The 57,245-nt window shown below is 61.1% G+C and carries 50 protein-coding genes and 3 pseudogenes; 35 read left to right on the top strand and 18 right to left on the bottom strand.

The window, feature by feature from the left end; all coding sequences use genetic code 11:
- Nucleotides 1-91: pseudogene (locus P3T23_RS40840) on the bottom strand (DUF2950 family protein); the annotation flags it as partial.
- Between the two features lie 279 nt (nt 92-370).
- On the opposite strand from P3T23_RS40840, the gene P3T23_RS40835 reads away from it, so the two are divergent.
- Entirely contained in the window at nt 371-1,186 is an 816-nt protein-coding gene (locus P3T23_RS40835; protein WP_429321733.1) for a hypothetical protein, read from the top strand.
- Nucleotides 1,187-1,572: 386 nt separating this feature from the next.
- On the top strand, nt 1,573-2,631 hold the full coding sequence (locus P3T23_RS40830) for a 3-keto-5-aminohexanoate cleavage protein (protein WP_429321732.1): 1,059 nt from the start codon (nt 1,573-1,575) through the stop codon (nt 2,629-2,631).
- Nucleotides 2,632-2,975: 344 nt separating this feature from the next.
- On the opposite strand, the gene P3T23_RS40825 is transcribed toward P3T23_RS40830, so the two are convergent.
- Nucleotides 2,976-3,977 carry an AraC family transcriptional regulator gene (locus P3T23_RS40825; protein ID WP_429321731.1) on the bottom strand — a complete coding sequence of 334 codons (1,002 nt, stop codon included), beginning with the start codon at nt 3,975-3,977 and terminating at the stop codon, nt 2,976-2,978.
- Nucleotides 3,978-4,249: 272 nt separating this feature from the next.
- On the opposite strand from P3T23_RS40825, the gene P3T23_RS40820 reads away from it, so the two are divergent.
- The 5 genes from P3T23_RS40820 (at nt 4,250) to P3T23_RS40800 (ending at nt 9,605) form a co-directional block, all read left to right on the top strand.
- Nucleotides 4,250-5,566, top strand: a complete 1,317-nt coding sequence (locus P3T23_RS40820) for an MFS transporter (RefSeq protein WP_429321730.1) — start codon at nt 4,250-4,252, stop codon at nt 5,564-5,566.
- A 257-nt stretch (nt 5,567-5,823) separates the two neighbouring features.
- The gene (locus P3T23_RS40815) at nt 5,824-6,804 is read left to right on the top strand and encodes a quinone oxidoreductase family protein (RefSeq protein WP_429321729.1); all 981 of its coding nucleotides are present in this window, start codon (nt 5,824-5,826) and stop codon (nt 6,802-6,804) included.
- Between the two features lie 10 nt (nt 6,805-6,814).
- On the top strand, nt 6,815-7,663 hold the full coding sequence (locus P3T23_RS40810; protein ID WP_429321728.1) for a TauD/TfdA dioxygenase family protein: 849 nt from the start codon (nt 6,815-6,817) through the stop codon (nt 7,661-7,663).
- 377 nt (nt 7,664-8,040) lie between these two features.
- Nucleotides 8,041-9,186: a porin gene (locus P3T23_RS40805; protein WP_429321727.1), complete on the top strand. Its 1,146-nt coding sequence runs from the start codon at nt 8,041-8,043 to the stop codon at nt 9,184-9,186.
- Nucleotides 9,187-9,227: 41 nt separating this feature from the next.
- Nucleotides 9,228-9,605 (top strand): BON domain-containing protein, encoded by a 378-nt coding sequence (locus P3T23_RS40800; RefSeq protein ID WP_429321726.1) that lies wholly within the window; start codon nt 9,228-9,230, stop codon nt 9,603-9,605.
- 396 nt (nt 9,606-10,001) lie between these two features.
- On the opposite strand, the gene P3T23_RS40795 is transcribed toward P3T23_RS40800, so the two are convergent.
- On the bottom strand, nt 10,002-10,826 hold the full coding sequence (locus tag P3T23_RS40795; protein WP_429321725.1) for an SDR family NAD(P)-dependent oxidoreductase: 825 nt from the start codon (nt 10,824-10,826) through the stop codon (nt 10,002-10,004).
- A 199-nt stretch (nt 10,827-11,025) separates the two neighbouring features.
- Between P3T23_RS40795 and P3T23_RS40790 the strand changes: the two genes are divergently transcribed.
- From P3T23_RS40790 to P3T23_RS40775, 4 genes are all read left to right on the top strand, one after another.
- A complete protein-coding gene (locus P3T23_RS40790) occupies nt 11,026-11,760 on the top strand; it encodes an SDR family NAD(P)-dependent oxidoreductase (protein ID WP_429321724.1) in 735 nt (244 codons plus the stop codon).
- Between the two features lie 61 nt (nt 11,761-11,821).
- Nucleotides 11,822-12,418 (top strand): HD domain-containing protein, encoded by a 597-nt coding sequence (locus P3T23_RS40785; RefSeq protein WP_429321723.1) that lies wholly within the window; start codon nt 11,822-11,824, stop codon nt 12,416-12,418.
- A gap of 111 nt (nt 12,419-12,529) precedes the next feature.
- Nucleotides 12,530-13,378, top strand: coding sequence for a TauD/TfdA dioxygenase family protein (locus tag P3T23_RS40780; protein WP_429321722.1), 849 nt, complete (start codon nt 12,530-12,532; stop codon nt 13,376-13,378).
- 114 nt (nt 13,379-13,492) lie between these two features.
- Entirely contained in the window at nt 13,493-14,800 is a 1,308-nt protein-coding gene (locus tag P3T23_RS40775; RefSeq protein WP_429321721.1) for an MFS transporter, read from the top strand.
- A 50-nt stretch (nt 14,801-14,850) separates the two neighbouring features.
- Here the strand turns inward: P3T23_RS40775 and P3T23_RS40770 are convergent, their stop codons facing one another.
- The 4 genes from P3T23_RS40770 to P3T23_RS40755 all read right to left on the bottom strand — a co-directional run bounded on the left by P3T23_RS40770 (nt 14,851) and on the right by P3T23_RS40755 (nt 17,369).
- On the bottom strand, nt 14,851-15,300 hold the full coding sequence (locus P3T23_RS40770; protein WP_429321720.1) for a hypothetical protein: 450 nt from the start codon (nt 15,298-15,300) through the stop codon (nt 14,851-14,853).
- A gap of 442 nt (nt 15,301-15,742) precedes the next feature.
- The gene (locus P3T23_RS40765; RefSeq protein ID WP_429321719.1) at nt 15,743-16,000 is read right to left on the bottom strand and encodes a hypothetical protein; all 258 of its coding nucleotides are present in this window, start codon (nt 15,998-16,000) and stop codon (nt 15,743-15,745) included.
- Nucleotides 16,001-16,473: 473 nt separating this feature from the next.
- Nucleotides 16,474-16,857, bottom strand: a complete 384-nt coding sequence (locus tag P3T23_RS40760) for a hypothetical protein (protein ID WP_429321718.1) — start codon at nt 16,855-16,857, stop codon at nt 16,474-16,476.
- A 296-nt stretch (nt 16,858-17,153) separates the two neighbouring features.
- Nucleotides 17,154-17,369, bottom strand: coding sequence for a TOBE domain-containing protein (locus tag P3T23_RS40755; RefSeq protein ID WP_429321717.1), 216 nt, complete (start codon nt 17,367-17,369; stop codon nt 17,154-17,156).
- 253 nt (nt 17,370-17,622) lie between these two features.
- Here P3T23_RS40755 and P3T23_RS40750 point away from each other — a divergent pair, with 253 nt between their 5' ends.
- From P3T23_RS40750 to P3T23_RS40735, 4 genes are all read left to right on the top strand, one after another.
- Nucleotides 17,623-20,538 (top strand): molybdopterin oxidoreductase family protein, encoded by a 2,916-nt coding sequence (locus P3T23_RS40750; RefSeq protein WP_429321716.1) that lies wholly within the window; start codon nt 17,623-17,625, stop codon nt 20,536-20,538.
- 13 nt (nt 20,539-20,551) lie between these two features.
- Nucleotides 20,552-21,418 (top strand): 4Fe-4S dicluster domain-containing protein, encoded by an 867-nt coding sequence (locus tag P3T23_RS40745; protein ID WP_429321715.1) that lies wholly within the window; start codon nt 20,552-20,554, stop codon nt 21,416-21,418.
- The gene (locus P3T23_RS40740) at nt 21,419-22,369 is read left to right on the top strand and encodes a dimethyl sulfoxide reductase anchor subunit family protein (protein ID WP_429321714.1); all 951 of its coding nucleotides are present in this window, start codon (nt 21,419-21,421) and stop codon (nt 22,367-22,369) included.
- Nucleotides 22,370-22,455: 86 nt separating this feature from the next.
- Complete coding sequence (locus P3T23_RS40735) at nt 22,456-23,958, top strand: methyl-accepting chemotaxis protein (RefSeq protein WP_429321713.1); 1,503 nt, start codon at nt 22,456-22,458, stop codon at nt 23,956-23,958.
- Between the two features lie 72 nt (nt 23,959-24,030).
- Here the strand turns inward: P3T23_RS40735 and P3T23_RS40730 are convergent, their stop codons facing one another.
- The 3 genes from P3T23_RS40730 to P3T23_RS40720 all read right to left on the bottom strand — a co-directional run bounded on the left by P3T23_RS40730 (nt 24,031) and on the right by P3T23_RS40720 (nt 26,744).
- Nucleotides 24,031-24,447 (bottom strand): LysM peptidoglycan-binding domain-containing protein, encoded by a 417-nt coding sequence (locus P3T23_RS40730; RefSeq protein WP_429321712.1) that lies wholly within the window; start codon nt 24,445-24,447, stop codon nt 24,031-24,033.
- Nucleotides 24,447-25,334 carry an alpha/beta hydrolase gene (locus P3T23_RS40725; protein WP_429321711.1) on the bottom strand — a complete coding sequence of 296 codons (888 nt, stop codon included), beginning with the start codon at nt 25,332-25,334 and terminating at the stop codon, nt 24,447-24,449. The genes P3T23_RS40730 and P3T23_RS40725 overlap by 1 nt, the downstream gene beginning before the upstream one ends.
- Before the next feature lie 444 nt (nt 25,335-25,778).
- Nucleotides 25,779-26,744, bottom strand: coding sequence for a LysR family transcriptional regulator (locus P3T23_RS40720; protein WP_429321710.1), 966 nt, complete (start codon nt 26,742-26,744; stop codon nt 25,779-25,781).
- Nucleotides 26,745-26,790: 46 nt separating this feature from the next.
- On the opposite strand from P3T23_RS40720, the gene P3T23_RS40715 reads away from it, so the two are divergent.
- From P3T23_RS40715 to P3T23_RS40695, 5 genes are all read left to right on the top strand, one after another.
- Nucleotides 26,791-27,909, top strand: a complete 1,119-nt coding sequence (locus tag P3T23_RS40715; protein WP_429321709.1) for an asparaginase — start codon at nt 26,791-26,793, stop codon at nt 27,907-27,909.
- Nucleotides 27,910-27,927: 18 nt separating this feature from the next.
- A complete protein-coding gene (locus P3T23_RS40710; protein ID WP_429321708.1) occupies nt 27,928-28,686 on the top strand; it encodes an amino acid ABC transporter ATP-binding protein in 759 nt (252 codons plus the stop codon).
- Nucleotides 28,687-28,778: 92 nt separating this feature from the next.
- Entirely contained in the window at nt 28,779-29,606 is an 828-nt protein-coding gene (locus P3T23_RS40705) for a glutamate ABC transporter substrate-binding protein (RefSeq protein ID WP_429321707.1), read from the top strand.
- Nucleotides 29,607-29,666: 60 nt separating this feature from the next.
- Nucleotides 29,667-30,344 (top strand): amino acid ABC transporter permease, encoded by a 678-nt coding sequence (locus P3T23_RS40700; protein ID WP_429321706.1) that lies wholly within the window; start codon nt 29,667-29,669, stop codon nt 30,342-30,344.
- A complete protein-coding gene (locus tag P3T23_RS40695) occupies nt 30,341-31,189 on the top strand; it encodes an amino acid ABC transporter permease (protein WP_429321705.1) in 849 nt (282 codons plus the stop codon). Before P3T23_RS40700 ends, P3T23_RS40695 begins: the two co-directional genes overlap by 4 nt.
- Before the next feature lie 257 nt (nt 31,190-31,446).
- Here the strand turns inward: P3T23_RS40695 and P3T23_RS40690 are convergent, their stop codons facing one another.
- The 3 genes and pseudogenes from P3T23_RS40690 to P3T23_RS40680 form a co-directional block, all read right to left on the bottom strand.
- Nucleotides 31,447-33,177 (bottom strand): PHA/PHB synthase family protein, encoded by a 1,731-nt coding sequence (locus P3T23_RS40690; RefSeq protein ID WP_429321704.1) that lies wholly within the window; start codon nt 33,175-33,177, stop codon nt 31,447-31,449.
- Between the two features lie 2 nt (nt 33,178-33,179).
- Nucleotides 33,180-33,677, bottom strand: coding sequence for a MaoC family dehydratase (locus P3T23_RS40685; protein WP_429321703.1), 498 nt, complete (start codon nt 33,675-33,677; stop codon nt 33,180-33,182).
- Between the two features lie 620 nt (nt 33,678-34,297).
- Nucleotides 34,298-35,299, bottom strand: a pseudogene (locus P3T23_RS40680) (biotin/lipoyl-containing protein); the annotation flags it as partial.
- A 437-nt stretch (nt 35,300-35,736) separates the two neighbouring features.
- Here P3T23_RS40680 and P3T23_RS40675 point away from each other — a divergent pair.
- Together P3T23_RS40675 and P3T23_RS40670 are read left to right on the top strand one after the other, a co-directional pair.
- Nucleotides 35,737-36,207 carry an H-NS histone family protein gene (locus P3T23_RS40675; RefSeq protein ID WP_429321702.1) on the top strand — a complete coding sequence of 157 codons (471 nt, stop codon included), beginning with the start codon at nt 35,737-35,739 and terminating at the stop codon, nt 36,205-36,207.
- Between the two features lie 326 nt (nt 36,208-36,533).
- The gene (locus P3T23_RS40670) at nt 36,534-38,096 is read left to right on the top strand and encodes an EAL domain-containing protein (protein WP_429321701.1); all 1,563 of its coding nucleotides are present in this window, start codon (nt 36,534-36,536) and stop codon (nt 38,094-38,096) included.
- Between the two features lie 194 nt (nt 38,097-38,290).
- On the opposite strand, the gene P3T23_RS40665 is transcribed toward P3T23_RS40670, so the two are convergent.
- Entirely contained in the window at nt 38,291-38,749 is a 459-nt protein-coding gene (locus P3T23_RS40665; RefSeq protein WP_429321700.1) for a hypothetical protein, read from the bottom strand.
- A 424-nt stretch (nt 38,750-39,173) separates the two neighbouring features.
- On the opposite strand from P3T23_RS40665, the gene P3T23_RS40660 reads away from it, so the two are divergent.
- Nucleotides 39,174-40,865: a methyl-accepting chemotaxis protein gene (locus tag P3T23_RS40660; RefSeq protein WP_429321699.1), complete on the top strand. Its 1,692-nt coding sequence runs from the start codon at nt 39,174-39,176 to the stop codon at nt 40,863-40,865.
- A 63-nt stretch (nt 40,866-40,928) separates the two neighbouring features.
- Here the strand turns inward: P3T23_RS40660 and P3T23_RS40655 are convergent, their stop codons facing one another.
- The gene (locus P3T23_RS40655) at nt 40,929-41,930 is read right to left on the bottom strand and encodes an AraC family transcriptional regulator (RefSeq protein ID WP_429321698.1); all 1,002 of its coding nucleotides are present in this window, start codon (nt 41,928-41,930) and stop codon (nt 40,929-40,931) included.
- A 205-nt stretch (nt 41,931-42,135) separates the two neighbouring features.
- Here P3T23_RS40655 and P3T23_RS40650 point away from each other — a divergent pair, with 205 nt between their 5' ends.
- From P3T23_RS40650 to P3T23_RS40610, 9 genes are all read left to right on the top strand, one after another.
- The gene (locus P3T23_RS40650) at nt 42,136-43,191 is read left to right on the top strand and encodes a 3-keto-5-aminohexanoate cleavage protein (protein WP_429321697.1); all 1,056 of its coding nucleotides are present in this window, start codon (nt 42,136-42,138) and stop codon (nt 43,189-43,191) included.
- 149 nt (nt 43,192-43,340) lie between these two features.
- The gene (locus tag P3T23_RS40645; protein WP_429321696.1) at nt 43,341-44,660 is read left to right on the top strand and encodes an MFS transporter; all 1,320 of its coding nucleotides are present in this window, start codon (nt 43,341-43,343) and stop codon (nt 44,658-44,660) included.
- A gap of 129 nt (nt 44,661-44,789) precedes the next feature.
- Nucleotides 44,790-45,770 carry a quinone oxidoreductase family protein gene (locus P3T23_RS40640; RefSeq protein WP_429321695.1) on the top strand — a complete coding sequence of 327 codons (981 nt, stop codon included), beginning with the start codon at nt 44,790-44,792 and terminating at the stop codon, nt 45,768-45,770.
- A gap of 11 nt (nt 45,771-45,781) precedes the next feature.
- A complete protein-coding gene (locus P3T23_RS40635; RefSeq protein WP_429321694.1) occupies nt 45,782-46,630 on the top strand; it encodes a TauD/TfdA dioxygenase family protein in 849 nt (282 codons plus the stop codon).
- Between the two features lie 18 nt (nt 46,631-46,648).
- Nucleotides 46,649-47,209: an RBBP9/YdeN family alpha/beta hydrolase gene (locus P3T23_RS40630; RefSeq protein ID WP_429321693.1), complete on the top strand. Its 561-nt coding sequence runs from the start codon at nt 46,649-46,651 to the stop codon at nt 47,207-47,209.
- Nucleotides 47,196-47,915, top strand: a complete 720-nt coding sequence (locus tag P3T23_RS40625; protein ID WP_429321692.1) for a DsbA family oxidoreductase — start codon at nt 47,196-47,198, stop codon at nt 47,913-47,915. The genes P3T23_RS40630 and P3T23_RS40625 overlap by 14 nt, the downstream gene beginning before the upstream one ends.
- On the top strand, nt 47,915-48,265 hold the full coding sequence (locus P3T23_RS40620; RefSeq protein ID WP_429321735.1) for a Rieske (2Fe-2S) protein: 351 nt from the start codon (nt 47,915-47,917) through the stop codon (nt 48,263-48,265). Before P3T23_RS40625 ends, P3T23_RS40620 begins: the two co-directional genes overlap by 1 nt.
- A 19-nt stretch (nt 48,266-48,284) precedes the next feature.
- Nucleotides 48,285-49,913: a 3-(methylthio)propionyl-CoA ligase gene (locus tag P3T23_RS40615; protein ID WP_429321691.1), complete on the top strand. Its 1,629-nt coding sequence runs from the start codon at nt 48,285-48,287 to the stop codon at nt 49,911-49,913.
- 107 nt (nt 49,914-50,020) lie between these two features.
- On the top strand, nt 50,021-50,413 hold the full coding sequence (locus P3T23_RS40610) for a BON domain-containing protein (protein WP_429321690.1): 393 nt from the start codon (nt 50,021-50,023) through the stop codon (nt 50,411-50,413).
- 145 nt (nt 50,414-50,558) lie between these two features.
- Here P3T23_RS40610 and P3T23_RS40605 read toward each other — a convergent pair whose 3' ends face one another.
- From P3T23_RS40605 to P3T23_RS40595, 3 genes are all read right to left on the bottom strand, one after another.
- Nucleotides 50,559-51,008, bottom strand: a complete 450-nt coding sequence (locus P3T23_RS40605; protein WP_429321689.1) for a MarR family winged helix-turn-helix transcriptional regulator — start codon at nt 51,006-51,008, stop codon at nt 50,559-50,561.
- 392 nt (nt 51,009-51,400) lie between these two features.
- Nucleotides 51,401-52,579 carry a porin gene (locus P3T23_RS40600; protein ID WP_429321688.1) on the bottom strand — a complete coding sequence of 393 codons (1,179 nt, stop codon included), beginning with the start codon at nt 52,577-52,579 and terminating at the stop codon, nt 51,401-51,403.
- A gap of 576 nt (nt 52,580-53,155) precedes the next feature.
- On the bottom strand, nt 53,156-55,870 hold the full coding sequence (locus tag P3T23_RS40595) for a LuxR C-terminal-related transcriptional regulator (protein ID WP_429321687.1): 2,715 nt from the start codon (nt 55,868-55,870) through the stop codon (nt 53,156-53,158).
- Nucleotides 55,871-55,896: 26 nt separating this feature from the next.
- On the opposite strand from P3T23_RS40595, the gene P3T23_RS40590 reads away from it, so the two are divergent.
- From P3T23_RS40590 to P3T23_RS40580, 3 genes and pseudogenes are all read left to right on the top strand, one after another.
- Complete coding sequence (locus P3T23_RS40590) at nt 55,897-57,042, top strand: universal stress protein (RefSeq protein WP_429321686.1); 1,146 nt, start codon at nt 55,897-55,899, stop codon at nt 57,040-57,042.
- Nucleotides 56,987-57,154 (top strand): annotated as a pseudogene (locus P3T23_RS40585) (IS30 family transposase); the annotation flags it as partial. The gene P3T23_RS40590 and the pseudogene P3T23_RS40585, both read left to right, overlap by 56 nt.
- A 2-nt stretch (nt 57,155-57,156) precedes the next feature.
- Nucleotides 57,157-57,245, top strand: an 89-nt coding sequence (locus tag P3T23_RS40580; RefSeq protein WP_429321734.1) for an IS3 family transposase, incomplete at its 3' end; no start/stop codon positions are given.

Raw genomic sequence — 57,245 nt, 5'->3', positions numbered from 1 at the left:
CGTTCACGACATAGTTATAAGCCCCGCCCGGAGCATGAGGACCTTGCGAGGTGAGCAGCTTGTAGTGATAGCCGTAATAGCCTGCCTGGCCAGCGCCTGCCAACGTGCCGAGTACCGCAAGCGCGAGAAGCGACTTCTTCATCTGCTATTCTTCAAACCCTGTGAATTTGACTTCACAACTGTTTTGGGTGCGCTATCAATTGGTTCGCCACGGAAAAACCCCTGCAGGGCCCGTAACGTAAGACAGGATGGAAGCTCGTGGGACCTGGAAAGCGGGCTAAATTTCGCCTTCTTTCCAGACTTGGAGAGGCAGTGGCGCCGGATAGGATTACCGTTAAAGCGCCACCAGAAGATGGAGACAATCAGAAAAATGTATGTTGACCCCAGAGTGGCGCACAGCCGCGCGAAACTCTTGTTGACCGATCATGCGGTCGATCCGCGCGTGTTCGACGCCAAACTAAAACGCATTCTTGAAGAGGCGATGCGCCAGGCAATGCGCAAAGGCAACGGCCGTCGCCAGTTGCGCCGTCAACTAGATGGATGGTTGGCTCCGACCCTTGAAAAACACGGCTTTAACGTCTTCGCGCACGACCTTCCCGACGGCAATATCGGCGTTCAGGCCCGGGCAATTGTCGCTGACCCATCGTACGGTGTGCGTGAGATCGGCTATGCCATGGTCCTTGGTAGCCCCGAGATACGGGGCGGCCGCACCTACTTCACCGTCACGCCCCATGCCATTGCGCGCTGTATGCAGCGCAACCGCAAGCTGCGCCTGAGCGAGATCCGGCTTGAACTGGTCGCAGCCACCGCACTGGCCCCGGTCATATTCCACGTTGCCATGCACTCCGGATGGTATCAGGCGGCGATTCCGACACCAGCTGGGATGTTCGTGGGCGAGTTCAGCCGCGGCAACGGCCTCGTCATGCGCACCTATATCCAGCCGGGTGCGAGCGGGCGCCGATCGAGGTGGGAAGCTGTGCTCGAAGCGCTGCCTCGCATGCCACCCGAATGCGCCACCATCGGCGACGCAGCGATCATCGAATACAAGGACACGGTAATCCGGTGGCTTGACGAGAACCTCGAGGAATTCAGTCGCAGCGTTGCGTTCCTGCGCGAGCCCTATGAACGGGGTGACGATCCGCAAGGCGCTTTATGGAACGCGGCCATGACGGCCGCGGCCGCCTAGGGCAGGGGAGGCGAACCTTCAGCATAGTGGACCACCTCAGCCCGGCATTCGGATTCTGATAGCCCCGGGTCCGTTGCCGCACAAACGAATCCGTTGTCAACCCTGTCCGGTCCGTCGGTGTTTGACTGGTGTTAACGCGTGGTGGCGTCAAATCATAAAAGAATGTCACCTAAAACGTAAACCTCCTCGTCGGATTGCCGTATCTTTGCCGGACTGTTCCATCTCCCGTCGCGTCTACGCGTGCCCGGCGCGGAAGAAAAGCGTCCAATTATTTGTGGGGGAAAGGGTGAGCAGGTTCTGTTTGCCAACGGCTTTGTCGGCGACACGCCCTACTGAACGCTCCCCGATTTCTTTCCTTCCCCCAACCTGCCTTTGGAGACCATGCCATGAATTTTCTCGACGGTTCCCTCTACACTGAAAACCAGCAACCCCTGATCATCACGGCCGCGCCCTATGCGCCGTCGTGGGTGCCATCCGACTTTCCGGAAGACATCCCTGTCACGATGGAGCAGCAGATCCAGAAGGCAGTGGATTGCTACAACGCCGGCGCCACCGTGCTGCATCTGCACGTGCGCGAACTTGACGGCAAGGGCAGCAAGCGCCTGTCCAAGTTCAACGAGTTGATCGCCGGCGTGCGCAATGCAGTGCCCGAGATGATTATCCAGGTGGGCGGCTCGATCAGCTTCGCCCCGGAGACCGAAGGTGCAGCGGCCAAATGGCTGAGCGACGATACGCGCCACATGCTGGCCGAGCTCGATCCCAAGCCCGACCAGGTCACGGTCACGATCAATACCTCGCAGATGAACGTCGTAGAACATTGGGAGGATGCTGACGTAAAGGGAACCTCGATGGAGGATCCCGAGGTCTACAACGCCTACAAGGAGATGACCGTGCCGGCGCAGCCCGGCTGGGCCGAGGAGCACATCCGCCGCCTGAACGAAGCGGGCATCCAGAGCGCCTTCCAGTGCTACAACATCAACAGCTTCGAGTCGGTTGAGCGGTTGATTCGGCGTGGCATCTACAAGGGCCCACTGGTCATGAACTGGGTGGCCATCGGTGGCGGCATGGACGCACCGAATATCTACAACCTTGCCAACTTCGTGCGCGCCACGCCGGATGGCGCGGTGCTGACGGTGGAGAGCTCGATGCGCAACGTGCTGCCAGTCAACATGATGGGCATTGCGTTGGGCCTGCATGTGCGCTGCGGCATCGAGGACAACATCTGGAACCAGGCGCGCACGAAGAAGATGAGCACTGTCGAGCAGATCGAGCAACTGGTGCGCATCTCACGCGAGTTCGGCCGCAAGGTTGCCACCGCCCAGGAGGCGCGCGAGATTAGCAAGATCGGCGTGTTCTACGACACGGTGGAAGAGACCCTGCTGGCCAACGGCTTCGCGCCTAACCGCAACGGTGCTACTCAGGGCTTCCTGCGCAAGGCCGTCTGAACGGGCGAGGAAGCAGGCCATGCCGCACGTGGAAACGGCGCGATGAAGTCTGGCGATGCACCCACACCGTCCTGCTATGCCCGGCCTGCGCGACCACGTGGCGGTCTGCAAGGCGTGTGGTGCACCCAGCCTTTTCTGCGCTCTGACAGCGGGTTCGGCCGACAACGCGAAGGCGACTCAGGCGCCGCTCGATGCGGCCGATCCCGCGATGTATCTCGCCAGGCGCAACGGTCGCGACCGTGTGGACGCTGACCTCGGCGTTCCCGAGTCAGAGCTGTCGCCAGTCGCCGCCGCAGACCGACCGGTATCACTCAGGCAGGCTTAAGCAATCCAGACAGCGCCGTTCATTTCAATTGGCCGTTACGCCAATCACGCGGCGTCACGCCAAACCTTGAGGCGAACCAGTTCGTAAAAGAACTCTGTTGGTTATAGCCGAGCAGTGCCGCAACCCGTCCGATCGGATAACGCGGGTTGCTCATATAGCGCACGGCAAGTTCGCGCCGAACTTCCTCGACCAGTGCCGAGAACGTGGTATCAGCCGATCCAAGCTGCCGCTGCATGGTGCGTACGCTCAGACGCAAATGACGGGCAACCAGCTCGACCGTGGCCTGCTCGACGGGCAATAGCAGGTAGATCGCCTTGCGCACTTCCAGCGCGGTTGAATCCGCACCCGTTACGTAGAGTGGAGCGGCGAGGCTCTCGGCATAACGGACCAGTTCTGGGTCAGCCGACGGATTCGGGTAGTCGAGTTCGGCGGCCGCGCACACGAAACCGTTGAAATCGCTGCCGAACTCCAGCGGACAGCTGAAGAAGCGCCGATGAAACGTCAGATCAGCGGGCCCTGGGTGAGTGAAATGGACGGCGCGCGGTTTCCAGTAGTTGCCGAGCAGCGCGCTGGAGTGGCGCGCGAGAATACCAACTGCAAGTTCGATCGCCTGCTTTGTTGGTACACCCGGATCGACGACGAGTTCCTCCCGGATGGTGACCGTTTCCCCTGCGTCCTCGACGTACACGGCAAGCGCTTCGTTGAGCAGGTGCCGGAATTCGGCTGCGGCCAGCAACACCTCGCGCAGCGTGCGTTTGTGCGCGAGCAGGACATTGACCACGCCGGTCCCGAACTTGTGCCGGGTTTCCGCCATTTGCAGCGCGAAACCAGGGCACGACGCCTTTTCAGCGGTGAGTTCCAGTAACCGGCAGCACGCGGCGGCCGAAACGCGATCATCCGGATTCGCTAGCGTTGCGGGATCAAGCCCGACCTGCTGCGCGAGCTCGACCGGATTCAGTCCGAGCCGCCGCGTCACATCGAAATAGCCGCTCATCGCTACCGAGCGTAGCATCGTTTCCATCGCTTTCCCTCCAGCTCCGTAGGGCTGCGCCTCGCCTTCCGGCAATGAAATGCCTGCTGTGTGTGAATACCGGTGTTTACACGGGGTGGCATCGATCACTAAAAGGATGGCGTCTATTCGCAAAAGTGTAGCGCGCGATTGCCGTATTGTGCGAGCACTGCGGGTGGTACTCCCCGGCGTGCGCCGGGGAGTGACCGGATACACACAATCGGCCTCTTTGAACTGCCGGGCAAAGAACGCCGCTAACGAGAAAGACATGAAGGAGACGAATCATGCTCATGCAGCATGCTGAGCCCACGACGGGCGAGATTCTGGCAACACAAGCGGACGTGCCTGTCTATGCCTGGGTGGTATTTGCCTTGACGGTTGGATTGCTGCTCTCCGACTACATGTCGCGGCAGGTGTTGAATGCCGTGTTTCCACTGCTCAAGGCCACGTGGGAGCTTTCTGACACACGGCTGGGTTCGCTTAGCAGTGTCGTCGCGCTGATGGTTGGCGTGCTCACGTTCCCGCTGTCGGTGCTTGCCGACCGCTGGGGCCGCGTGAAGAGCATCGTCCTGATGGCGGCGATGTGGAGTCTCGCGACGCTGGGCTGCGCGATCGCGACGAACTACGGCGAAATGCTGCTTGCGCGTGCCTTCGTGGGCATCGGCGAAGCCGCTTACGGCAGTGTCGGTATCGCGGTTGTCCTGAGCATCTTTCCGGCGCGACTGCGCTCCACGCTCACCGGCGCTTTCATGGCGGGCGGGGCGTTTGGCTCAGTGCTGGGCATGGCGCTCGGTGGTGCGGTCGCGGCTCACCTGGGCTGGCGTTCGGCGTTCGGTGCAATGGCGGCCATGGGGATCGTGCTGGTGATCGTCTACCGGTTTGTCGTCACCGAAAAGCGTCTCGCGCTGCTCCAGCCAGCAAGCATGAGCAGGCAGGGGCTCGGTGTGCGCATGAGTTTTCGCGCGCTGATGAAGGGGCTCTTTTCGACGAAGTCCGTCGTGTGTGCGTATGTCGGCAGCGGCATCCATCTACTCGTCCCGGCCGCTGTCTGGGCGTGGATGCCGAGCTTCCTGAGCCGCTACTACGGCATGACCACCGACAAGGCTGCAATCAGCGCGGCGGTGTTTGTGCTGGTGACGGGCCTTGGCATGGTGGTGTGCGGAAATCTGGCCGACCGGCTCAGCAAGAAAGCACGGGAAAAGAAATGGGGCGCCGCGATCGCCTTCTGCCTGGCGTGCTTCACGCTGCTCGCGATTGGTTTCCGCATGCCGGCGGGTCCGTTGCAACTCGTTTTGATCGGCGTCGGCATGTTCTTCAGCGCAGGCGCGAGCGGCCCCTCGGGCGCGATGGTGGCGAACCTCACGCCGCCGCCGATTCATTCGTCCGCGTTTGCGACTCTGACGCTGGCGAACAATCTGCTGGGCCTGGCACCCGCTGCCGTTCTGACGGGCATCATCGCCGACCGGATCGGGCTGCTCGGCGCGTTGCAACTCGTTCCGTTTGCGCCTCTCATCGCCGCAGTCGCGTTTTTCATCGGCAAGCGGAATTACGGCGGCGATCTGGACCGCCTGGACGCCCTGCGCGAGCAGGCCGCATGCTGAGCGGGTTCTCACCCCGCGACGGTGCCGTTCGCTCGCTCACGACGCGACGGCTCCGGTTTTTAAAAACATAAACTGACCCAAAGCCGGTGGGGCTTCCCGCCGGCGACTAGAGCAGACCATCTACACACGTCGGCGCTGGCCGCGGCTGCTCATGGGCACAACCCAAGACTGATCTGGCGAAGACGCCAGGGGTAAGACGAGCAGTTTCGCCTGCAAGCGAAATCGATTTTGCAGTTTGAGCAATGAGGAGATTGAACATGGCAAAAGCAGTGCGATTCCATGAAACCGGTGGTCCCGAAGTCTTGCGCTACGAGGACGTTGAAGTGGGCGAACCGGGCCCCGGACAGGTCCGCCTGCGCCATGAGGCTGTGGGTCTGAATTTCGCCGACACCTACTTCCGCAGCGGTCTGTACCCGGTCCCGCTGCCTGCGGGCATGGGCGTCGAGGCCGCGGGTGTGGTCGAGGCCGTCGGCCCCGATGTGGCAAACGTCGCCGTCGGCGATCGTGTGACCTACACCGGCTTTATCAACACGCTCGGCGCCTACAGCACCGAACGCGTGATCCCGGCCGCGCCACTCATCAAGCTGCCGGACGCGATTTCCTGCGAGACGGCTGCCGGTATGACAATGCGAGGCCTGACCTCGTCCTATCTGGTGCGCCGCATTTACGACTTCAAGGCGGGCGACACCATCCTGCTGCATGCGGCCGCCGGCGGTGTCGGCCTGATCGTGTCGCAATGGGCGAAGCTGCTGGGTCTCACCGTGATCGGCACGGTTTCGTCTGAAGCCAAGGGCGAGGTGGCCCGCGCGCATGGCTGCGACCACATCATCTACTACAGCCGGGAAGACGTCGCGAAACGCGTGCGCGAACTGACCAATGGCGTCGGCGTGAATGTGGTGTTCGACAGCGTCGGCAAGGATACCTTCGAGGGATCGCTCGATTCGCTCAAGCGGCGTGGCCTGATGGTCTGTGTCGGCACGGCTTCCGGCCCGATCCCGCCATTCAATCCGCAGACTCTCGCGATGAAGGGCTCGCTCTACCTGACCCGCCCGGCGCTGGCGGACTACATCGCCGACCCCGCCGAGAAGAACGAACTCGCCGGCGAAATCTTCGGGCACATCGCCGCGGGCCGCATCAAGATCGAACTGAACCAGCGCTACGTGCTTGAGGATGCGGCGCAAGCTCACCGGGACCTGGAATCGCGCAAGACGACCGGCTCGTCGGTCTTCGTCATCTGAGGGGAAAGCCATGCGAGTCGAACAATTGACCTGCACGATCGGCGCCGAGCTGGTCGGTGTGAATCTCGCCGATGCCATCCACGATGATGGTCTGTTTGCCGAGATCCGGACGGCGCTGCTGAAGCATCGCGTTCTGTTCCTGCGCGACCAGGACATCACGCGCACCGAGCATGTTGCGTTTGCGCGCCGCTTCGGCGAACTGGAAGACCATCCAGTCGCAGGCAGCGATCCCGAGCATCGGGGCCTCGTGCGCATCTACAAGACCCCGGATCAGCCCAACGACCGCTACGAAAACGCGTGGCACGCGGATGCTACCTGGCGCGAAGCGCCGCAATTCGGTGCCGTCCTTCGCTGCGTAGAGTGCCCGCCGGTTGGGGGCGACACGATGTGGGCGAACATGGCGCTTGCGTATGAGAACCTGCCTGCGCACGTGAAGGAGCAGATCGCCGACCTGCGCGCACGCCACAGCATCGAGGCAAGTTTCGGTGCGGTGATGCCGATCGAGAAACGCCTCGCGCTGAAGGCCCAGTATCCGGACGCGGAGCACCCGGTCGTGCGCACGCACCCTGAGACGGGCGAGAAGGTGCTGTTCGTGAGCGCCTTCGCCACCCATTTCACCAACTATCACACGCCGGCTCGGGTGCGCTTCGGGCAGGACGCCAATCCGGGCGCAGGCGATCTGTTGCGCTATCTCATCAGCCAGGCGTACATCCCGGAGTACCAGGTGCGCTGGCGCTGGAAACCCAACAGCATCGCGATCTGGGACAACCGCAGCACGCAGCACTATGCGGTGATGGACTACCCGCCGTGTCACCGCAAGATGGAACGCGCCGGAATTATCGGCGACAAGCCGTACTGACCGGGCAGGAGGCCGCTTCATGAATCTCGATACGACACCGACCATTCTGATGGCGCGACTGGGGCAGTCGCCTCGTTGACCTCAGCGAGGTGGGTCACCTTAACCAGGTGGCTGGCCTTGATGAATGCCCGGCGGGGACGAACTGCTCGCCTTCTTTGACGGCCGGGTTGCAAAGTGGAAGCCGGACGCAGTGGTCTCCGTCGAATCGGTCCCGCTCGGTGCGACCGGCAAGGTACTCAAGCACCAGTTGCGGGAGCAGTACGGGGACTTTACCTGTCGGCCTGCTACGCCGACGTGGCAGCAATGCAGTTTCATTCAAGCAACAACCGATAAACCGCCGGGGTCCGCCCGGCGCAAGCAAAACCGGAGGAGGCAGAATGAAATCGAAGCTGAGCAGCACTGCGGCGTTGGTGATGTTCGCCACCGCCGCCCATGCCCAGTCGTCGGTCACGCTCTACGGCGTACTCGACACTGGACTGCTGTATCAAAGCACCTCGGCGGCAACGTTCCTGCCAACCGCGCGAAACCAGGGGCATACCTATCAACTCAAGGACGGTGGCATCTATTCCAGCTACTGGGGCCTGAAGGGAAGCGAGGACATCGGCGGTGGCTACAAGATCACCTTCAAGCTGCAAGGCACATTCAACACCGCGAACGGCAAGTTCGGCCTCGCCGACACGCCTGGCACGACCGCAATCTTCAACCAGTTCGCGACGGTTGGGGCATCCGGCCCGTTCGGCACGATCGACGCCGGCCGGCAGATCATCCCGATGATCTACGCGATGGCGGAAACCGACGTCCGCGGCGCACAGTATTTCGGCAGTATCCTGACTGCCTGGCTGGGCATCAATCAGGCGGCCGGCTGGCCCGGCACCAGCACGAACGCCCCGATCGGCGCCCTGTATGACAGCAACGCGCTGGTCTACAATTCGCCGAAATTCTATGGCGCGTCGCTCGCGCTCGAGTACGCACCGGGCGGCGTCGCCGGCCAGTTCCAGGGCGGCACGCGCGAGTCGGCCGTGCTCAAGTATTCGAACTACGGTCTGAATCTGTCCGCCGTGTATTACAACGGCCATGACACCAATCCGTTCCCGCTGACTTACCCGGCGGCGCCGGCTGTGCCGGCCACGGGTCTGGCCAACAATCGCTTCTACTATTTCGGTGCGATGTACACGATCGCCGGATTTTCGATCTCGGGCTCGTACGGCGTCGGCAAGAACCCGGCGAAAAGCAACACCGCGGACTTCGAAATGGCATCGGGTGGCATCGGCTACCAGTTCAACCCGAGCTTCAAGATCACTTCCGGCTACTACTACCTGAAGGACCGGAACAATTCGGCGAATCACTCGAGCGAAGTCGCAGTGGGTGCCGAATACAACCTGTCCCAGAGAACCAGGGCGTACGCGCAGGTCGGGTATGTCGGCAACAAGGGGACCATGAACCAGACGATCATCTATGGGGCTCCGGTTGCGCCGGGCATGTCAACCACGGCGGCGATGATCGGCATCCGCCATACCTTCTGATTCCGCAACCCGCGAACCACAACTAGCAACCGGAGTATTCAATGAAGAGCATAAAGACATTCAGGCTGGCTGTTGGAGCCGTAATCGTTGCAACATCCATTACCGCATGGTCCCAGACCAGCGAAACGACCAGTGCGCCGGGCGCATCCGCGATGGCGGCGTCGGGTTCAACGGCGCCGGCTACTGGAAGAAAGGCAAATCGGGCTCTGCGCCGGCAGGTTTATAACGCCATCTCGAAGCACAAGGAGATCAGTGCCGGAAATATCAGCGTCGTCGCAAGAGACGGCGCGGTGACGCTCACTGGCACGGTCACGGACGCTTCCCAGGTGGGCAAGGTCGCGGAAATTGCGCAGGGCGTTCCCGGAGTAACTTCGGTCACCAACAAGCTGACCGTGCAAAAACCATTTGGCGGCATGTAAGCTGCCGTAGTCGGCACGAGAGTGCGGCGGGGGCCGATATGAGTCGGTCCCGCGACCTCCACCGGCAGTGTCGACTTCCGATCAGGCGGCCTCGCGCCGCTTCTCAGGTTTTTCCTCGCCGCCGAGTGGCTCGACGATGCTCGCCAGTCTGCCGAAAATGGCGTTGATGAAGGAGAGAGCAGCAGCACAAATGCCGCTCGGTCGAGGCACATATCCCCAGCGAAGCGGGCTGCAAACAGCAGGTATTGATGCAGCCGGACGCCATGAATGCACGCCAGGAAACTGTCGTGCCGTTGGGAACGGCCGGTGCCTGTTGTATGGAGAGCGTTCGCGATGCAAGACCGCTGGCCGCCCCGCATGCAGCAGGGGCGGCTCTCGGGGCAATTGGTTGTGGCTTCAGACTGCTCCGCCGTTGGGGGAAATGATCTGGCCCACCAGATAGTGATTGTCGGACGCGAGGTAGACGGCAAGCGAAGCGTACTCCTCCATCTTGCCAAACCGGCCGAGCGGAATGAGCTGCATAAGCCTGTTCTTTTGCTCCTCGGTGGAACGGGCGAAGTACTTTTCGAAGTCCGGCGTCTGGATGCCGCCCGGCGCGATCGCATTCACGTAGATGTTCCCGCCGGCCACTTCTGCCGCCACCGTCCGCGTGAATGTAATCACTGCACCTTTCGTCGCGGAATAGTGCGGACTGTGGGCGCTGATGGTGGACATCCCGGCAATCGACGCAATGTTGATGATCTTGCCGCTGCCTTGGACCTCCATGATCCGCAATGCTTCGCGCGTGCAGTAGAACACGCCGTGAACATTGACGCCCCAGTAGCGATGCCATTGTTCGTCTGACATCGAGCTGGTAAAGCCCAGCGCCTGCCTGGGCATTGGCGTTGTCATGTAATCCCAATGCCTGTTGCGCCGTGCGTCGTCTTCGGGACCGATCGGGCCGATTCCCGCGTTGTTGACCAGCACGTCCAGTCGACCAAAGCGCGCCTTGATGCTCGCGAAGAGTTCCCCCACCTGAGCGCTGGAGGAAACGTCGCATACCTTGGCGATGCATTCGTGCGCCCCCGCGGCGGTCACTTCCTCACGGGCGGCGTTCAGGTTCTCCTCGTTGACGTCGCATATGATGACCTGGCTGCCGGCACGCGCATAAGCCAGTGCAATGCTCTTTCCGAGACCTCGCGCACCGCCCGTCACGAGGGCGATCTTGTTATCCAGTGTCATACGACTGCTCCATTCAGGTTGCGATCAAACTAAAGCCGGCCTCAAGGGGAAGGTGATCCGGCCTATGTGCCACAAGACTACCGGGAGCGTCGCCCTGAAAGCTCCCCCCAGCAGCGGGGGGCCGGGTTTTCAGGAGTTTCGCCGCGCGAGAGCAGACCGGTAAGCTTCTCGAAAACATCCACGGCTTTTGGAGAGGCGAATGAATTCAGTTGAAGTCTCAACTTTGAGAGGACAGGTCGCTGTCGTGACGGGCGCAGGTCGCGGCATCGGCCGCGCTATTGCGCTTGCCTACGCGAAAGCTGGGGCAGCCGTCGTGTGCAGCGCACGCTCAGGCGACGAGATCGACGAAACCGCCGCCTTGATCACCGCGCACGGCGGTCGAGCGATCGCGATCGCCTCGGACGTAACGGACTACGAGTCGGTCGAGGCACTGTTTGCAGAAGCGGTTCGGGCGTTCGACGGGGTGGACATCGTGGTCGCCAATGCCGGTGTGGGCACCGTGACCGGGACGGTCGAACACTCTGATCCAAAACTGTGGAAACAGGTTATCGACGTGAACCTCGTTGGCGCGTTTCATACCGCGCGTGCGGCGATTCCGCATCTGCGCCGGCGTGGTTCGGGCAAGATTATCCTGTTGGGCTCGGGGCTGCGGCAGCGTCCGAACGCCAATCTGTCCGCCTATGGCAGTTCGAAGGCGGGTATGTGGCTGCTCACGCAAACCCTTGCGCTGGAGCTCCAGGACGCCAACATCAGCGTCAATGAGCTGATCCCCGGGCCGGTGCGTACCGCGATGACTGACTTCGGAGGCAAGTGTCAGTTCAATGAGGAGTGGGTCAAGGAACCGGAGGACGTCGTTCCGCTCGCGATGCTCCTTGCCAGCCAGCCGGATTTCGGCCCATCCGCACAAAGCTTCAGTCTGATGCGCCGCGCCTGAAGGCTTTCGGCTCGAACTCCATGAACGAATAGAGGGGCGCCGCGCGCCCCGGGAGATCTGAATGAGTGAAACCGCCTTGCATACGCGAGCTGCCTTCAGCCATATGGAGAACGGGACGGCAGAAGACTGGACCGTCATCCTCGCGGAATTCTCGACGTTTACGAAGTCGCTGCCCGATCGCGTGCTGACGCACCTGCGGCTGCTCGAAGGGGACTGCGGTGGATTTCCGGTCGACCGCCTGACGCATTCGCTTCAGACAGCCACGCTTGCCCATCGGGACGGGCGCGACGAGGAGTACGTGGTGTGCGCGCTGCTGCACGATATAGGCGATACGCTGGGTAGCTTCAACCATCCTGACATCGCGGCTGCGATCCTCAAGCCATTCGTACAGCCGGAGAATCTATGGATGCTTGAGAAGCACGGCATCTTCCAGGGCTACTATTTCTTCCACCATCTGGGTCAGGATCGCCACCTCCGGGAGCAGTTCAGGAACCAGCCCGAGTTGTTCGAACGAACGGCGGAGTTTTGCCAGAAATACGACGCAGCCGCGTTCATGACCGACTACGACACTCTGCCGTTGTCGTTCTTCGAGCCGATGGTCAGGCGTGTGCTGTCGAAGCCACGCAAGTCGCTCTATGTGATGCAGAACGCCGATTGATTCCTGCGACGGAAGTTTTGACCGCCGTCCACGATAGGGTCGAACAAACAGAGGAATACAGAATGAAATGCATTGTCTGGATGGATGGAAAATGCAGTCGGCGGGGCGCTCATGCGCGTTGAACAACTGACTTGCGCGATCGGAGCGGAGATCATCGGCGTCAAACTCGCCGACGCGATTCACGACGATGGTCTTTTCGCCACACTACGCGGCCTGCTGCTCCGGCATCGCGTACTGTTCCTGCGTGACCAGGACTTCACCCGTGCCGAGCACGTCGCGTTCGCGCGACGTTTTGGGGAGCTGGAGGATCATCCGGTAGCTGGCAGCGATCCGGAGCATCCGGGCCTTGTGCGCATCTGCAAGTCCCCCGACGTGCCAAACGACCGGTATGAAAACGTCTGGCATACCGACGCCACATGGCGCGAGGCACCACCGTTCGGTTGCGTGCTGCGCTGCGTGGAGTGCCCGCCGTTGGGCGGCGACACCATGTGGGCGAACATGGTGCTCGCCTATGAGAATCTGCCGACACGCATCAGGGCGCAGATCCTGGAGCTGCGCGCGCGGCACAGCATCGAGGCGAGCTTTGGTGCGGCGATGCCGATGGAAAAGCGCCTCGCGCTGAAGGCCCAGTACCCGGACGCTGAGCATCCGGTGGTCCGAACCCACCCGGAGACAGGGGAGAAGATCCTGTTCGTCAACGCGTTCACGACACACTTTACGAATTACCACACGGCTGCGCGAGTGCGGTCCGGGCAGGACTACAACCCGGGAGGCGGCCAGCTGCTGGCCTATCTGATCAGCCAGGCATACATCCCGGAGCACCAGGTGCGCTGGCGCTGGACGAAGAACAGCGTTGCAATCTGGGACAACCGCTGCACTCAACACTACGCGGTGATGGACTATCCCCCGTGCCACCGCAAGATGGAACGCGCCGGCATCATTGGCGACGTGCCTTACTGATCTTCGCACGGGTCGAATATCAGGAGGAACTCCCGCAACGCCAACATCAAAAGGGCGTGCTTGCTCCGCCCATCAGAACGCATAACAGCCACAAACAACAGGAGGAGAACCACAATGGGACTGAATTTATCCGAAACCGGAAGCACCGGTCTAGCCGGCGTGTCACGACGCTCACGGGCCTACCCGTGGGCTGTAACTGCGCTTGTACTTGGCCTTCTTCTTTCTGACTACATGTCGCGGCAGGTACTGAGCGCCGTGTTCCCTCAATTGAAGGCCGCGTGGAACCTGACTGATGCGCAACTGGGCAGCCTGAGCGGCGTTGTTGCGCTGATGGTCGGGATACTGACCATGCCATTGTCGCTGCTGGCAGATCGCTGGGGCCGCGCGCGCAGCATCGCGGTGATGGCGGTGGTATGGAGTGTCGCCACACTGGGCTGCGCGTTCGCGGCGAACTATGGCCAGATGCTGGCCGCGCGGTTCTTTGTTGGCGTGGGCGAGGCGGCCTACGGCAGCGTCGGGCTGGCCGTGATCATGAGCGTCTTTCCGCCAAAGGTGCGCGCGACACTGGCAGGAGCTTTTACGTCGGCCGGGATCTTCGGAGCCGTACTGGGCACGGCGCTTGGCGGCTCCGTTGCGGCCCACTATGGCTGGCGTGGCGCGTTTTCGGCTATGGCCGTCTTCGGGCTGGTCGTGACCGCCGTGTATTGCCTGATCGTCACGGAGGGCAGGCTGGCGCGCCACGCTCACCAGAGTGCGGCCGTGCGGACAGGTGCGGGTCTTTCGGTTTGGGATACCCTTCGCTCTGTTTTCGGCTCGCGTGCCCTGATCTGCGCTTACCTCGGCGGTGGCCTCCAGTCCTTTGCGCTATATTCGCTGCTGGCCTGGATGCCGAGCTATCTCAACCGTTACTACGGGATGGCGCCGGGCAAGGCGGCCATGTCTGCGGCGGGAATGTTCGTCCTGAGCGGTATCGGAATGACGCTCTGCGGGGTGCTGACTGACTGGGCGGGCCGTGGGGCTCCAGCCCGCAAGGTTTCATTTGGCATCGGCTTTTGCCTGTTGTCGTGTGTGGTGCTCTCTGTCGCATTCCGCCTGCCTGTTGGCAATGCGCAGATCATCCTTATCGCACTCGGCGCACTGGTGGCCGCCGGTCCGTGGGGGCCAGCAGGCGCGTCGGTCGCGAACCTCGCGAATCCCGTCGTTCACGCCACCGCTCTTGCGGTCCTCGCCCTGGCGTACAACCTGATGGGTGCGGCTCCGGGTCCCTTCATTACCGGGGTGCTTGCGGACAAGGTAGGCTTGCTCAGCGCGCTTCAACTTGCGCAACTGGTATCAATTCCGGCAGCCATGGCGTTTGCGCTTTGCCGGCGTACCTATCTGCGGGACCTGCCGGACGCCGCACGGTCGGGTGACAAATCCTGATGCTCGCGGCCGCGAGGGGGCAAACTCTTCGCGGCCAGGCTGTCCCTCTATCAGCAGGCAAGCGGCAGACCCGCTTCCCTGCGAACATGGTCCACCGCGGAGATGTCACCGTTGGCCGCTTCCAGAAGGACCTTCCATCCGTAGGTACGGTTCGAAAGCCAGTCGGCGAGCCTATCGATGTCCACGTCTTCCCCGGGTTCGCCAAGACCGCCTGCCAGCTGTTCGGTCCACAGCGCCATGGCGAGTGTGATGACCTTGTCCGCGTCCTCTTCTGTTGCTCCGGTCCCGAGCCGTTCCGTGACGCAGTGCGTCATCGACCAGACGCATATCTCCGTTAACCGCAGTTCGCCATCTGGGGCTGGGTCGGACCTTTGCGCATCGGCGTAATCGGCATAGCCGGCATCGCGGGCCATCGCGTCGAGCGCATCACGTTCGGATCTGGCGTGGTATTCGCCAAGCACAACTCCTGAAAACGTATCTTCGATCCGGAAGGTTTTCATGTGCTTCTCCAGCCGCCAGTTCTCAGGGCACGGTAGATGCGGCGCATCCGCAAAGGAAATCATACGCGTGCCTCGCGATACGTGTTACGTCAACCCGCCGAGGTGTACGCGGTCCAGCCGTCTCGAGGACCTGGGTCGTTAGACCCGGCACGGGCGCCCGCGCAGCGGTCGGATTTCGCGTAGGCGATCGGACGTGCTGGTTCGTCGGACTCGTATCCGTTCGAGGAACGGCGATCTGTGCCGATAACGTCAGGTACCTGGCGAACAGTGGGTCATCCATGACCGGTCGCGTACTTCTCGTGTATGGGCGCAAGATGCAGGGTGCGTGCGGAAAAACTGTTCCGTTCGAGAAGGGGCAACTGGAGAGCGTGCGTCGGAATGACGTCCGCGACGGCGCCCGGGAAGTGCGCCGGAGCCAGGAAGCGGGTAGTTCTGGTTAGTTCTAGAGAGGCTTCTTTACCGGCTCGACGCTCGTCATCCCGTGCTCGTACGCAAGACGCGCAGCCTCGTCGCCATGGAAGCGTTCATTGAACGTCTGCTCCGCGCTCTGACTTCCCAGGGCGGCGGACGCGCCGAGATAATAGGCTGCCTGCGTTGCCCCATCAGGATCCGGATAGGCTGTCAGGTAGCTGTAGCCTGAAATAGCGCTTGCCAGAGCGCCGCCGGCAAGGAGTATCGCACCAAAGAGTTCCTGTTTCATTATGGTTTTCGGTCCTCCGCAAGTCCTCCGACGAGATTTGCGGGCAGGACGATTTGTAGCATTTGGTTGAATTCGCAATCAGTGCGACGTTCAGGTCGTGGTATTGCCAGTCTGTTGTCAGCATCCCCAGCCAGAGCTGCGTGCGGCAGATCAACTGGCCAATTTTCAGATGCTTCCCCTGAATGCGAGCGCGTAGCCCACAGCTTTCTCATGAAGCATGTCGTTCAGTTCCTCACGACTCGCGTCGTCTGGGCGTACGGCAACTGGCGCCGATGTGGCCCAGCGCGCAGAAATGCTCACAACCTGGTTGATGCAATTTCGCAGCGCTCCAGCGGTCGGCTTTGAGCGACAGGTGTTGTCAGCCTTCACTGCTATTTCGAGCGCCGTAGCGGTCACCCATCGCTCGCGTGACTCGTGGGACGTCGTGACCGTTCCGAAAGCTGCCAGGACCATCAGTGTCGCAAGGAGCCGGGTCACGGATCGACTCCGCGGTGTGCTTCATGCGCGGCGGCGAGTGTGACGATCGCCCTGCGCCGATGATGCTTGCCCGGACGAACCGCGCGGATGCTCGCGCCTGTCGGGGATACGACCCGACGGGTGAGGAAGCGGCCAGCAACGGAAAAGTGCATGGATTCGAAAATCACATGTGCATGCGCGTCGATGAGAAGGGGGTTAAACCATGAAGTGGTTCCTTCCTCGTCGACGAGATACATGTCGCCTTGCATATCGATCACCTTCAGCCCGGCGCGGTCGCTCGCGCGACGAATCAGGCCGCCGTCTGCCGCGCGAACACGATCGACGTGCATCCCGCTTGATTGGCGTTGGGTGGACGAAAGGTCGCACAGATAGCTAAGCATTTGTCACTCCATCGGTGGGGAGGTGTCGCGGACGTCTTCGGTAAGCGAGCGCCACAGCCCCACTGGAACCCCGCTGCATTGTGCGGGGATATCGGGAAAAGAACGTACGAACGCTAATCGGCATAACTGCACCGGGATGTAGCTCCGCGACAGAATTTTTTTCACGCAGATGAAAGGGCACAAACAAACGCGCACGGCGCGATGCCTCGTCGCGAATCTTGTTGTGCTGTCATCTATATTGGGCAGGCATCAGAGATGCGCAGTTCTGCTTGCTTCGGCGATCCGCGCCCGGCGCGTCAAACTGTCGCGAGCCTGACGTCCTGGGATTTGACGAACGCTACGACCTGATCGCCGGTTTTCAGGCCGATCTGGTCCAGTAACCGATTCTCTATGACGGAGGTAAGGATTCCGGTCGTCGTCGCGATGTCCACTTCAGAACGATGGGGGCCGCGGATGATCTCTACAATCTTCCCGGGGAACTGATTGCGAATGCGCGTTGTTGAAATGTCCATTATTCGCAGCTTGAGCCCCGTCCCGATCAGAGAACGAGACCTTACCGCAAGGCGTTGGCTTGCGGGAATTGGGGTTTTCCGCATTTTATGGGGCGAACCAATGGAAACTATTGGAAACGTCGATAGTTGCTATAACAAATAGAAAGTTGCGCAGGCAACATAGTATGCCTATCATGGCGTGCGTATAGATAGCATGCCCGCAATACTTCTCCGAAATATTTCCGGACATGCGCCAGAAAAATGGAGGTCTCTCGTGGACCATGGCGCCCGAACGCAAGAAGAAAAACTGGATATCAAGACAACGACCTGCTACATGTGCGCATGCCGCTGCGGCATCCGTGTGCATATGCGCGAAGGGGAAGTCCGATACATCGACGGCAACCCGGACCACCCGCTCAATCAGGGCGTCATCTGCGCGAAGGGGTCCTCCGGGATCATGAAGCAGTATTCACCTGCTCGCCTGACGCAACCCCTGATGCGAAAGCCCGGGGCCGAGCGGGGTACCGCGCAGTTCGTGCCCGTTTCATGGGAAATGGCGCTGGAGATCATTGAGAAGCGTCTCACGCATCTTCGAGCAACCGACCCCAAAAAATTTGCACTCTTCACCGGTCGCGACCAGATGCAGGCGTTGACGGGTCTCTTTGCGAAACAGTTCGGCACGCCCAACTACGCCGCGCATGGCGGATTCTGCTCTGCGAACATGGCTGCGGGCATGATCTACACGATCGGCGGTTCATTCTGGGAGTTCGGCGGTCCGGACCTCGATCACGCGAAGCTGTTCATCATGATCGGCACGGCGGAGGATCACCATTCGAACCCGCTGAAGATCGCCCTTTCGAAGTTCAAGCGAGCGGGTGGCCGTTTCATCGCGATCAATCCGATTCGCACGGGCTATGCGGCGATCGCCGACGAGTGGGTGCCCATCCGTCCGGGCACGGACGGTGCACTTTTCATGGCGCTGATCCATGAACTGATCAAGGCCGACGCGTACGACCACGAGTTCGTCAAGCGGTACACAAACGCGGGCGAGCTTCTGGACATGAGGATCGAGAGCGAAACGTTTGGCCTGTTCGTGAAGGATCCCGCGTACCCGGAGGTGAATCCGCTGTACCCGCAGAACCACCTGTGGTGGGACGTGAAGACCCAGAAGGCGGTTCAGCACCACGCGCCCGATGCCGAGCCCGCGATAGACGGGCACTATGTACTTCCCGACGGCACGCGGGTGGCACCGTCTTTCACCTTGTTGCGTCAGCGCGTGGCTGAGACGACGCCTGAGTGGGCAGAGAACATTACGGGCATCGCCGCAGAAACGATCCGGCGGATCGCGCGCGAGATGGCGCAGACCGCTCGCGACCACAAGATCACGCTGCCCATCGAGTGGACGGATTCCTGGGGTGTGAAGCACGAGACGGTGACTGGCAATCCCATCGCCTTCCACGCGATGCGGGGACTTGCCGCGCACTCGAACGGCTTCCAGTCGATCCGCGCGCTCGCCATACTGATGTCGCTGCTGGGTACGATCGACCGGCCGGGTGGCTTCCGTCACAAGTCACCCTACCCGCGCGCGGTACCGCCGTCGGCGAAACCACCCAACAGTCCGAATGACGTCAAGCCGAATACGCCGCTTCCGGCTGGCCCACTTGGCTGGCCCGCGGCACCCGGGGACCTCTTCATTGATGAGGCGGGTGGGCCGGTTCGCATCGACAAGGCCTTCTCATGGGAATACCCGCTGGCCGTGCATGGCCTGATGCACAACGTCATCACGAACGCGTGGCGCGGCGACCCGTACCCGATCGACACGCTGCTGATTTTCATGGCCAACATGGCCTGGAATTCGTCGATGAACACCAGCGAGGTCCGCAAGATGCTGACCGACCGCAGGCCCGACGGGCAATACAAGATCCCTTTCCTCGTGGTGTGTGACGCATTCCAGTCTGAGATGACGGCCTTCGCCGATCTGATCCTTCCGGATACGACCTATCTGGAGCGGCACGACGCAATGTCGATGCTGGACCGGCCGATTTCGGAATTCGACGGGCCTGTGGATTCCGTGCGGGTGCCGGTGCTGCCGCCAACGGGCGAGTGCCGCCCGTTCCAGGACGTTCTGGTCGAACTGGCGGGGCGGCTGAAGCTACCCGCGTTCACGACCGCCGACGGCAGGCGCAAGTTCAAGGACTATCCGGATTTCATCGTCAACTTCCAGACTGCGCCCGATTCCGGCGTGGGCTTCCTGATCGGCTGGCGTGGCAAGGATGGCGACAAGGCACTCGTGGGCGAGCCCAATCCGCGGCAGTGGGAGGAGTACGCGAAGAACAACTGCGTCTTTCACTACACGCTGCCGGAAGAGATGCAGTACATGCGCAACGTCAACGGACCGTATATGAAGTTCGCGGTCGAGAAGGGCTTTCGCAAGTTTGGCGAGCCGATCATCATCCAGCTCTACTCGGAAGTCATGCAGAAGTTCCGCCTTGCGGCGCAGGGCAAGACGGCTGGGCGGCAGCCGCCTGAGCATCTTCGCGCGCGTGTCGAACACTATTTCGATCCGCTGCCGTTCTGGTACGCGCCGCTGGAGCTCGCCGCGACCGATCTGGAGCGGTTCCCGCTGGCGGCGGTCACGCAACGCCCAATGGCCATGTACCACTCGTGGGACTCGCAGAACGCGTGGCTGCGGCAGATTCACGGGGAAAACTATCTCTACATGAACCCGCGCATGGCGCAGGCAAACGGCATTGAGGATGGCGGCTGGATCTACGTCGAATCCCAATGGGGCAAGGTTCGCTGTATGGCGCGCTTCAGCGAGGCTGTCGAGCCCGGGACGGTATGGACATGGAACGCCATCGGCAAGGCCGCTGGCGCATGGAATCTCGGCCCGGACGCCAACGAGTCGCAACGGGGCTTCCTCCTGAATCACCTGATCACCGAAGAATTGCCAGCAGGGGACGGCGAGAGGCGCTACTCGAACTCCGATCCGATCACGGGACAGGCCGCGTGGTACGACGTGCGTGTGCGCGTCTATCCAGCCGAGGCAGATGCTGACCACACGCTGCCGCAGTTCAGGCCCATGCAGCCGTTGCCGGGTTCCACCGGTGTGGTCGGGCGGGTCCAGGCGTACTTCGCGGGGCGCGGCGAGTTCGCCGGGCGTCTGCGCAGTTCTGTGAAGCGTAAGTAAGGAGGGCCCAGACATGACGCAAATGGCGCTGGTGATTGACCTGAACGTCTGTGTGGGGTGCCACGCATGTGTGACGAGTTGCAAGGAATGGAACACCTCCGGGCAGGCGGGGAGCCTCTCGGACGTGCGCCCCTATGACGCCGATCCCTCCGGGACGTTCTTCAACCGGGTGCAGACGTACGAGGCCGGCGAGTTTCCGGATTCCGACACCATTCACTTCCCGAAGTCCTGTCTGCATTGCGAAGACCCGCCGTGCGTGCCGGTATGTCCGACGGGGGCGAGCTTCAAGCGCAAGGAAGACGGGCTCGTGCTCGTCGACTACGACAAGTGCATTGGCTGCAAGTACTGTTCGTGGGCGTGTCCTTACGGCGCGCGCGAGCTCGACGAAGAACGCAAGGAGATGACGAAGTGCACGCTGTGCGCTGACCGCATCTACAACGAGGCGCTGCCCGAGCGCGACCGTAAGCCGGCGTGCGTGCTGGCGTGCCCAACGTCAGCGCGGATCTTCGGTGACATTCACGATCCCGAGTCCGACGCGTCAAAGGCGATCCAGGCGCGCGGCGGCTATCAGCTGATGCCGGAGTGGGGGACGAAGCCCTCAAACCACTATCTGCCCCGTCAGAAGACGACAGGCAGTTGCGGCAGTGGCTCGTGCGGATGCAAGAGCGGGGAATCGGTTGCGTCGCCCGCAGATGCGATCGAATACGGCGAACCCATCAACCTGGTAGACCTCGCGATTCAACGCGGCACGCCTGCGATGGCGCGCGAAAGGGTGCTCGATAAACAGTTGGACACAGGCAAGCTCAATCTGGCCGCCCTCGCAACGCGGGTGAAGTCGATGTTCGCGCGCGTGCGGCCCGCAGCGACGCAGGAGATTTGAATGAGACCGGCATTTTCTGTAGTGTTTCTGACCACGCTTTCCGGTGCCGGGCAAGGGCTGCTCATCGCGCTGTTCGGCGTGGACGTGCTAATGCGGCTGCATCCCGGATGGTCGCTGCTGCTAAGCGTGCCACCGCAGTTCTATGTATGTGGTACGGGGTTTGCCCTCGTGCTTGGCGTGCTGGGACTCGTCGCCGCGTTCTTCCATCTCGGCCGTCCGGAGCGCGCGTGGCGCGCCGTCGCTATGTGGCGCACGTCGTGGCTCTCGCGTGAGTGCCTGGTGCTGCCGGTGTTTCTCGCGACCACGTTTCTGTACGGTCTGGCGCACTGGTTCGATTCGCCGTGGTCGATCGCAATCGGTGCGATTGCCGTTATCGCGAGCATGGCGCTCTTCGTGTGCACGGCCATGATCTATGCGTGCCTGCGCTTCCTCCAGGAGTGGGCAACGCCGCTCACGCTGATCAATTTCGTGCTGCTGGGTTGTGCCTCAGGCTTCACGATCGCCACTGCGTGCGCCGCCCGATTGGCGCCGGACATCGTGCCCGTGATGGCGATCGCCGCCTGCGCTCTGACGGTGGCGGGTTGCGTCAGCCGGGTCGCAGCACTCGCGCGCAATGAGCGCCTGCATCCACGCTCGACGCTGCAGAGTGCCACTGGGATCAAGGCCGAACGTGTCACGCAGATCTCGCGCGGCTTTACAGCAAGCGCTTTCAATCTGCGCGAGTTTTTCCACGGTCAGTCGGACGCGACGATGCGCTGGGTGAAGTGGGGGTTCCTGTTCGGCGCGTTTCTTGTTCCACTAGCGCTGGTCGCGTCAGCGCTGCATCCCATGTCCGCGAAACTGCTTCTCCAGGCGTGCCTCGTCCAATATGCTGGGCTCCTCGCTGAGCGCTGGTTCTTCTTCGCCCAGGCTCGCCATCCGCAAAATCTGTATTACCAGCGAGCGGCCTGATCGATTTGCAGAGCACCCAAAGTGGCTATCGGACCGGATTCAGGAACCAGAGTCGATTTTGATTCAATCGGAGGAGGAGATACCTCATGTCTACCAGTCTTTCGGGCGGCACTGCCGCAGAGTTGAGTGGCAATGCCAGCACACAGCGTAGCCGCCGCGCCCCACAGCGTATGACCATTGCGACTGGCGACCCACTGATGTTGGCGCGCATGCGCGCCGACCGCGCATGCGCGGCGGTGAACTGGATCCTGCTGGCGGCATCGCTTGGCATCGGCTTGTACTTCGGTAATGGGTGGCGGGTGCTTGTGGGCGGACTGCCGCTCGCGATCGCGTCGACGGCCATGGCGTTTGCGATGCCAGGGCACCTGACGACCCGGCTGGTCTCAGCGATCACGTTCATGGGCAGCGCAGCGCTGATGATCGACGTCGGGCACGGCCAGGACAAGTTTCACTTCGTGGTGTTCATCCTGCTTTCGCTGCTCCTCGCTTACCGCGACGTTCGGGTCATTCTCCTGGCTACTGCGGTTGCGTCCTTACAGCAACTGGCCTTCAACTATTTCCAGGAGTGGGGCTGGGGCGTAACCGTATTCACCGAGACCGGATTTGACGTGGTGGCCCAGCATTGGGCCTTTCTGTGGCTCCAGGCGTTGTTCCTCGCGGCAATCTCAGCGCGTCAGGAGCGTGACGCACGCGAGGCAGGCGATCTGGCTGCGATGGCGCAAGGCATAGGTAGGGAGTCCGGTTACATCACCTTGGGCGAACCCACAGCGCGCCCGGTCAGCGATGTGGCAGGGTCTTTCCACGCGACGCTCGGGGCGGTGCGCAAAACGCTGCTGCAGGTGCGCGACAGTGTGGTGGAAGTCGCCGAAGCGGCGGCCGGCATAAGTGAGCGCAACATGGTTCTGTCGGATCGTACAGAGCAGCAGCGGCGCGCCCTCGAGGGCATCGTGGCGGCCATGGAGCAACTCAAGCAGAGCGTGCACGAAAACGCGGACCACGCGAGTTCAGCCAAAACGCTTGCGGGTTCGGCGAGCGACGTCACCACTCAGGGGCGCGAGGCGATCAATGAGGTGATCGAGACGATGGCCGAAATCTACAGTTCGTGCGAGCGCGTCACAGACATCATCGGCGTGATAGACAGCATCGCGTTCCAGACCAACATTCTCGCGCTTAACGCCTCCGTCGAGGCTGCGAGGGCGGGCGATCAGGGGCGCGGGTTCGCTGTGGTGGCCGCGGAAGTGCGTACTCTTGCACAACGGGCTGCCTCGGCGTCCAAAGAGATCCGGGAACTCATCGGTGAGTCGGTCGATCGTGCTCGCGCCGGCAATGGGCTGGTCGAACGCGCAGGCGATACCATGAGCGAGATGCTGGAGAACGTGACCCGGCTGTCTGCCATCGTTCACGAAATGGCGACGGCCACGGGAGCCCAGCGCGCAGGCATCGATCAGGTGGGGGCCAACATCGCTGGCATCGACGAGGCGATCCGTGAAAATGCGGCTCATGTGGCCGACACCGTGGAGCAGGTGAAGCACCAGCAAGGCCAGACCGACCTGCTGGCCAGCGCAGTCAAGGTCTTCCGGCTGGATTAGCCGCAAGCGAGCCAAAAGAGAAGGGGCGGCGCAGCCCATCGACACGCGCCGCCCCGTGGTGATCCTATCCGGTTAGCGGGCCGGGATCACAAGATGCTCACCGACGAGGATGAGGTTCGGGTTGGCCAGGTTGTTGCGGCGCTGAATCTCGCGGTAGCGCGAGCCGTTGCCGGGCTGCGCGGACGCAATGTGGTTAAGCGTATCGCCCTGACGCACGGCATAGGCGTGCTCGCCAGCGCCGGCGGCCGTCGTCTCCACCTGGTTGCTCACGAAGTACTTGCGCAGCAGGTCCAGGCAGGCCGGCGAACCTTTCGCCTTCGCGATCGCGGCGTTCAGGTAGATGGGCAGGTCACGGTCCGGCGCGCGAACGCCGATCTTGCAGGCGATGTTCGAGCCGTCGAGTTTGGTTTGCGCAAACTTCAAGTCCGTGCTCTTGATGGAATCGACGGCGAACGGATAGGCGGCAGCCTCACTGAGCGTGGCTCTCATTACAGCAGATTTCGGGCGAGAAACTTCGTCTGATCTGCCACGGCTTCTTCCCATAGCGGCCCGGTGTAGAGACCGAAGTGTCCGCATGGGTATGTCTTGACCTCGGCCTGGGGCGTGCGGCCAGCTGCCGTGTGAGCCAGATGGGCGGGGGCGAGATGCAGGTCGTGCTCGCCGATGCAGTAGAGCGTGGGACACTCGATCCTGCGCACGCCGGCGATCGGGCGGTATGTGCCGTAGAGCAGCGCGATGCGGGCGCAGACGCGGTTGACCCAGGTGGAACCCTCCGGCGTGACGCTCTGGAACCAGGGCAAGGCATCGGGCGCGGCCATGGCGGACCACGAACCCGGGTCGCCGGCAGCGGCGATATAGAACGGGGATAGCCCGATAAGGGCGCGCGCGGCGTCGTAGAGGCCCGCAAGCGTCAGGCGTGTCAGGTGCGCCAGGCCCAGCGGCGGAAGGTTGCGCAGTCCATCGCACATAGGTACCTGGGCGACGACGGCGGCGATCGCCGGGTCGCGCGAGGCCATCGTCAAGACATGGCCGCCGCTCAACGATGAGCCGAACAGGGCGATGCGCCGCGGGTCGATGTCGGGCAGGCGTCGTGCGTAGGCAATCGCCGCGTGCCAATCCTGCAATTGCCTGCGGATACTGAGCAACTGTCGCGGCGCGCCATCGCTCGCGCCGAAATGGCGGTAGTCAAAGAGCAGCACGGCCATACCGGCCTGCGTGAAGCGCTCGGCGTAAGCGTCGAGTCGCTGCTCGCGCACGGCCGAAAACCCGTGAGCCATTACGACGCAGGGAAGGGGGGCGATAGCGTCGACCGGGCGGAAAAGCCAGGCGGCACAGCGCGTGCCATTGGAAAGGAATTCGACGTCGCTTCGTGTCATCCGGTCGGTCTCGAAAAAATGGGGGGTTAGAAAAGACTGCGAGGCGGCTCGTGGAGGACCGGGCGGTGACTGGGTCGCCAAGGTTCGGCGCGATCTGGGCGAATGATGCCAGGTCCGCCTGGCGGCCGCATTACATTATTGATTTAACAACCAACTGCCAAGGCCTCGGAAACCCTGCATCGCAAAAGAGGCGGTACCGGTGGGCTGGCTTGCTACGGAAGTGGACGCGCCGCCCAGCCCCCGTTTCTCAGCGTGTGGGCTTGCCAGCGGCTCTTGTCGGGTTGCCTGGCCGCTGGGTTAGCCGATGAAGACGTGCGCCGGTCGGGCGTGCTCAGCTGCAATAGCCGACGGCCGAAAAAATGCCGTGTCCATGTATCGGAACGGCTTTCGGGGACGCCTTCAACCCGTTAGTGATAGTGCCAATTTGAGCCTGCGGCAGGACCGTCAGCCCGATCGAACAGGCAATTCACCAATGCCGTTGAGCCGGTCTGCAATGAAATCACGGAGAGCTTTAACCTTGGCAGAGAACCGGCGACTCGGCAGGTACGCCATGTAGATACGTTCGCCCGTCAGACGGTTGACCAGCCGATAGTCTGGCAACACCACTACCAGTTCGCCGCGTCGAACGTGCTCGCGAATGAGCCACACCTCGAAGTCACAGATTCCTCCGCCCGCACAGGTTGCTTGCAGAAGCAGTTCGTTGTGATCTGCCTGCAGGTTCCCTTTGGGGAGAACGGAGTGGCGGACGTCATCGAGCACAAAATGCCAGTAGGGGTCGCCATCTGGATGCAGGTAACGCAGGCAGTTATGCCGTTGCAGGTCGTCGGGATGCCTCGGTGTGCCGCATCGCGCAAGATAGCCAGGCGTCGCGCACAACACCGTCTGGTTGCTGCTGATCGATTGTGCAATCAAATTGTCAAGGTGGTTTTCACCCTCATGGATGTCCAGATCGAAACCCTCGGTCAGCAAGTCGCCATGGTTATCGGTCAGCCGGACATCCAGTTGAATGTGCGGGTACGCTCCGAGGAATGGCACGATCAACGGCGCAAGATGCAGGCGTCCGAATGCGACAGGGGCAATCAGCTTGATTGAGCCGCTCGGTGTCGAATCGAGTTCGGAGACTACCCGCAAGGTGTCGTCGAGTTCAGCCAGCAACGTTTTGCTGCGTGCAAAGTAGATTTGCCCGGCTTCAGTCAACACCGTGTGATGAGTGGATCTGACTACCAGGGTCGCGCCCAGCGACCGTTCCAATGTCGAGATCTGTCGGGTTAACGTGGAGGTGGCGATACCCATGCGTCGCGCCGCTGCCGAAAAGGTGCCAAGCTCAACCACGTTCATGAACGCTCGCATGCACCCGAACTGATCGATCCCCGATGCGTCGCTACGCTCATTGCAAATGTTATTGGCCATTGGCGTTGCGTCCTGTGCAAAATCGCTTTGTGTTTTAACATGAACGATGCAACGTAGCAACAATGTAGGATTCTTCAACAGCGCGACACCAGGAAGCCAAAGCGCGCTGCGTCACTTTATGGACGAGGATTCCTGCATGACAAATTTTGCTGGTCGCTTTAACCACGTGCCGCTTGGCTACGCTAGCCGGAACGGCCATATCGAATGTATTCACAGCGGTTCCATCGCCGTAGTCGATACCTCAGGGCGTTTGGTCGCCTACGTCGGCGATCCGGCATCCTATACATTTTCCCGATCGGCCCTAAAGCCTTTTCAGGCGCTGCCATTCGCCCGTGCGGGCGGGATTGCACAGTTCGGGTTTGACCAGAAACAGACTGCGCTGATGTGCGCCAGTCACTCTGGCGAAGACATTCATATCGCGGCAGTTAGCAGCATGCTGGAAAAGATAGGGTGTACGGAACATGACCTCGGCTGCGGATGCCATTTGCCTGAGCGCTATGAAAACGGGGCCATTCCGCCAGTCGGATTCAAGGCCGATCAGCGCCACAACAATTGCTCAGGAAAGCACGCGGGCTTTCTGGCGTTTTGTCGCATGCACGACCTGCCAACTGCGGACTATCTGGATCCGGCTCACCCGTTGCAGCGGGACATTGTCAAGACTGTGGCCCGCCTGGCTGAGATGGACGAGCCCGATTTGTGGCACGGTACGGACGGGTGCAACGCGCCGAACCTCGGCCTTCCTGTGGTACGTCTCGCCAGACTCTGGGCGCGGCTTGGCAGCGCTCGCGAAGACGGTGACGATGATCAGCGAGCCATGACCAGGCTCGCCGATGCAATGATGGATTTCCCGGAGATGTATTCGGGTACGGGCCGCGCCGACAACGCACTGACCCGTGTCGGCAAAGGTCGTTGGATCAGCAAGACGGGAGCAGATGGCGTGCGTTGTGTCGGTATTCGCAGCAAAGGCCTCGGCATTGCGCTCAAGGTGGCAGACGGTCACTATCCCATCGCCTATGCCGCGACGATCGAGGTCATGCGGCAACTAGACCTGATCGACGCTGTGGAATACGAAGAGTTAGCCTCCTGGGCCCAGCCTGTCATTCGGAACTGCATTGGGCGAGAGGTGGGCAACTACCACTGCAATTTCGACTTGAAGTTCGTCTAGGACAACGGTGAAATGCCCATGCAGACATGCATCCCGCAGAACGCATCGCTGGTATCCGTTCGTGGCGTCAACAAATACTTCGGGTCCCGCCAGGTCCTCTTTGATATCAATCTGGATGTTGGTGAAGGTGAAGTGACGGTCATTATCGGGCCATCCGGTTCCGGCAAATCGACACTGTGTCGCTGCATCAACCGGCTGGAGACCATCAGTTCGGGCGAAATCAGTATTGGTGGTGTATTGCAGCCGCAAGAGGGACGCGCGCTCGCAAGGTTTCGCTCCGAAGTGGGCATGGTTTTTCAGTCGTTCAACCTGTTTGCACATATGACCGTGCTGCAGAACCTCACCATAGCGCCGATGAAGGTACTCCGGCAAAGCCGCGAGCAGGCCGAGGCGAAAGCACGTGAATTGCTGCGGCGGGTCGGCATTGCGGACAAGGAAGACGCGTATCCGTCACAGCTGTCCGGCGGTCAACAGCAGCGCGCGGCGCTAGCTCGATCGCTGGCGATGAATCCGAAAGTGATCCTGTTTGACGAACCGACCTCCGCGCTCGATCCGGAGATGATCAAGGAGGTGCTCGCAGTCATGACCGATCTCGCCAAAAGCAGAATGACCATGGTTGTGGTGACGCACGAGATGGGCTTTGCACGTAAGGCGGCCGATCGTGTGGTGTTCATGGACGAGGGCCGGGTGATCGAGGAAGCCGAGCCGGAAACGTTCTTCAATGCGCCTGAGTCCGCGCGAGCGCGCGATTTTCTGTCGAAGATCCTGAGTCACTAAACCTGGTGGAACCGCCAGGTAAATTGATCTGATCATGCTCGCATGTATCGGAAGCAAGAGAGTTGGAAATATGACTACACGGAGACAATTCAATGAAGATCAGAAAACTGGCAGTGGTCCTTATCGGCGTGGGAATCATGCTGGCCGGCGTGGCCAAAGCGGAAAGCTTTCCCGCAGGGTCCACGATGGAGGCGATACAGAAGAAGGGCAAGCTGGTGGTAGGCACCTCGCTGGACGGACCCGGCTTTTCGCTGCTGAACCCAACCACCAACAAAGCCGAAGGTTTTGAAGTCGACCTCGCCCGCATGCTGGCCAAAAAGCTCACTGGATCGGAGGAGAACGTCGAGTTTGTGCCGGTGTTAAGCCAAAACCGGTTCGCCTTTGTGCAGACGGGACGCATTGATGTGGCGCTTGCCACTGCCACCATCAACGACGAACGCAAAAAAATCGTCAGCTTCGCGGGGCCGTACTATCTGGCAGGGCAAGACGTCCTGCTGGCAAAAAATAATTCGACGGTCCACACCCCCTCGGACCTGAACAATCAGTCCGTCTGTGTAGTGACAGGTACCGATGCAGGCGCGAACCTGCTGAAAGTCGCACCAAACGCCAAACTGTCTTCGCTTTCCGACGAAAAAGGCTGTGCAGAGGGCGTCACCGACGGCCGATATGTTGCGCTCATCGACGACGGCGCGGTGCTGGTGCCGTTTGTCATGCTGGCACCCGACAAGCTGAAAATTCTTGGCAAGCCGTTCACGAAGGAACCTTATGGCATCGTGGTCAAGCATGGTGACGACGCATTCAAAAACTGGGTGAATACGCAACTTGCGCAGAGCATAACGGACGGCACATGGATGAAGCTCTATAACAAGAATCTGAAAGACTTCGGCGCACCGCAGATCCCCGACGTGGAGCGTAACTGATCGAGAGTTTGCGCTTGATTGCACAGGTCGCCCGTCAGTAGTGCTACCGGCGAGCCAGTCGTGCTCGCCGGGCAAAGACGTTTGAGGAGAATTTGTTTGGATCCGTATTGGGACTATGTCTGGCGTTTTGCTCAAGGCATGTGGGTCACCATCGAGCTAGCCGCATTATCCGTCGCACTTGCGTTCGTTGTGGGCCTGATCCTTGCCGTGATGCGGATCAGTCCGTCGCCGCCGTTGCGCATGTTTTCGGCATGCTACGTCGAGCTGATGCGGATGACGCCGATACTCGCGCTGCTCATCATGGCTATCTGGGGATTGCCGAAACTCGGCTGGATGTATTCGGAGTTCACATCGTCGGTGTTTGTTCTCGGCATATACACGGCAGCGTGGGTGGCCGAAGCGATTCGATCCGGGATCGCGGCTGTGTCACTCGGGGAGGTCGAGGCGGCGCGCAGTCTCGGCATGACGTTCGGGCAGATCCTGCGCTATACCATCGTGCCGCAAGCGGTGCGCACGGTGATCCCTTCGCTAGGTGGACTGGTTATCGTTCATATCAAGAGCACAGCGATTGCGGCTGTCGCGGGTGTGCTTGAGATTACAGAGACCGCGCAAATGATCAACGTGGAATCGGCGCAATGGCTCTGGTTTCTCGGCGCAATTCTTGCCTATATGTTGCTAACGGTACCAACCAGCTGGCTGTTCCGGCTTCTTGAACAGAGAATGGCGATCTTGCGATGAACGAAACGATCTTGCTATACGAAGCGGTTGGGCCGCTTGGTGCCCGACGCCACAGAATCTATAGCTGGTTGGGCGGTCTGCTGGTATTCGGACTGCTCATGGCGATAACGATGCGGCTGGCAGCGCGAGGTCAATTTGATGCCGATCGCTGGGTGGTGTTCTCGAAAGCGGCAGTCTGGAAGTTCCTCTTTATCGGCTTGCTTGCAACCCTCCAGGCCGCAGCATTGAGCGCTGTTTTCTCAATGGTGCTAGCGTTTCCCATTGCGCTTTGCCGGCTTTCCAACAACCGCTGGTTACGGAAAACTGCCGAGGTCTATATTTCCCTGATGCGTGCGGTGCCGCTGCTGCTGGTCATTCTGTTCATGACGGTGCTGTTACCTGCCTTTGGTTTCGCGTGGCCCGGGTTGGCATTCCTGGTGATAGCGATGACACTGCATCACTCGGCACTGACGGCGGAGATCGTTCGATCAGGTATTTTGTCGCTGGAGCGAGGTCAGCGGGAAGCGGCTTTGGCAGTCGGCATGACGACTTTCCAGGCGATGGTTTATATCATCCTGCCTCAAGCATTAAAGAGGATGACGCCCGCCCTCATCGGCCAGTTGCTTGCCGTGGTTCAGGACACCTCGCTCGGCTACATCATTCCCTACAACGAGTTATTACGGAGTTCACAGCTGATTTCGACCTATGCGCCACAGTCATTGCTGTCGGCAGCTTTCATCTCGACGGTCATGTACGGCATCATCAGCGCGGCGCTGCTCTACCTTCAGCGTTACTTCAATCTCAGGAAGCGGGCCCGTGCAATTGCTGGGCCTCTCAACTGTTACCACGAACCTATTCAAAAATAAGCGTCCCTCGACTGCGAAGCTTCAACCTACAGGAGGGCAAAGCATGTCGCGACTGAAGACGGCATCAGGCGAGATACGAATGAACGGTGAAAGGGCTTCGGCGGGCATCAGGTCCGGGCACGGAATGGTGTCGAGGCAGGCCAGTGCCGCCGGGGCTTCTGCCTTTCCCGCGATTCTACCAGGAGGCGCGGAAAGCTGGTCGGCGTGGGACCGTTCAGAGCCCAACCCGACCAGCTGCATCCCGACCAGTGCGGGAACTATGCCGTGCGCACTTTCACATAGCGCCCAGGCGCCGGCTCGACCGTCTTATGAAGGGCGCTTCCCAGTTTCGTGCGCGCCTTGAGCGATTCTTCAGCGTACGGCTTGAGCCATTCGATCCAGTGGTTCCACCAGCTGCCCGGCCGCGTTTCGGCTGACGCCAGCCACGCGTCCGGATCGCCGGTCGAATCGCCGCTGGCCCTGAAACTTCGCTTGTTCTTCGACGCAGGATTGACGACCCCAGCTATGTGGCCGCTCGCGCCGAGAACGAACTGAGTCGGGCCGCCAACCAGTTGTGTGGATCGATAAGCCGATCGCCATGGCACGATGTGATCTTCCTCAGTTGCCAGCACGTAGGTCGGCATGTCGATGCGTCCGAGGTCGACTGGCGTGCCGCACATCGTCAACCGCCCTGGCTTGCACAGGTTGTTCTCCAGGTACATGTTGCGCAGATACCAGGTGTACATGGGCCCTGGCAGATTCGTGCTGTCGGCGTTCCAGTACAGCAGGTCGAATGCCGGCGGCGTCTTGCCCTTCAGGTAGTTGCCAACGACGTAAGGCCAGATCAGGTCGTTTGCCCGCAACGTCTGGAACGTGAACCCAAGTTCCTTGCCGGAGAAGAGGCCGCCTCGACCGATCGCAAGCTCGCGCTGAGCGACGCCCGCTTCGTCAATGAAGACGCCCAGCTCGCCAGGCTCCTCGAAATCCAGCATCGTGGTGAGCAGCGTCATACTGGCCACCTTGTCGTCCCCGCGTGCCCGGGCGATCGCCGTGGCCGACGACAGAATGGTGCCTCCCACGCACCAGCCCACCGCGTTGACGCGGTCGGCGCGGGTGATCGCCAGCGCAACGTCTATGGCCGTCAACGCACCTTGTTCGACGTAGTTGTCCCATGTCGTGCGCGCCATCTCGGCATCCGGGTTGCGCCACGACACCATGAACACCGTCATCCCCTGTTCGCAGGCAAAGCGCACAAAGGAATTATCAGGCTGCAGATCGAGAATGTAATACTTGTTGATACAGGGCGGCACGATCAGCAGTGGGCGTTTGGCTACCGTGTCGGTGAGCGGGGCATACTGGATCAACTGGAATAGATTGTTCTCGAACACGACCGCACCTTCCGACGCCGCCACGTTGTGACCGACCTCGTAAGCGGTCTCGTCCGTGATCGAGATGTTGCCGCGTTGAAGATCAGCAAGCAGGTTCGTGAAGCCGTCACGCAAGCTTTCGCCGCTGGATTCGAACGCGAGCTTGAGCGCCTCCGGATTGGTCGCAGCGAAATTTGCCGGGCTTAGCGAGTCGATGAACTGCCGCGTGAAGAATTCGAGTTTCCGTTTGTCCTTTTCGCTGACGACAACCGCGTCGACGACGTTTTCCAGCAACCGCGCATTAAGCAGGTAGTTCTGCTTGAGCAGGCTGTACCAGGCATTCTTCTGCCAGTCGTCGGCGAGAAAGCGGCGGTCACCGCGCGCCGGGGCAATCACGGGCTCGGTTTGCGCGCCCATTGCGCCGGCCAGCGTGCGGGTCCAGACCGACGCCAGTTGTGGCCAGTACGTCGAATGCGCTTCGAGCAGTGCCACAGGAGCGGCCAGTGCTCGCGGGGGCTGCGCTGCAGCGTGCGTGTCGGCCTGAGGGTCGTCATTTGCGTCCAGACCGGCCAGGGCGCGCCAGAACTGCTGCCCGGACTTGACGAATCCCTGCACATATTCAGTGGGTACGTTGAACGTCATGCTCACAGCGCCTCGATTGACTGACTCACGACTGCAGACTGTTCGGCGCTGGCAGCGCGTTCCGCCAGGCGCCGCGCACGGGACGTGGCCATGACGACCGCTTCGCCGTCGATCACCACTTTTCCTCCAACGGTACAGACGGTCGACATCACGACGCGGCTCTTTTCCGGCTGCAGTTCTTTCACAGCGACCGTCGCCTGCACGGTATCGCCCGGCCGGACCGGTGCCTTGAAACGCAGGTTCTGTCCGAGGTACACAGTACCGGGGCCCGGGAGACGCCCGGCGATGGCCGCGGAAATCACGCTCGCGGTCAGCATTCCATGGGCAATGCGCCCCTTGAACGGGGTCGTCAGCGCGAATTCCTCGTTGATGTGAACTGCGTTGTTGTCGCCCGATGCGCCTGCAAAGAGCAGGATGTCCGCCTCCGTAATGGTTTTCCCGAAGGTGGCGCTCATGCCGGCTTCCAGGTCTTCAATGTCGTAACCGCCGATTTCGTTCATCTGTCTCTCAGATAGTTGTTACCGAATGAATGGGTTGCCTCGCGAATCGATCAGCACATCGCGTCCCGAATCTGCTTTAGACGAAAAGGCGATAACGCAGGCTGCGATAACTGACGAATGCCTCGGGTTGAATCGATGTGTGCAACTCGATGACACGCGCTTCGGCAGGCAGGGGCGCGTGGGCAGCCAAATTTGCAACCCTGCCTGTTTCGGAAGCGCTGCTTCCTCGCAGCGTCAATTGCGCGGCGAGACCCCAGGATGTGGTAGAAAAATTTTGCCGTCATACCTGGCAATCGAGGCCGGAGTGGATGCTGCAACGCCGTTGAAGCGACGGCGTGGCCGGCGGATTGCGGAAGTGTTGTCTCCTGATACGAGACAATAGTGCGAGCGTTCGCGTTTGCCCCCTCCCACGGCGGGAGGGGTGTCGAACGCCGCTCGGGGCAGCAGCTTTGGGCGAGGCAGGCGCGCTCAGGCACCGCAGGAACTACGGGACGCCAGACGGCGGCTCCGCTTCCAGAGCGGCTCAACCGGCAGACGCCCAGTGGGCCCTGCGGAACTTCGCCGCGAGCGAACCACCGGTCGGACCGGACCCTCATCAACCGACGGCGCGCGACGTTTCGTCAGGCGTCCTTCAGCACGATCAGAAGGTCCTTGGCGGCAACTCGATCGCCGGGATGGACCAGCACCTCGGCGACTTCGCAATCGCGCTCGGCCGCAATATGCGTCTCCATTTTCATCGCCTCCAGGGCAAGCAGGGTGCTGCCGGCGCTCACGCGCTGCCCCGGCCGCACCGCTACCGTGACCACCGAGTCCGGCATCGGTGCGGCTACATGCAGCGGATTCGATGGGTCTTCGGCGGCCCGGCTCTCGCGAGCTGGTCCGGTCTGGGCCGTGCTGCGTCGCTCGACCTGGGCGGTCCGCGATTGAGCGTTCAGCTCGAACTGGACCTTGACCATCCCCTCTTCGGCATCGGCATGCTGCCCCTGCAGGGTGACCAGCAGGGTCTTGTCCGCGTCGATATCGATCGCCGCTTCTTCCTGCGGCTGCAGGCCATACAGGAAGGCGGGTGTCGGGATCACGGAGGTATCGCTGTAATTTCGCACGTGCTGGAAGTACTCGATCGCCTGCTTCGGATACATCAGGTATGACGCGAGCTGTCGGTCATCCAGCGACTGTTCACATGCGGCTTCGCCCTGGGCCCGCGCTGCTTCGAGATCGACGAGCGCGATCTGGTCCCCCGGCCGGTAGGGCACGGGCGGCTCGGCTTTGAGCGCCTTGCGCGACAGGTCTTCGGGAAAGCCATCCGGCGGGAAGCTCAGTTCTCCCTTGAACAGCGAAACGACCGATTCCGGGAAAGCGATCTCCTTTGCCGGGTTGCATACTTCGGCCGCTGAAAAATCACTGGCGACCATCATCAGCGCCATATCGCCGACCACCTTCGAGGTCGGCGTGACCTTTACGATGTCGCCGAACATCTGGTTGACCTCGGCATATGCGCGCGAGACCTCCGTCCAGCGATGCTCGATGCCGAGCGAGCGCGCCTGCTCGCGCAGGTTCGTGTACTGGCCGCCTGGCATTTCGTGCCGGTAGACGTCGGCCGTTCCGGAGCGGATCTCTGATTCTTAAAGGGAGGGCATCGCCTTGCGATTTCAGAAACGAAATCGTTTGTTTCAGGTTTGCGCGTTTGATTCCGAGGGGTGAATCCGATCAATCCTCTCCCCGCTGTCATTTCCCGACGGATGCGGCCATTCCACACAAGCGGCTCGGGCGGGCGGATGTCGGCCAGGTCAGCCTCCGAAACCGTGCGCCATGAAAAAGGTTGCTGTAACAACCAGGAAGTTGCAGAACCAAGATTCCGTTGACGCGAGAGATTCCAGGCGACCAGGTGAAACCTCCTGGGTTCCGCGCTAACCCTTAGCCTATAATTCGGGCACTTCGAACAACGGAGACTACCGGGATGAGATCCTACGAAGAAATCCAGGCAGAGATCAGGAAGCTGCAAAACGAGGCTGCGAAAATCCAGGAACGCGAAGCCGCGATCGGCAGAATCCTGGACGAGATGAAGCGCTTTGGCATTTCCGCGGAAGAACTCAGCGAGATGTCGACAGGAACGGGCGCGGCGGCTTCAAAAGCGACGAGTACAGCAAAAGAGGCTGTGGCACCGAAGCTCACTACGGCAAGGTCTGTCTCTGACGAGTCACCGGCAGTAAAGCTCCTCAAAGATGCCGGCATTGATTTCAGCCGCAGGGGCGCCAAGGCGGTCAAGCCGCCAATGAGGGAAAAGCCGGCCGCGAAGGGGAAGTCGGCGCCAACGGCAAAACTGCCGCCCAGGTATCGTGACCCGAAAACTGGAGCCACCTGGAGCGGTCATGCGCGACCGCCGGCATGGATCAAGGATGCCAGGGACCGCTCGGTCTATCTCATCGGCAACGCCGCCGCACCTGCCGCAAGCGAAAACGGCGCAGCGGACAAAAGTACTCCCAAGGCGGCTCGCGCATCAAAGAGCTCGGCTCAAAAGGGTGCTACCTGAGAACCCCGGCCTCATGACACTTCGAGGACGAGGACATTCAGTTCTATCCTCGCCTGATATCAAGCATCTCCTGATGAAACTGCGCAAGGGACTCGCGCTGTGCGACGCTAACAATCGCCCCTTTCGGTATCTGTCACGACCGTAAAAGTGTCGTGGAGGTTACCCAGAAAGAACATCAGAATGGCGGCAATCAGACCAGGATCTAACACAGTGTATTGACGCTTCCATCCCTGAAATCGTGAGAGGATGTTTTGCGCGCCGTTGACTGCGATGTACAGATTACCCTCTTCCACAAGTTTTCGACAATGAAGCGTGGACTAGTCAGAGTGCTGCTGCCTGCCGGGCTGATTGCGGTGGTTCTCCTGCCAGTCAGCGTTTCCATGGCGATCGCCTATCGCCTGGCACTGCACGAACAGCAACAGCGTACTTCAATCATCGCATCGGAGGTGCTTCACCGGGCGCACGCCATTAGCGGCCAGATCGCGCACGCACGCAGCATCCTCGAACACTCGTCTGCATCGCCCTGTTCGCCCTCCGGGGTCGCGATGATGCGCAATCTGACCCTGAGCTCCAGCTACCTGCAACTGGTTGGCTACGTCGAAGGAAACCGCCTGATCTGCTCGTCGTATGGCAATCACGGCGACGGCATTCCGGTTGGCCCGGCAGACTATCTGAGCAAGCGTGGCGCATGGATTCGACGTTCGGTATATTTGCCGTTCTTGCCGAAGACCCGGTTTTTTATGGTCACGGAACAGGGTAGCGGCTACTCGAGCCTTGCCCTTCCTGACCTCATTCTGGATGCGGGACGTGAATCCCGCGAAATCTCCGTCGCGCTGGTGGCGATCTCGACCCGCAGTGTCATTCTGGCGCGCGGCCAGGCCGATGTGCGGCAACTCCCCGCTTTTCACCAGGAGTTGGGCGAGATGCAGTGGGTTGGTGACGAGCAGGTCGGCACCATCCGGTTCTCTGCGGCCAATGACTACGCTGCCATCGCGTCGGTGCCGGTAAGTGCGGTGAGGCGATCCTGGCTGTCCATCGCAAGGTTTGCCGCACCCCTTGGTGGAGTAGTCGGTACCTTGATCGCTGTGCTGCTGATAGCGATGCTTCGGCAACGTGCCGGAATGCTTGCGCAGCTTGATCGAGCCATTCGCCGCAGAGAATTCTCTCTTGCATACATGCCGATCGTAGAACTGGACAGTGGACGGTGGGTCGGCGCTGAAGCGTTGTTGCGTTGGCGTCGACCTGGGGGGGATCTTGCGGGTCCGGAGCAATTCATTCCCATTGCGGAACAGCATCACAGGATGAAACGGCTAACCGACAGAATGCTCGACATCCTCGTCGTTGATTCTCGAGAGAGCCTGGCACGACATGCGGGTCAACGCTATGTGTCCATCAATCTCAGCGCCCAGGATCTGTCGGATACGGCGATCGTGGAGAAGCTCCGGCAGACGCGCGAGGAGTCCGGATTGCCGCGCCTGATGGTTGAGGCGACAGAGGGGGGCCTTCTCAATGTTGATCGTGCCAACAGCATCTTCCAACGGCTCGGCGAACTAGATATTTCTGTCGCGATTGATGACTTCGGCATCGGGTACTCCAGTTTGTCCTATCTCGGAACCCTTAGAGCCGCTTATCTGAAGATAGACAAGTCTTTCGTATCGGCGATCGGCAGTGATGGCGTCACCTGGCATGTCATCGACCACATCATCGCCATGGCAAGGGATTGCGACCTCACGGTGATTGCCGAAGGCGTTGAAAGCGAAGAGCAGGCGGCCTACTTGCGGGATGCTGGTGTCCGGTATGCCCAGGGCTGGCTGTTTGGCAGACCGATGACGGCCAGCGAACTGGTTGCTCGTGGCTGGCGCGATGCGCTCCCGGCTCAGGTGGTGTAGGTCGATCCACGACTGGCACGGTGGTGGATACGACATTGATGTCGGCACCGGTCTCGATCAGGGAAGCTACTGGTGCGCGGGATGCTGAAGCGCTCCACCAGGAAAGGGGACAAGCGTACCCGGCGAGAAGGCGGATATCGGTATCGATGCTGACACGGGGCCGGTGGCAACCGTCATCGAAATCGCTACCATGGTCAATGATGTGACACGGGCGATCCGCAAGCGTCAAAGACGCATTTCGAATAGTTGACCACAGCGCCGAAGGGCAAGGTCGCCCCTTCCGTGTAGAAGAACAGCCACTTGCCTTCGTGAAGGAAATAGGCGCGATAGCCAGGCATATCGTTTGGCCTGAAGTGAGCCGGCGAGCAGCGAAACCAGTACGTAGCATCACCCAGCATTGCATGGGCGAGGGTGCTTTGCGGTACTTCGGAGGCGTACAGGGCTTCGAAGGCACGGGCGGTACTGACCGCTCCGCCTGGAAGAATGACTGTCACATAACCCCGCACGCGATCGCTATAGCACCGTTCAGCATTGTACGGAATCCTGTTTGTCGCACCGCCAAATACACCAGGCCTGAGTAGGGATTGAACTCGGGCAAGGTGGAACGTCTGCTCTGTGCCCGTGGTGCGATGAGAGTGGGTGATCGTTTCCATTGTGACCTCCGGTGATGTTTTCTGCGGTGCTCACATTGAGGATACGAGGTACCACGCCGGAAGGCCTGTGACTTTCAGACGCGTATTGAGGCACCACTCTAGTTTCCACCGTCTGGGAGTCCTCTGCGGCCCCGGATTGACCATTCCCTGTCTTGCTTCGAGCGGTTTGCAGGCCTGTGACTGACGCCCTGGTTTTCGGTTATTCGATGCCTGCGCTCATTGACGCGCCGTGAGCGTGCTGGGACGCGTGCGGGCAGGCGCATTGATAATACAAAACATAATTGTGGTTGTGAAATCAATAGTTACAGACGAAACCCTAAAGCCGGACGGCTTTCTGCCGATAAGAATTTGGTTGATCACGCATCCATAAAGCTAACGGCGGGGATCTGCGGCTGCGTGCCCCTAATTTTCAATCAGGTGTCGAATGCGGAAGTTCACTGGATCAATCAAGTTCAAGGTCTACGCGGTACTCGGCGTAGGCCTCGTTCTGCTTTTCGTCAATGGTGCTATCGGCGCGCGCGGTGCGCGCTACCTCAACGACAGCCTTGAATACCTGTACGCCAATGAGGTGGTCCCGCTAGAAGACCTTGCGGCGACTCAGGCAAGCGCGCTGAGGCTTCACATTCTGCTGACGCGCCTGCTCACGCAGCACGACCCGGAGCAGATCAAACAGTCCGCCGCGCAGGCACGTCAACTGGAGAAGACGCTCGGTGCCGCGTGGGCCGATTACTACCCACGACGGGTCACCGACGACGGCGAAAGGGCCGTCGCGGACAAGGCCGCGGCCACCCTCAACGAATTTCGGTCGCTTGCAGACGATGCGCTCGCGGACGCCCAATCCGGCAACACGGACGGCGCGTCCGCCGCGCTTGACAAGCTTGCCGGCGTCAACGTCACGCTGTCCGAAAGCCTCGATAAGGACCTTGCGTTGAAGGACGCGCAGATCAAGGAAGCCGACAGCAAAGGAACCGACCTCTATCATCTGGTCAGGTGGCTCGAGTGGGGAGGGATTTTTGTCGGGCTCGCCATTTTCGTCGGTCTAGGAGCCTATCTTCTGCGCGTGATCCTCGTTCCGCTCGATTCGGCGATCGATCTCGCCGAGCGCATCGCCCATGGCCATCTCGACAATCAGGTGGCGATAGCATCGAACGACGAGTTCGGGCACCTGCTCGGCGCGCTGAAAACGATGGACCGGCAGCTGGCCGACGTCGTCCGGGGTATCCAGACCTCGAGCGATTCGATCGCGATCGCAGCAGGCGAGATCGCAGCGGGCAACACCGATCTGTCCTCCCGCACCGAGCAGCAGGCGGCGTCCCTCCAGGAAACTGCCGCGAGCATGGAAGAGTTGACGGCAACCGTTCGCCAGAACTCCGAAAATGCTCACCACGCCACGAGTCTCGCAGGCAACGCGGCGGAGATTGCCGATGCCGGCAATGCCGTGGTCGGCCGGATGGTGACGATCATGGGTGACATTTCAACCAGTGCCACCAGGATCAGCGAGATCACCTCGCTCATTGAAGGCATCGCGTTCCAGACGAATATCCTGGCGTTGAACGCGGCAGTGGAGGCCGCCCGCGCCGGGGAGCAGGGGCGCGGGTTCGCGGTCGTCGCAGGGGAGGTGCGCAGCCTTGCCCAGCGCTCGTCGAGCGCCGCCAAGGAGATCAAGGACCTGATCCAGCGCTCGGTAGACACGGTCCGGATCGGGTCGGAGCAGGCCGAAGAGGTCGGACGCACAATGGAACAGGTCCAGCAGGCGATCCAGCGTGTTGCCGACATCAACAGCGAGATAAACGCTGCATCCGACGAGCAGCGCCACGGCATCGAACAGGTGAATCAGGCAGTCGGGCAGATGGATCAGGTAACGCAGCAGAATGCGGCCCTTGTCGAAGAAGCTTCCGCGGCGGCACAGTCCCTCGACCACATGGCCGCGCAACAGAAGTCCGCCGTGTCCGTATTCAAGTTTGCGGCCCGGGGATACGACGTGGCGCCCTCAGTCCGCTGCGACGCCAGCCTGCCGCAGCAGCGCAGCCGGGTCGAGCCCGTTGCCAAAGCCAGTCCGCGCGCCACGGTCGCCGTCGCCGATGCCGCTGGCAACGCGAACCGGCAGACCTTCTGACGGGCAGACGTAGCTCGGCCGAAGCCACATCGCCGCAGAATGCTGCCACGAACCGGTACATTTTCACTTTCGGTGCCGGCTGCGCCAGTCACGGGGTGTCATATGGAAACGCTCCAGGAACCAGACCGAAAACGACCCCTGGTTGGTGTAGCCCAACAGGGCGGCGACCCGGCCGATCGGATAGCGTGGATTGAGCAGGTAGCGCACGGCAAGGTCACGCCGTACTTCTTCAACGATGCCCGAGAAACTGGAACCGGCGGAATCGAGCTGGCGCTGCAGCGTGCGCACCGTCAGATTCACCTGCCGCGCCACCAGTTCAATCGAGGCCTGATTGAGGGGCAATAGCAGGTAAATCGTCTTGCGCACCTCCAATGCAATCGAATCTGCCGTTGTAACGTTTAGCGGATTGGCGAGACTTTCCGCATAACGGACCAGCACGGGATCGGCATTCGGATTCGGATAATCCAGGTCCGCCGCCGCACAAACGATTCCGTTGAAGTCGGTCTCGAATGTGATCGGACAGCCGAAGAACCGGCGATGGAAGGCGAGATCAGCAGGCGCCGGATGCGTGAAGTACACATTGTGCGGTTTCCAGTGGGCGCCCAGGAGCGCGCTGGAATGGCGGGACAGCACGCCGACTGCCAGTTCAATCGCCTGTACTGTCCGGGTGCCCGGTTCGGCGACAATCTCTTCACGGATCGTCACCGTGTCGCCGGTCGTTTCGACGTAAACACCCAGCGCTTCGTTGAGCAGATGGCGGTATTGGGCAGTCGCCAGCAGCACCTCACGCAGCGTACGCTTGTGGGCGAGAAGAATGTTGACGACGCCACTACCGAACTGCTGGCGCGTTTGTGCTATCTGCAGTCCGAGTGTCGGACACGACGCTCTTTCCGCAGTCGTTTCAAGCAACCGGCAGGCGCCGTCAGCCGGAATCCGGTCATCGGGGTTCGCCAGCGCCCCCGCGTCGAGGCCGACCTCCTGCACAAGCTCATACGGATTGAGACCCAGGCGTCTCGCAACGTCGAAATACCCGTGCATCGTCGACGATCTCACCATGGTTTGCATCCGATCTCCTTCTTTTTTCCGGCGCGCGGCACGCTAAATCTGGACTGGTGTTAACGCGTAGTGTCATCAAATCATAAAACAATGTCACCGAAAACGAAAACCGCATCGTCGGATTGCCATATCTTCGCTGGACTGATCCATTTCCCGTCGCCTCTACGTTTTCCTGGCGCGGAGGTAGGAAGTCCAACTATATCTGGAGAAAACGATGCAATTTTTCGACGACTCGCTGCACCCCGAGAACCAGGACAAGGTGGTCATCACCACCGCACCGTACGGCCCGGAATGGATGCCGGAGGACTTTCCTGAAGACATTCCGGTGACGATGGAAGAGCAGATTCAAAAGGCCGTCGACTGCTACAACGCCGGCGCGACCGTGCTGCACCTTCACGTGCGCGAACTGGATGGCAAGGGCTCCAAGCGCCTGTCGAAGTTCAACGAACTGATCGCCGGTGTGCGCGCGGCGGTGCCGGACATGATCATCCAGGTGGGGGGCTCGATCTCGTTCGCGCCCGAAGACGAAGGCGAAGCTGCCAAGTGGCTGTCGGACGACACGCGTCACATGCTGGCCGATCTCGAACCGAAGCCCGACCAGGTGACGGTGGCGATCAACACCACGCAGATGAACATCATGGAGCTGCTCTATCCGGAGTATCTCAAGGGCACCTCGCTGGAGAACCCGGCCTATCAGGCCGCGTACAGCGAAATGACGGTACCCGCGGGTCCGGCCTGGGTCGAGGAGCACCTGCGCCGCCTGCAGGCCTCGGGCATCCAGCCGCACTTCCAGCTCACCGGCATCCACGCGCTCGAAACGCTCGATCGCCTGGTACGCAAGGGTGTCTACAAAGGTCCGTTGAACCTGACGTGGATCGGCATTGGCGGCGGCTTCGACGGTCCGAACCCGTTCAACTTCTTCAACTTCGTCCACCGTGCGCCGGACGGCGGCACGGTGACGGCCGAGTCGCTGCTGAAGAACGTGCTGCCCTTCAACATGATGGCGATGGCGATGGGCCTGCACCCGCGCTGCGGCATCGAGGACACGATCATCGACCAGCACGGCAACCGGATGACGTCGGTGCAGCAGATCGAACAGTGCGTGCGCGTGGCGCGCGAACTGGGCCGTGAGATCGCGAGCGGCAAGGAAGCGCGCGACATCTACAAGATCGGCGTGCAGTACAAGAGCGTTGAGGAGACGCTCGCGGCCAACGGCATGGCGCCGAACCGCAAGTCAGCCGTGAAGAACCAGCCGCTGCGCGCGGCGTAACAGGGTAGCGCTCGCCATTGACATGACATCGTGTTGATGGCGGCTGAAGAAAGAGGCTCCCGACTCGCTTCGGGAGCAGCCCAGACATCGGCCCCTTTTGTCCGTCACGGGAAAAGGGCGCCAGATGGCGGAGACACGAAGGAGACGAAATGCTTTTGCAGCATGCTGAGCCCACAATAAGTGATATTCCGGCGACGCGATCGGACATTCCCGCGTACGCGTGGGTGGTATGCGCGCTCACGGTCGGTTTGCTGCTTTCCGACTATATGTCGCGCCAGGTATTGAACGCGGTCTTTCCATTTATCAAGTCCACGTGGAACCTCTCTGACGCGAAGCTCGGTTCGCTCAGCAGCGTGGTGGCACTGATGGTTGGCTTGCTGACCTTTCCGCTTTCGGTTCTCGCGGATCGCTGGGGACGCGTAAAGAGCATCGTACTGATGGCGGCGCTGTGGAGTCTTGCGACACTCGGGTGTGGCATCGCGACGACTTACGGAGAGATGTTGGTCGCGCGTGCGTTCGTCGGTATTGGCGAGGCCGCCTACGGAAGTGTAGGCATCGCTCTCGTCTTGAGCATTTTCCCGGCGCGTCTGCGCGCCACGCTCACAGGCACCTTCATGGCAGGCGGAGCGTTTGGCTCGGTACTGGGCATGGCGATGGGTGGTGCCGTCGCAACCCACCTTGGATGGCGCTGGTCGTTCGGCGCGATGGCGTGCTTCGGTATTGTGCTCGTTGTCATTTACCGGTTTGTTGTCACGGAGAAAAAGCTGGCGCTCCTGCAACCGGCAATCACCGGACAGAAAGGTAACCTGGGCGTGCGTCTGAGCTTCCGCGCGCTGATGAAGGGGCTGTTTTCGACAAAGTCCGTCATTTGCGCCTACGTAGGCAGCGGTGTTCATCTGCTCGTCCCGGCGGCCGTGTGGGCATGGATGCCGAGCTTCCTGAATCGCTATTACGGCATGGCACCTGGCAAGGCAGCGATGAATGCCGCGGTGTTTGTGCTCGTGACCGGCCTTGGCATGATCGTGTGCGGCAACGTGGCCGACCGTCTCAACAGGAAGGTTGCACAACGAAAGTGGATGACCGCGATCGCGTACTGCCTGTTGTGCTGCATCCTGCTCGGCATCGCTTTCCAGCTGCCGGCCGGCCCGTTGCAGCTCGTGCTGATCGGTTGCGGAATGTTCTTCTGTGCTGGCGCGACGGGGCCTTCGGGTGCAATGGTGGCGAACCTGACTCCGCCGTCGATCCACGCATCGGCATTCGCCACTCTGACCCTGGCCAACAACCTGTTGGGACTGGCGCCCGCGGCGATCCTGACGGGCATCATTGCAGACCGGATCGGCCTGCTCGGCGCCTTGCAACTGGTACCGCTTGCACCGCTGCTCGCGGCGGTCGCGTTTGCCATCGGCCGTTGCAGCTACAAGCGCGATCTTGACCTCGTAAACGCACTGCGTGAGCAGGCCGCGCGCTAGGCAACATCGCGGTCGGTCAAGGCAGTACCGGGACATCGCGCGGTAATCGACGCCTGCGGCGGGACGTGATGATCCTCCCGCAGGCGCATTCCCTTTTTGTACATTGAGAAACAACCTGGAGAACGAATCATGGCGAAAGCAATCCGCTTTCATGAAACCGGTGGTCCTGAGGTCTTGCGCTACGAGGACGTTGAAGTAGGTGATCCGGGCCCGGGGCAGGTTCGTCTGCGCCATGAAGCAGTCGGCCTGAATTTCGCGGACACCTATTTCCGCTCCGGACTGTATCCGGTTCCGCTGCCTGCCGGCATGGGCGTAGAGGCAGCCGGTGTGGTCGAAGCGGTGGGCGAGGGCGTCACGAACGTCGCGGTGGGCGATCGTGTCACCTACACCGGCTTTATCAACACGCTTGGCGCATACAGCACCGAGCGCCTTTGTCCGGCCGCACCGCTGATCAAGCTGCCCGAAGGCATCGCCTGCGAGACAGCGGCAGCCATGACCATGCGCGGCCTGACCTCGTCCTATCTGATGCGCCGCATTTACGAATTCAAGGCGGGCGACACCATCCTGCTGCATGCGGCCGCCGGCGGTGTCGGCCTGATCGTATCGCAATGGGCCAAGCTGCTGGGGCTCACGGTAATCGGCACCGTTTCGAGCGACGCGAAGGCGGAAGTCGCCCGCGCGCACGGCTGCGACTACACCATCAACTACAGTCATGAAGATGTCGCGAGGCGCGTGCGCGAGATGACCGACGGCATCGGGGTCAATGTCGTTTTCGACAGTGTCGGCAAGGATACTTTCGAAGCTACGCTGGATTCGGTCAGGCGCCGCGGCCTCATTGTTTGCGTCGGCACGGCATCGGGGCCGATTCCGGCATTCAATCCGCAGGTCCTGGCAATGAAAGGATCGCCGTATCTGACCCGTCCCGCGCTCGCCGACTATATCGCCGACCCCGCCGAAAAAGCGGACCTGGCCGGGGAACTGTTTGGCCACGTTGCGGCTGGCCGCATCAAGATCGAGATCAATCAGCGCTATGCGCTCGAGGACGCCGCGCAAGCGCACCGCGATCTCGAAACGCGTAAGACGACGGGCTCGTCGGTCTTCGTCGTCTAAGGAGGGCTACCATGCGTGTCGAACAACTCACCAACGCCATTGGCGCCGAACTGGTGGGCGTCAAACTCGCTGACGCCATCCACGACGATGGCCTCTTTGCCGAGATCCGGGCGAACCTGCTGAAGCATCGCGTTCTGTTCCTGCGCGATCAGGACATTACCCGCGCTGAACATGTCGGCTTCGCGCGTCGCTTCGGCGAACTGGAAGATCACCCGGTTGCGGGCAGCGATCCTGAGCATCCTGGACTCGTGCGTATCTACAAGTCGCCGGACCAGCCGAACGACCGCTACGAAAATGCGTGGCATTCGGACGCCACGTGGCGAGAAGCCCCACAGTTTGGCGCAGTGCTGCGATGCATCGAATGTCCGCCCGTCGGTGGTGACACGATGTGGGCGAACATGGTGCTTGCGTATGAGCACCTGCCCGCGCAGGTGAAGGAGCAGATCGCCGACCTGCGTGCACGCCACAGTATCGAGGCGAGTTTCGGCGCGGTGATGCCGATCGAGAAGCGGCTTGCCTTGAAAGCCCAATATCCCGATGCGGAGCATCCGGTCGTGCGCACGCATCCCGAGACTGGCGAGGAACTTCTGTTTGTCAATGCGTTCACGACGCACTTCACGAACTACCACACGCCGGCGCGCGTGCGCTTCGGCCAGGACGCCAATCCGGGCGCGTCTGACCTGCTGCGCTATCTCATCAGCCAGGCGTACATCCCGGAGTATCAGGTGCGCTGGCGCTGGAAGCCGAACAGTGTCGCGATCTGGGACAACCGCAGCACGCAGCACTATGCGGTGATGGACTACGCGCCGTGCCATCGCAAGATGGAGCGAGCCGGGATTATTGGCGACAGGCCGTACTAACCTGAAGGAATCAGCATTTTGACTCTCAATACAGCACCTACCGTACTGATCGTGCCTGGCCTGCGCGACCATGTGGCCGAACACTGGCAGACCCTGCTGCAGGCTCGCCTTCCCAAGGCTGCTTCGGTGCCGCCGCTCGAGCACGACAAGCTCAGCTGCGCGGCGCGCGTCGCGGCGCTGGACGAGGCCATAGCAAGGATCGACGGCCCGATCGTGCTGGTCGCTCACAGCGCCGGCGTCATGATTACCGTGCACTGGGCGCAGCACCACAATCGCCCGATCCAGGGCGCGCTGCTTGCCACGCCGGCGGACCTGGAAACACCCATGCCCGCCGGTTATCCAACGCTCGACGTGCTCAAGGAGAACGGATGGCTGCCGTGCCCGCGCAAGCCGTTGCCGTTCCCGAGCATTCTCGGAGCCAGCCGCAACGATCCGCTCGCAGCGTTTGATCGCGCCGTGGCAATGGCGGCGGACTGGGGCAGTCGTCTCGTCGACCTCGGCGAGGTTGGGCACCTGAACCCCGCGGCCGGCTACGGCGAGTGGCCGCAGGCGGAGACCCTGATCCGTGAGCTTCTCTGACATGGATCGTGCAACGCAGCAGGTCGCAGCAGTGAATAAAAACGCGTCGGTGACGGTCGACGTCCACTTCGACTTTGTCTGCCCGTGGTGCCTGATTGGCAAGCGCAATCTGGATGCGGCGATCAGTCGCCTCGCCAGCTTGCGTCCGGACGTCAACGTCAAGGTGCGGTGGCACTCGCATCAGTTACTGCCCGATATGCAAGTCGGCGGCGTGCCTTATCAGGCGTTCTATGTGGCCCGTCTGGGGAGTGCAACCGCGGTCGCTGCACGGCGCGCACAGGTGCAGGAGGCCGCTTGCGCGGCCGGCGTCCAGCTGGCGTTTGACAGGATCGAGGTGATGCCCAACACGCGGGCAGCACACAACCTCGTTGCCTGGGCGGCGACTACGGACGCGGCTTTCCAACCCGCGTCGCTGATCGACCGGCTGTTCACCGGCTATTTCATGGACGGCGAAGACATTGGCAACCCGGACGTGCTTGAGCGAATTGGCCTCGCGTGCGGTCTTGACGCCGCGGGACTTGCAGAACATCTGGCGGCATCGCGGCGCGACGGCAACATGGCGATCCCGCGTTCGCCGCAGGCTGATGAGGTGCGGGGCGTGCCGCATTTTGTGATCAATTCGGCCCTGTCGCTGTCTGGTGCGTACTCGATTGCCGCAATCGTGGATGCCATGTTGCGCTCGATTGACGATCAGGAAAACAGATGATGTCACGCCAGATACCAGTCGGGTCGGCCGATGAACTCGCGCCTGGACAGCGCAAGCTCGCCTTCATCGACGGCCGCAGCATCGCGCTCTTCAACATCGAGGGCGAATACTACGCCGTCGAAAACTCCTGTCCGCACAACGGCGCATCACTTGCAGGTGGCCAGCTCGAAGGGCGCCTGCTTCGCTGCCCCGCCCACGGCCTTCGTTTTGACGTTGCGACCGGTTGCATGCCGGGAAAGGGCGGTTTGAATCTGGCAACGTTTCCCATCCGGAACGTCACCGGCAGGCTCGAACTCAGCCTCGACGACGCCCAGCCAGGTCAGTGTCACTCGCAGCAATGCGGAACCTAGATAAATCAGGAGAGTACCCATGAATGGATTGATGATGCAGCAATCGCTGCTGGTCTCTTCGCTCCTCACCCACGCCGAGCGGCATCATGGCTCGCAGGAAATCGTGTCGCGACGAGTCGAAGGCGACATCCACCGCTATCGCTATCGCGATCTTGCGCAACGCGCCCGAAGACTGGCCAATGCCCTCGCAGGCCTTGGGATCGGCCAGGGCGAGCGCGTCGGTACGCTGGCATGGAACGGCTACCGCCACATGGAACTGTACTTTGCGGTGTCCGGTTCCGGTGCTGTATTACACACGCTCAACCCCCGGCTGCATGTCGATCAGCTTGCCTACATCATCGATCATGCTGACGATCGCGCCATTTTCTTCGACTTGACCTTCCTCCCGCTGATCGAGTCCGTCGCATCGCGTATCAAGAGCCCGAAGGTATTCGTCGCGATGACCGATCGGGCAAACATGCCGGCCAGGCACGACCTGCCGATCATGCTGTTGTGCTACGAAGACCTCATCGAAGGTCACAGTGACGACTTTGAGTGGCCGCTTCTTGACGAGAACAATGCGTCGTCGTTGTGCTACACGTCAGGGACCACCGGCAATCCGAAAGGGGTGCTGTACAGCCATCGTTCGACGCTTCTGCACACGTATGCAGCGGCATTGCCCGACTCGCTGAACTGCGCGGCACGCGATGTGATCCTCCCGGTCGTCCCCATGTTCCATGTGAACGCATGGGGTCTGCCCTATATCGCATGCATGGTCGGCGCCAAGCTGGTGTTCCCAGGTCCCGCGCTCGACGGAAAGTCGCTCTATGAGCTGATCGAGGCAGAGCAGGTCACGCTCTCCGCCGGTGTCCCGACCGTCTGGCAGGGGCTGCTTCGACATGTGACCGAGCGCCGCACGACGTTTACTTCCATGCGCCGCACCATCGTCGGCGGGGCACCCTGCCCGACAGCCATGACGACAGAATTCCAGGAGCGATACCACGTCGACGTCCTGCACGCATGGGGGATGACGGAACTGAGCCCGGTAGGAACGGTTTGCAGTTTCAGGGGACACCATCTGTCGTTGCCGGCGCAGCAGCGCTACGCCGTCCAGGCAAAGCAGGGCCGCGCCGTGTTCGGCATCGACATGAGAATCGTGGGCCCGGACGGCGCGGAGTTGCCATGGGACGGTCAGGCGGCCGGCGACCTGCAGGTGCGCGGTCCGTGGGTGACATCCGGATATTTCGGCAGCGAAGATGCGTCGCCGCTGTGCGACGGCTGGTTTCCGACCGGCGACGTTGCGAAGATCGATGCCGACGGCTTCATGCAGATCACCGACCGCAGCAAGGACGTCATCAAGTCTGGCGGCGAATGGATCAGCTCGATCGACATCGAGAACGTGGCGTGCCTGCATCCGGCCGTTGCGAGCGCAGTGTGCATCGCCGCGAGGCATCCGAAATGGGACGAACGGCCGTTGCTGCTGATCGTGAAAAAGCCGGAGAGCGCGCTTGGAAGCGACGAACTGCTCGAATTCTTTGACGGCCGGGTGGCGAAATGGTGGAAGCCCGATGCCGTTGTATTTGTCGACGCCGTTCCCCTCGGCGCGACGGGCAAGGTGCTCAAGAACCAGTTGAGGGATCAGTTCAGGGACTACTACCTCACGGCCTGACGCGGCCGGCAATAGTAACGACAGCCTGATCCATTCAAAGAGGAAACCGCCGGGCCCACGCCCGGCAATCCCCGGGGTCTGATGGCCCACAACAACAGGAGACGTCAATGCAAAAAATCAAAGGACTCAGGCTCGTGATCGGCGCATGCATCGTTGCGGCGTCCATGAACGCATGGTCACAGAGCGGCCAGGCGCCCAGTGCAGCGTCTGCGCCTCCAGGTGCCTCCGCAATGGTCGCGTCCAGCGCAGCGCCGGCCGAGACAGGCCGTAGAGCGAATCGCGCGCTGCGCCGGCAGATTTACGCTGCCATCTCGAAGCACAAGGAGATCAGCGCCGGGAATATCAGTGTCACCGCGAAAAATGGCGCTGTCACGTTGAACGGCTCCGTAGAAAACGCTTCGCAGGTCGTGAAGGTCGCGGAAATTGCGACTGGCGTCGCAGGCGTGACTTCGGTGAACAACAAGCTGGCCATCCGAAAGCCAGCATTCGGCGCCCAGTAACCTCGCCTGCCAGTCGGCTTCACCGCCGACTGGCCAGCGTCGGGGGTGAGGCGCCGGTCCCGACATGACCCCGGGCCCAATCGGTTGGTCGATCAAGCACCTCTACGCTCGCCAACCACGCGCCGACCGTAAAATGTGACGGGTCTTATTCGGGCTGCCACCCGTGTGCTTCGAGAAGCTTGTCCAACAGATAGCGCAGCGCGTCCATCTCGGGCTCACTCAGACATTTGTAGAGTTCTTTGTCCCGCTTTTCCACCATTGGGACAATCTTCCTGAATATCTTCCGTCCTTCCGGCGTCAACGAAATGATGACGCTGCGACCGTCCTGGTCACTCGCCGTGCGAGACAGGAGCCCTTTACCAATCAGCGTCTCGCTAGTACGGCTCGCCTGGCTCTTGTCCAGGTTCGACCGACGTGCGATGTCCATGATCGTCTGCGGTCCAAAGGCGCCGAGAACCCCCACAATCGTCGCCTCTGGCATGGACAGGCCAATTTTCCCACGGGACAACTCGCTGCTCATCCGTTCGGCGATCTTGTTCAGTGCCTTGAGCCGATAGGTCAAGGATTCATCAGGTGTTGGGCCAGTCGTCGTCATGAAAGGTAACGTGAGAGTACAGAGAGTCGCTCATTTTTGCGCCGCCTGATCAGGCGGTCAACATTTTGTGGCGGAAAGCTTGCAAAGCATACACTCATTGACCATGCAAACATTTCGCGCGTCGGCAGAAGAGGTGTGGGGCGACTTTCACTGCACCAGAGGATCGGCGGCGACCGCTGACGGCCGTCAACGCAAGTTGCGGCCTCAAGTACCTTAAACGCACGAAGGTGTGACTCAAGCCACCAGTCAGGCTGAATAGGGAGATTTCACCGCCGGACTGTTGGGCATGTGCGGCACACAACGAAAAAGCCGCCTCGCAAACGAGGCGGCTTTGGATGCCGTAGCAGGCTTGACTGCGACCGGCAACTTCATGCGCCGGTCGGGGTTCAGCCTCAGAAGGAGTGGCGGATGCCAATCATGCCGGCGGCGGTATTCTTGCCCACTGCGACCGGTTGGCCGTACACGATTGTCTGGTTCATCGTGCCACGGTTGGAGACATAGCCGCCCTGGGCGTACAGCACCGTGGCCTTGGACAGGCTGTAGTCGGCACCCAGCACGTAGGAGGTGGACTGGTTCTGGTTGTGCTTCTCGTCCTTCACGTAGTAGATGCCCGACGTGACTTCGAACGCCGGCGAGAAGCGATAGCCGAGGCCACCCGTCCACATGTCGAAATCCCCTGAAACGATGCCCGCCGCCACGTTGCTGCTCCCGTTCGGGTTCGCCGGGTTGCGCCCGTTGCTGAACGAACCGGAGACGGAGAGGCCCTGCCATGTGTACTTTGCACCGAAGTAGACGAAGCGGTTATTGTTCACGCCCGTAGACGGAAGGGTCGTTCCCGCATACGTGAACGGGCTTGCGTCATGTCCGTTGTAGTAGACGGCTGCGGCATTCAGGCCGTAGTTCGAATACTTGAGCACCGCGGACTCACGCGTGCCGCCTTGGATCTCACCCGGTACGCCGCCCGGCGCATACTCAAGCGCGACCGAGACGCCGTAGAAAGACGGCGAGTTGTAGACCAGCGCATTGCTGTCATACAGTGCGCCGATCTGGCCGTTCGTGCTACTGCCCGTCCAGCCCGACTGCTGGTTCATCGTGAGCCATGCCGTCAGCACGCTGCCGAAGAACCACGCGTTGCGCACGTCCGTGTCCGCCAATGCGTAAGCCATCGGCGCGAGCTGGCGACCGGCGTCGAACTTACCGAACGCTCCCGACACGCCAACCGTCGCGATCTGGTTGAACATTGCTGGCGTATTCGCCGTGTCGCTCAACTGGAACTTTCCCGTACCGCTGTCGAACGAGCCCTGGAGCCGGAAATTGATCTTGTAGCCTCCGCCGATGTCCTCAGTGCCCTTCATGCCATAGATGCTGGAGTAGATCCCGCCGTCCTTCAAGCGGAACACGGACCCTTGGTTTTGATTTATCTTGGCGTTCGGAAAGAAGGCCTTGGAAGCTGAGGTGTTTTGCCACAACAGGCCCGTATCGACCGTGCCATAAAGCGTTACTGACGACTGCGCGTGTGCGACACCTGCGAATGCGAGAAGTGCTGCTGCCCCTGTAATCCTTAACTTCATGTGGTCTCCTGCGTAATGATGATCAATCTGAGGCACCGCGGCAAACTCCTGTGGAGCCGCATTGCTTGTGAATTGAGAGCATACTTGCAGGTACCGCATCTTTCCCCCCCAACGAAGAGGGGGAGGGTTTTCCGTGATTTCGGTACAGGGAAAAGCCGCATCTCCAGACGGCACAAGGCTTGCAGGCGTCGGAAAGAAAACTTCATGCACTTCGCGCTACCCACCGCCCCGCTTCGTGTGGCGCATTTTTGACAAAAACTGCTTGAATTCACATCTATATTGTCGGGTGCCCATCAAGGGCGTCAGGTTTTCACCTTAAGGGTTTACCGAGATATGACGAGCAGGGCGACGACCGTGGCGAGGCCACTGGCTGTCCCTTCAGCGTTTCGCGCACGTATCTGATCCGAACCCTGACCGTTTGCTCCCGCTGTCGCGCTCTGGATTTCACTTCGGCTCCAGCACGCGTTGCGGAGATATTAACGCACTGAGACCCATAACCCCGACCATATGATTGATATCGCAACCACATTATGTTGTCGGTTATGGTCGGGCTAGATCCACCCGTCGTGCGTTCGATCATTCCCCCGCGTCGGCACTCGACCAGGCGGCTTCCTGAAGGAGACCCATGAGTTGTGCCCGACAAACAATCTGCTTGCGCGATGTCACATCGAGTTTGACGAAGAGATTCTTCAAATGCCACTTCACCGTTTCCTGGCCGATTCCCAAGGCCAGCGCGATTTCCTTGTTGGTGAGGTGGCGAGTGAGCAACTCCAGGACGGAGCGCTCCTTCGGCGTCAGGGTCATGCTGGGCGTGGCGCGATGCCCGCCGGTACTCTCGGCCACAGGTGTGACGGATCCAGTAGATGAACGCTCCCCGGATTGCCGGTGAGGTTGACGGTCAGCAACGGGTACGCCTTCCCATCTGGCGACTGCGGGGTGGAGGTCGAGCGGCACCAGCTTCATCCCGTATGACTCACCCAGGCCCACCGCCTCACTTAGCAAGTTCCCGGCGGATTCCCCGCAGTTATCGAGCACGAAAGCCCGCAACGTCATCACATCGACACGCACAGCACCATGGTTCATTGCCTCGGCGCCGGCCTGTGCGCGCGCCAGAGCGCGCTCGGCGGCCTCCCAGTCCTGCGCTGCTATTTCAGCGTATGCGCGCGCAATATCCTGATGCAGGAGCAGGGTGCGACGCTTGATTGGACCATCTGGCAAAGCGTGCTCTGCCACGATCTGGTCGATGCGCCCGGCAATTGTCCGGCATGTCGCGGCACGGTAGCGTCCACTGTGCAACCTGATCTGCTCGGTCAAACTTGCGATGCAAAGTCTCGGCACGCGGCGTGCGGAACCAATAGCGTCAAGCGTGCCAAGCAGGTCAAGAGCACGGTGCTCAGCGCCTGCGGCTGCAGCAATACGCGCAAGCGTCCGATACGCGACGATTACCGCGTCGGGCGTGCCACGCCGTTCGAGGATATCGAGTCGGTTAGCCAGCAGAGCAGTCGCCTCCTCGAAATCACCGCGTTTGAACCGGGTCGAGGCAAGCAGCGCCGCGATCATGCAGGAGAAAGGGTGTCGCCGACCAAGATCATCGTCCGCCTGAACCAGCGCCGGGCGCAGTGTGCGCTCGGCCAGCAGCATCTGCCCCTCGAGCAGATAGCCAAAGCCTGTCATATAGTCGCGCCAACGGCTCACGTACCGGCAGGCGACCGTGGCTTCACCGCGCGGCGTTTGCCGCAGCAACTGGCGCGATGCAGCGTACTCGCCCAACATCATCGCCCGCGCGGCAAGCCGGTTGGCATGCACCTGTTGCAGCCAGGCATCGGCTACCGGGGGCGTATCACCCCAACGGTCCATCACACGACCAGCGCGGTCAGGCTCGTCAGCAAAATAGGCAGCCGCACTCAGGATAAGGTCGACCTCGTATTGCACCGCCTCCTCGGGCTCGGCGCTGCGCAATATGGCCTGAGCCTGGATCTGCGCCTGCTCGTGGCGGTCGCTCATCGCCAACGCCCATGCTATGGCGAGGCGCATATGCGGATGCTGGTCCAGCACTGGCTCCGGGAGCCAATCCAGCCATTCGAGTACGTCGACCAGACGGCCTTGGGTCAAGGCTTCGTGGAGGCTACGCTGTGCGAGTGCATAGGCTGTCTCCGTCTCCCCGCACGCCAGGGCGTGGCGCGCAGCGGCTTCGATCATGCCCTGGTCAGCTAGCCATTGCATCGCCCGCCTGTGCAGGTCCAACCGTACCGCGTCTGGGACTGCAACCAGACGCACGCGCAACGCCTCGCGGGCCATTGAGTGCAGCCGGAACCACTCGCCGCGCCCCTGCGCGCTGAAAAAAAGTGGCGTCTCACTGGCAAGACGCAACAGCCGCTGCCTTGCATCTGGTTTCCCGGTAAGCGCTGCGCAGAGATCGGCGTGCAGGAGGTCGACGATCGACACGCGTGTCAGGAAATCGGCATCCTCAGCGCTGAGTCGTTCGAGCAGCGCCATCACGAACTGTTCGCGAATACCGCCCGCGCTGCTGGCGAAGGCGTCAATGGCGGAAACGGGATCCTGTGTATCAGCGATGGCGGAAAGGGAGAGTTGCAGGCCGAGCGGCCAGCCTTCGGTGATGTCGTGCAGCCTCGCGCTCGCATCCGCACCGACCTCGGCACCGAAACGGCTGGCGATGAGAGCGATGGTTTCATCGAGGCGAAAGCGAAGTGCTGCAGCGTCGACCGTCGCGCAATGACCGTAGGGGCGCAACCGTGAGATGAGCTTGTCGCATCCGCCGCGCGCGGCAATGACGACACGCAGGTTGGCCGGCAGGTTTTCGAGCAGGTAGCCCAGCGCCTCGTGACTCGCCTGTTGTAACTGCTCCGCTTCGTCGAGTATCAGCACGATGTCGAGTGCTGTGCGAGCGATCTCGGCAAGCCATGCAGTGATTCCTTCGGGCGGCGTGTCTGGCGCCGCGCCTCCTTCCAGCAGGCGCCTGCCGAATGTTGCCCGCCCGGATCCCGTTCGGACGGCCAGCGTCAAACCCACGAGCAGGCGCCGCGGATCGTCGCGCCCGTCAAGCGAAAGCCACGCCACTGCGCTGCCACGCATGAGGTATTCGTGGCGCCACTGGATCAGCAGTGAAGTCTTCCCGAAGCCAGGAGGCGCTTGCACGATCGTCACCGGACACTCGCGAAAGCGCCCACTTTCCGCGCTCAGGCGAGCACGCGCAAGCAGGTGTCGCGGTGCACGTGGAGGACAGATCTTCAGGGCGAGTTCCGGATTCGCGACGGGTAGTTGATTTGTCATCAGTCTAGCTACGTCTCAAACTTGCCATGGCGGGGGGATTGAATCAGTTATTGCCCCCCATTCTGCCTCTTGTAAGGTACGGGAGCCCCCCTCCGCACGGGAGGGGATTATGGAGCCGTAGTTCCCTACCATTGTGCCTGTATTCGTCTACGGTAAATACAAGAAATTCCATGTTCCGGCATCTCGGCGTATCCATTGATTCGAGTGACCCCAGTACCGAGGCGACGATCCAGGCGATCTGGCTCGCGCATGAGATGCGGGCCCGCGTCAGCTTCTGGTATGCGCAGCCCATACCCGACAATTCACTCGCAGAGGTGCACAGCGAGTACAAGGCAAGCGAGGTGTTGATCCGCGCAGACGCCGCCGCACGGGCGCTGGGTCTTTCGCCTTACGTGGCCGCCAACCTTTTCGCAGATCGGGCAGGCCACGAGATCCTGAATGCTGCGGCGCTCGCCGGATGCGATGCAATCGTCCTGACTCACAACCCTGCTCGCGAACTGCGCGGGTCCACAGCATATGAACTGCTGGCGAATGCAACGGTTCCCGTGTTGATCGAGCCGGCGTGCGCACCCGCCCGCATTCCTGCTGTTGAGTTACTGCGTACTGAGTATCAACGGCTCACCAGCCTGCTACACAGATGGCTGTGTCTTTTGAGCACCGTCCATGCTCAGGACGAGCGCGCACTGCACCCGTACTGGCTAGCCATGCAGTCTGTGATCACCTATGTGCGACAGACGGTGCACCCGCTTCAACGTTGCAAGGAAGCGAGACTGTTCAGCTGGCTCCAGCATCGCGCTCCAGACGTTCGCGCGGAAGTCGATGAACTTCTGCTTTTGAACCGGCGGGAACAGGAGCTGCTTGACGATCTCGAATCGAACTTGGCGCGCCCGCTGGGCAGCAAGGCGGCACTGGCCGGACTATCGTCCGCACTTACCCGCTACGCGAACCTTGTATGGTCCACCAGGGGGCGGGAAGAGAGCGTCATCCTGCCTGCGGCGATTCGCCATCTCAAGACAACTGAGTGGGAACGGCTTCATGCGGAATTTCACGACGCATGCTGGGCAAGTGACAGTGCAAACGCATCGGCTACCTTTGCGAGCCTGAGCGACACCCTCTACGCTGACATGGGACCAGGGTGCAGAGATGTCTCAGCATGCCCAACTGCGAATTGACACAGGCATGTACATTTACTTCTGCGAACCGCGTAGCCCTTGGCAACGCGGCACCAACGAAGACACGAACGGCCTTCTTCGCCAATACTTCCCTAAGGGAACGGATCTAACGCCATGTGCGAATCGTTCTTCGGCACACTCGAATCGGAGTTGCTCGCGCGCGAACACTTCGACACCCACGAACAGGCCCGACGCCGTCTGTT

The organism is Paraburkholderia sp. GAS448, from assembly GCF_050435685.1.
Taxonomy (GTDB): Bacteria; Pseudomonadota; Gammaproteobacteria; order Burkholderiales; family Burkholderiaceae; genus Paraburkholderia.
Note: the sequence above shows the minus strand (reverse complement) of the source record. Positions and strands in the feature narration are given on the sequence as shown.

Bases quoted from the DNA above. Each gene is read 5' to 3' on its own strand.
- P3T23_RS40650 (WP_429321697.1), top strand. From the start codon at position 42,136: ATGCAATTTTTCGACGACTCGCTGCACCCCGAGAACCAGGACAAGGTG.
- P3T23_RS40590 (WP_429321686.1), top strand. From the start codon at position 55,897: ATGGCGGGGGGATTGAATCAGTTATTGCCCCCCATTCTGCCTCTTGTA.
- P3T23_RS40815 (WP_429321729.1), top strand. From the start codon at position 5,824: ATGGCAAAAGCAGTGCGATTCCATGAAACCGGTGGTCCCGAAGTCTTG.
- P3T23_RS40820 (WP_429321730.1), top strand. From the start codon at position 4,250: ATGCTCATGCAGCATGCTGAGCCCACGACGGGCGAGATTCTGGCAACA.
- P3T23_RS40790 (WP_429321724.1), top strand. From the start codon at position 11,026: ATGAATTCAGTTGAAGTCTCAACTTTGAGAGGACAGGTCGCTGTCGTG.
- P3T23_RS40835 (WP_429321733.1), top strand. From the start codon at position 371: ATGTATGTTGACCCCAGAGTGGCGCACAGCCGCGCGAAACTCTTGTTG.
- P3T23_RS40655 (WP_429321698.1), bottom strand. From the start codon at position 41,930: ATGCAAACCATGGTGAGATCGTCGACGATGCACGGGTATTTCGACGTT.
- P3T23_RS40745 (WP_429321715.1), top strand. From the start codon at position 20,552: ATGACGCAAATGGCGCTGGTGATTGACCTGAACGTCTGTGTGGGGTGC.
- P3T23_RS40640 (WP_429321695.1), top strand. From the start codon at position 44,790: ATGGCGAAAGCAATCCGCTTTCATGAAACCGGTGGTCCTGAGGTCTTG.
- P3T23_RS40665 (WP_429321700.1), bottom strand. From the start codon at position 38,749: ATGGAAACGATCACCCACTCTCATCGCACCACGGGCACAGAGCAGACG.
- P3T23_RS40810 (WP_429321728.1), top strand. From the start codon at position 6,815: ATGCGAGTCGAACAATTGACCTGCACGATCGGCGCCGAGCTGGTCGGT.
- P3T23_RS40805 (WP_429321727.1), top strand. From the start codon at position 8,041: ATGAAATCGAAGCTGAGCAGCACTGCGGCGTTGGTGATGTTCGCCACC.
- P3T23_RS40735 (WP_429321713.1), top strand. From the start codon at position 22,456: ATGTCTACCAGTCTTTCGGGCGGCACTGCCGCAGAGTTGAGTGGCAAT.
- P3T23_RS40740 (WP_429321714.1), top strand. From the start codon at position 21,419: ATGAGACCGGCATTTTCTGTAGTGTTTCTGACCACGCTTTCCGGTGCC.
- P3T23_RS40605 (WP_429321689.1), bottom strand. From the start codon at position 51,008: ATGACGACGACTGGCCCAACACCTGATGAATCCTTGACCTATCGGCTC.
- P3T23_RS40755 (WP_429321717.1), bottom strand. From the start codon at position 17,369: ATGGACATTTCAACAACGCGCATTCGCAATCAGTTCCCCGGGAAGATT.
- P3T23_RS40710 (WP_429321708.1), top strand. From the start codon at position 27,928: ATGCAGACATGCATCCCGCAGAACGCATCGCTGGTATCCGTTCGTGGC.
- P3T23_RS40635 (WP_429321694.1), top strand. From the start codon at position 45,782: ATGCGTGTCGAACAACTCACCAACGCCATTGGCGCCGAACTGGTGGGC.
- P3T23_RS40690 (WP_429321704.1), bottom strand. From the start codon at position 33,177: ATGACGTTCAACGTACCCACTGAATATGTGCAGGGATTCGTCAAGTCC.
- P3T23_RS40610 (WP_429321690.1), top strand. From the start codon at position 50,021: ATGCAAAAAATCAAAGGACTCAGGCTCGTGATCGGCGCATGCATCGTT.
- P3T23_RS40795 (WP_429321725.1), bottom strand. From the start codon at position 10,826: ATGACACTGGATAACAAGATCGCCCTCGTGACGGGCGGTGCGCGAGGT.
- P3T23_RS40715 (WP_429321709.1), top strand. From the start codon at position 26,791: ATGCAACGTAGCAACAATGTAGGATTCTTCAACAGCGCGACACCAGGA.
- P3T23_RS40675 (WP_429321702.1), top strand. From the start codon at position 35,737: ATGAAGCGCTTTGGCATTTCCGCGGAAGAACTCAGCGAGATGTCGACA.
- P3T23_RS40830 (WP_429321732.1), top strand. From the start codon at position 1,573: ATGAATTTTCTCGACGGTTCCCTCTACACTGAAAACCAGCAACCCCTG.
- P3T23_RS40645 (WP_429321696.1), top strand. From the start codon at position 43,341: ATGCTTTTGCAGCATGCTGAGCCCACAATAAGTGATATTCCGGCGACG.
- P3T23_RS40770 (WP_429321720.1), bottom strand. From the start codon at position 15,300: ATGAAAACCTTCCGGATCGAAGATACGTTTTCAGGAGTTGTGCTTGGC.
- P3T23_RS40825 (WP_429321731.1), bottom strand. From the start codon at position 3,977: ATGGAAACGATGCTACGCTCGGTAGCGATGAGCGGCTATTTCGATGTG.
- P3T23_RS40800 (WP_429321726.1), top strand. From the start codon at position 9,228: ATGAAGAGCATAAAGACATTCAGGCTGGCTGTTGGAGCCGTAATCGTT.
- P3T23_RS40775 (WP_429321721.1), top strand. From the start codon at position 13,493: ATGGGACTGAATTTATCCGAAACCGGAAGCACCGGTCTAGCCGGCGTG.
- P3T23_RS40760 (WP_429321718.1), bottom strand. From the start codon at position 16,857: ATGCTTAGCTATCTGTGCGACCTTTCGTCCACCCAACGCCAATCAAGC.
- P3T23_RS40765 (WP_429321719.1), bottom strand. From the start codon at position 16,000: ATGAAACAGGAACTCTTTGGTGCGATACTCCTTGCCGGCGGCGCTCTG.
- P3T23_RS40600 (WP_429321688.1), bottom strand. From the start codon at position 52,579: ATGAAGTTAAGGATTACAGGGGCAGCAGCACTTCTCGCATTCGCAGGT.
- P3T23_RS40730 (WP_429321712.1), bottom strand. From the start codon at position 24,447: ATGAGAGCCACGCTCAGTGAGGCTGCCGCCTATCCGTTCGCCGTCGAT.
- P3T23_RS40595 (WP_429321687.1), bottom strand. From the start codon at position 55,870: ATGACAAATCAACTACCCGTCGCGAATCCGGAACTCGCCCTGAAGATC.
- P3T23_RS40695 (WP_429321705.1), top strand. From the start codon at position 30,341: ATGAACGAAACGATCTTGCTATACGAAGCGGTTGGGCCGCTTGGTGCC.
- P3T23_RS40785 (WP_429321723.1), top strand. From the start codon at position 11,822: ATGAGTGAAACCGCCTTGCATACGCGAGCTGCCTTCAGCCATATGGAG.
- P3T23_RS40780 (WP_429321722.1), top strand. From the start codon at position 12,530: ATGCGCGTTGAACAACTGACTTGCGCGATCGGAGCGGAGATCATCGGC.
- P3T23_RS40620 (WP_429321735.1), top strand. From the start codon at position 47,915: ATGTCACGCCAGATACCAGTCGGGTCGGCCGATGAACTCGCGCCTGGA.
- P3T23_RS40720 (WP_429321710.1), bottom strand. From the start codon at position 26,744: ATGGCCAATAACATTTGCAATGAGCGTAGCGACGCATCGGGGATCGAT.
- P3T23_RS40660 (WP_429321699.1), top strand. From the start codon at position 39,174: ATGCGGAAGTTCACTGGATCAATCAAGTTCAAGGTCTACGCGGTACTC.
- P3T23_RS40725 (WP_429321711.1), bottom strand. From the start codon at position 25,334: ATGACACGAAGCGACGTCGAATTCCTTTCCAATGGCACGCGCTGTGCC.
- P3T23_RS40705 (WP_429321707.1), top strand. From the start codon at position 28,779: ATGAAGATCAGAAAACTGGCAGTGGTCCTTATCGGCGTGGGAATCATG.
- P3T23_RS40685 (WP_429321703.1), bottom strand. From the start codon at position 33,677: ATGAACGAAATCGGCGGTTACGACATTGAAGACCTGGAAGCCGGCATG.
- P3T23_RS40615 (WP_429321691.1), top strand. From the start codon at position 48,285: ATGAATGGATTGATGATGCAGCAATCGCTGCTGGTCTCTTCGCTCCTC.